The organism is Mycolicibacterium sp. XJ1819, from assembly GCF_053483675.1.
Map to the genome: position 1 here is coordinate 57212 of NZ_JBEFST010000006.1, position 56552 is coordinate 113763.

Sequence of the window (56552 nt, forward strand, 5' to 3'; positions counted from 1 at the left end):
GTAGCCGTCCTCGACCGGTGTGCAGGCGAAGATCAGACGGTGGTTCGACGATCCCTCGAACGCGCTGATCGCGAACCCGAGGCCGGAGAAGTGGCTGTGGATGTAGAGGGCCATCTCGTTGGGGTCGTGGCTGCGCACGTCGGGCCAGCCGGTGAGGAACCGCCACTCCTCGTCGACGGCCTCCCAGTTCAGACACACCGGCGTGACCGTGGCGCGATGGACATAGTGGAAGTGCGCGCTGTCGGGACCGTTCTCGGCGACGATCTGCGGATGCACCGGCTCGCGTTCGGCGCGGCGCGAAAACTCCGGGTACGGCCGGTAATACGCGTCTTCGTCGGTGGGGAACTGCGGGAATTTGTGGAACAGGTCCGGCAACTCCCACTTCGGTTCCTCGCCGCCGGGATGGTGCCAGACGAACACAGCGCCGTACTGCTCGACCACCGGGTAGACCCGCAGTCGCAGCGCCTTGTTGGGCCGGTCGGGCTGATAGGGGATGTAGCGGTTGGTGCCGTCCGGACCCCAGCGCCACCCGTGGAACGGGCATTCGACACAGTCGCCGACGACCTTGCCGCCGTGGCCGATGTGAGCGCCCAGGTGCCGGCAGTGGGCCGAGAGCACATGCAGTTCGCCCGAGTCGTCGCGGTAGGCGACGAGGTCCTCGCCGAAGTACCGCAGCGGCCGGACCTCGCTCTGCGGAAACTCCGCCGACCAGCCCACCATGAACCACCCGGTGACCTTCCAGGTGAACGGAACCTTCACGCCGGCAACCTCCTCGACCGGTACAGGTGCAGCTTATGGAATAGCTTACAGTAGCGGTTTCAGCCACCATTTGTCCGAACCGGCTGACCCCTCGCGAGCAATACTGTAATAGTTTCAGTATCTCGGAGGTTCGACGTGAGGTGGCAGCGTGACCGCATCTGACAGTGCTCGATACGACGCCATCGTCGTGGGCGCCGGGTTCTCCGGTCTATACGCACTGCACCGGCTGCGCGAACTCGGCGTGCGGGCGCGAGTGCTCGAGGCGGCCGAGAACGTCGGCGGCACGTGGCTGTTCAACCGGTATCCGGGAGCGCGGTGCGACATCGAAAGCATCGAGTACTCCTACAGCTTCTCCGACGAGATCCAGCAGGAGTGGGTGTGGACCGAGACCATGCCCGCCCAGCCCGAGATCGAGGCGTATCTGAACTTCGTCGCCGACCGCCTCGACCTGCGCCGCGACATCATGTTCGACACCAGGGTCGTGGCGATGACCTTCGACGAGGACACCGCCGAATGGACGGTGAGGACCGAAGCCGGCGACCTGTTCGTCGCGCCGTTCGTCATCGCCGCATCGGGCATCCTGTCGGTACCGCTGGAGCCCGACATCGCCGGGATGGATTCGTTCGCCGGCACCTCGTTGGTGACCAGCCGCTGGCCCAAGGAACACGTCGATCTGACCGGCAAGCGGGTGGGCGTCATCGGCACCGGTTCGACGGGAGTGCAACTGATTCCCGTGGTGGCCCGGGAAGCCCTGCACCTGACGGTGTTTCAGCGGTCGCCCGCCTACACGCTGCCGTGGCAGGTCCGCGCGTTCGAACCCGGCGAGCTCGACGAGATGAAGGCCAACTACGCCGAGATCCGTGCCGCCCAACGGCAGCACCCCGTCGGCGCCGCCCGCCTCAGCGCGTTCTCGGTGATGTTCGAGATGATCACCAAGCCACCGCTGAAGACCGCGTCGCGCGAGGATCAGCTGCGGGCCGTCGAGGAGCACGGTGTCATGGGCGCGCTGAGTTGGGGCGATGTCTTCTTCGACATCGAGGCCAACCGGATGGCCGCGCGGCTCTACGGAGAGGCGATCGCCCGCATCGTCACCGATCCCCAGACGGCCGCCGCGTTGACCCCCAGTCATCCCTTCGGGTGCAAACGCCCGATCATCGATCAGGGCTACTACGAAACGTTCAACCGCGACAACGTCACCCTCGCCGACCTGCGGCAGGACCCGATCGTCGAGGTGACACCGGACGGCATCCGCACCGAACAGAACCGGCACGAACTCGACGTGATCGTCTACGCCACCGGGTTCGACGCGATGACCGGCGCGCTCACCCGTATCGACATCCGCGGCCGTGGCGGGACGTCGCTGCGGGAGTTCTGGGATTCGGAGGGCCCCTACACCTACCTCGGGCTCGCGGTCGCCGGCTTTCCCAACCTGTTCATCGTGCAGGCGCCGGGAAGCCCCTCGGCGGCAACGAATTTCGTGGCTGCCCTCGAACAGCATGTGGAGTGGATCAGCGACTGCATCGCGCACCTGCGCACCAACGGGCACCGGACCATCGAGGCGCTGCCCGAGGCCCAGCGCGAATGGATCGAGCACACCACCGCGCTGGTGGCGCCGACGGTATTGGTCCACCCGTCGTGCAACTCCTGGTACAACGGCGGCAACGTCCCCGGCAAGAAGCGGATGTACATGGGCTACACCGCGGGCATTCCCGAGTACCGGCGCCGCTGCGACGAGATCGCCGCAGCCGGATACACCGGATTCACGCTCGCATGAAACTGTCCGAACGCGTGTGGCGCATCGGAAGCGACTTCGCCGGTGTGCTGCCGCGCGCACACGCCGCCGTGTCCGGTGGTGACGACTGGAACCCGTTGTCGCTTCGCAGTGTTCGCCAGTTGGGCGAGGTCGTGCTCGACGAGATGGCGTTGAGTGGGATGACCCTGAGCGCGCCGCCGCCCAGGCTGACCCGCTCGCCGGAGGTTTGCGCGGGGGCGGCCGCCGCACTGGCCGGAGCGGGACCGGCTGCCGTCCACCGCGAGCCCGATCCGCTGCTGGTGAGCCGGATCCGGCGCAGGCGCATCGGGCGGCTCACCTACGAAAGACTGTGGTTCGACCACGACCCGCAGCTACCCGACGTGCTCGCCGCCGAGGGCTTCGGCGGCCCGTCGCCCGTCGCGGTGCACCTCTGCCGCAGCGGCGACGACCGCCGGCCGTGGCTGGTATGGGTGCACGGTGCGGGCCAGGGCCAACCGATCGATCTTTTATTCGCGCGCGCGCGTCGGCTACGCGACGAGTTGGGCTTCAACGTCGCGCTGCCGGTGCAGCCCGGCCACGGCCCCCGTCGCAAAGCCTGGCCCGCCTACCCCGACATGGACCCCCTGGGCAACGTCGCGGGCATGATCCGGGTGGTGTCGGAGGTGCGCGCGCTCGTGCGGTGGCTGGCACCGCAGTCCAGTGCGCTCGCGGTGGCGGGCGTGTCGATGGGCAGCCCGGTCGCAGCGCTGGTCGCGCACCTCGAAAAGGTCGACGGGGTAGCGGTTTACACGCCGATCTTCGGGCTCAACGCGATGATCGCCCAACACCTCGGCCGCTGGGGCCCCTCGGTGCGCGACACGACGGCGCTGCTGACCTCCGAGGAGGTGACGGCGGTGGCGGCGGTGGTCGACCACCTGGCCGTCGAGCCCACACCACCGCGAGCCCACCGGCTCATCGTCGGCGCCTGGCACGACCGGATGGCGATGCGCGAACCCGCGCTCGAGCTGCACCAGCGGTGGGGCGGGCAACTGTACTGGCATCCGGGCAGCCACGTCGGGCATCTTTTCGCGGCGGGAGTGCAGGACGCCTCACGACGTTTCCTGCGCGGTGTCGCGGCCGGAACCGAGCGGTGACTCCCGCCGACATCGGCGTCCCCCGCGGCGTCGACGAGGTGACCGCGCAGTGGCTGTCGGTGGTGCTGGGCGGGCGCGCCGTCACGGGTCTGCGCGCCGAGCGGATCGCCAAGGACAGCGGGTTCTCCTCGCTGCTCTACCGCCTCCACCTCACGGGAGAGGCCGGTGTCCCGGCCACGATGATCGCCAAGTTGCCCGCGGAATCCGAGGCGCGCGGTGCGATGGAGTTGTTGGGCGGCTACCGGCGCGAGCTGGCGTTCTATCGCGAGGTCGCGGGTCGCGCTCCGATGCACACCCCGCAGGTGTACGGCGCGTTCATGGATCCGGATGGCGTGGATTTCGTTCTGCTGCTCGAGGATCTGCAGAGCTGGGACAACGCGGATCATCTTGCCGGTCTGCCGATGCGCAGGGCGCGGATGTGCATCGAGGCATTGGCCGAGCTGCACGCGTGGTCGGTAGACGCCGCGAATGCGACTGTCATGGACCATTTCCCAAGCCTCGACACGCCGGTCGCCCGGGATCTGCTGGTGCCGGCGTTCGCGCCGGGCTGGCAGGTCTACCTCAACAGGTCGTCGACGCCGGTGCCTGCGGCCGTCGCCGAGTTCGCCGAGAACTTCGCCGACCGCGCAGACCCGGCGCTGCACGCATTGACCGAGCGCCGGATGCTGTTGCACGGCGACATCAGGGCCGACAACATGTTCTTTGCCGGCGACCGACTCAAGGTGGTCGACTTCCAGTTCGCGTCGGTGGGTGCGGGCGCGGCCGACATCGCCTACCTGGTCAGCCAGGGCCTGCCCGCCGGGGTGCGCCGCGGGCACGACAGGGCGCTGGTCCAGGAGTACCTTGCGCACCTGCATGCGCGCGGTGTGGCCGACTACACCTTCGACGACGCGTGGCGGCACTACCGCTTCGCGGTGGCCTACCTGATGGTTCTTCCCGTCATCACGCTCAACGGCTGGGAGGCGATGCCCGAGCGGTCCCGCGCGCTGTGTCTGACGCTGACCGAACGCGCCGTGGCGGCCGTCGCCGAGACCGACGCACTGGAGGTGTTCTCATGACGCGCTCGGCCCGCGAAGTGGTGGAACTGTACAACCTGGTGGTGTGGAACGAGCGTGACTTCGCGCTGGCCGGCGAACTGGTGGGGCAGACCGTCGTGCGTCACGACGTCGGCGAGGTCCAGACCCTCACTCATGAGCAGGCCGTGCAGCGCATCGTCGACCACTGGGCGATGTTCGACAAGCTGCGCTTCGAACTGAAACTCGTCGTGGCAGGCGACGACGGCGAACACGTCGCGATCGTCTACGAGTCGCCGATGGCGCTCAAGGACGGCATGCAGCTGACCGTCTCTAGCATGGAGATCTTCCGCGTGGTGGACGGCAGGATCACCGAAGTGTGGAATTGCGGCTACAAGCAAGGAGTCTGGCAGTGACCGAACGGGTGCTCGACGAGTTGGGCTACTACCTGCTGGCCGGGGCCGGCGGGGAGGGGCCCGCGGCGCTGATGGGCGAGGCCAGGCGCGGTGAGGAGTTGGGCTTCGGCACCGCCTTCATCTCCGAGCGCTGGAACGTCAAGGAGGCGTCGTCTCTGGTCGGCGCGGCCTGCGCGGTCACCAACCGCATGCAGATCGCCACGGCGGCAACCAATCACAACACGCGCCATCCGCTGATCACCGGCTCGTGGGCCACCACCATGCACCGGCTCTCCGGTGGGCGGTTCACCCTCGGCATCGGCCGCGGGATCGCGGCGATCTACGGCGCATTCGGCATCCCCTCGGTGACGACGGCTCAGATGGAGGATTTCGCCCAGGTGATGCGCCGGTTGTGGAACGGCGAGGTGCTCTTCAACCACGACGGGCCGATCGGCAAGTATCCGGTGTTGTTTCTCGACCCCGACTTCCGCGAGGACATCCGGCTGGCGATCGTGGCCTTCGGACCGCAGACACTCGCCCTGGGCGGCCGGGCGTTCGACGACGTCATCCTGCACACCTACTTCACCCCCGAGACGCTGGCGCGGTGCGTCAAGACGGTCAAGGAGGCCGCGGAGAAGGCCGGCCGCGACCCCGCTGACGTGCGGGTGTGGTCGTGCTTCGCCACTGTCGGCGATCATCTGCCCGAGCAGGTGCGGCTGAAGAAGACCGTCGCGCGGCTGGCCACCTACCTGCAGGGCTACGGTGATCTGCTGGTGGCCACCAACGGCTGGGATCCCGCAGTGCTGCAACGCTTTCGGGAGGATGCCGTGGTGACGTCGATCGCCGGCGGGATCGACCACAAGGCCACCGCGGACCAGATCGAGCACATCGCGACGTTGATTCCCGACGAATGGCTCGAGCCCGCTGCCACCGGCTCGGCGGCGCAGTGTGTCGAACGCATCCGCAAGGAGTTCGACTACGGCGCCGACGCGCTGATCATGCACGGCGCGACGCCCGACGAGCTCGAACCGATCGTCACCGAATATGCGATTTCGGCGTGATCGGTCGCGCTCAGCGCGACCAGACACGCCGAAATCGCCCCGACTCAGGGGGTGATCGCGGTGCGCGAGACCGGTTCCGCGGCGGCCTGGCGGCTGTAGATCCCGCGCTGTAGCGCGGCGAGCAGCGCGTTGCGGGTCTCCTCGGGGTGGATGAGGTCGTCGAACCCGAGATGGCCCGCCGACCGGAACGAGGCGTCCACCTCCATCTTGCGCAACTCGGCCTCCAGATCCTCCGCGGCGTGCGATGCCTTGCTCAGCGCGGCGGCGCTCATCGCGCCCATGGTGGCGCCCGGGTAGGCGAACGTCGCGCTCTGGTTGTCGAAGCCCAGCAGCGACATCACCATCGAGCCGAACCCGTATGCCTTGCGCAGCGTCACATGCAGCTTGATCGTGCTGGCGGCGGTCTGCGCGGCGAACATCCGCGCGCCGCTGCGCAGCACACCGGTTCGCTCCGACCGACTGCCCGGCAGCATCCCGGGATTGTCGGCGAGAAAGACGATCGGCAGGTGGAACGAGTCGGCCACGGTGATGAAATGTGCTGCCTTGTCGGCGGCGTCGGCGTCGATGGACCCCGCGAGCACCTTCGGCTGATTGGCGACGACGGCGACCGGATGACCACCGAGGTGGGCGAGCGCGCAGATGATCGCGGCCCCGAACTTCGGCTGTACCTCGAACCAGCCACGCGCATCGAACACGACGTCGAGCACCGCGCGCATGTCGTACACGCGACGATTGCCGCGCGGCACGATGTCGGTGAGTTCCGGGGTGGTCCGCGGTTCGGCGGCGTCGTCGACGGGCATCGACGCCGGATACGACCACGCACTGGGCGGGAAGTACGACAGGTAGCGGCGGATGCCGTCGAGCACGGCGGCGTCGTCGTCGGCGACGTTGTGAATCACCCCGCTGGCCAGAGCGACACGGGGACCGCCGAGGTCCTCCTTCGAAATCTCTTCTCCGGTGGACTCTTTCACCACAGGTGGGCCCGCGGTGAAGATCGCGCCCTGCTCACTCATGATCGTCCAGTCGCACACCGGGGCCACCAGGGCCCCGTGGCCGGCCGACGGGCCCAGCAGACCCGCCACCATCGGGACCTTACCGGAGCACTTCGCCTGGGCGAGTAGGTCCGTGGGCGTCCGCCCGTAATGCTCGCCGCTGGGCCGGAAGCCGGCGCCCTCGAGCAACATGACGAGTGGGACGCGGTCGCGCAGCGCCAACTCGGCCAATCGGTAGCGCTTGGCGTTGCCGCCCGGACCGATGCTGCCGGCCAGGGTGGTGAAGTCCTCCGCACCGACCATCACCGGTGTGCCGTTGATGAGTCCGGACCCGGCGACGATGCCGTCGGCGGCGATCTGACCGCCGACCAGGGTGCCGAACTCGTGGAACGTGCCCTTGTCCAGCAGGTGCGCGATGCGCGCGCGGGCGTCGAGTTTGCCCTTACCGTGGTGTTTGGCCAGACGCTGTTCGCCGCCCATGCCGTGGGCGTGCCGGCGTCGACGACCGAGTTCGTCGAGCGTCTCGTTCCAGTCTTCGGTCATGCGCACTTCCTGTCCTCGAAGGGCGATCGTCGCACCGGCATGTTCACGTTGACCATACTGAATTGCTTACTGTAGCGTCTGCGACTATGGGTAGCGGCGCCGACCTCAAGGTCGACGGGGCGGTTTCGAGCCAGCTCGCCGACGTCGTCGCGACGGCGACCGCGCTGCAGCGACGGGGCTACGACGGCTGCTGGGCCGCCGAGGTCAACCACGATCCGTTTCTCCCGCTCACCCTGGCGGCCGAGCACACAGACGACATCGAGTTGGGCACCAGCATCGCGGTGGCGTTCGCGCGCAACCCGATGACCGTCGCCAACGTCGGCTGGGACCTGCAGGCCTACTCGCGCGGACGGCTCAATGTCGGTCTGGGGTCCCAGATTCGACCGCACATCGAAAAGCGCTTCAGCATGCCGTGGAGCAGACCGGTGCACCGGATGCGCGAGTTCGTGGTGGCGATGCGGGAGATCTGGACGTGCTGGCGCGACGGTTCGCGGCTGGCGTTCGAGGGCGACTTCTACACCCACACGCTGATGACGCCGATGTTCACCCCCGAGCCGATGGACTACGAGTTCCCGAAGGTGTTCATCGCGGCGGTGGGTGAGGCGATGACCGAGATGGCAGGCGAAGTCGCCGACGGTGTGCTCGCGCACGCGTTCACCACCAAGCGCTACTTCGAGCAGGTGACGATACCGGCGCTGCAGCGGGGCATGAGCCGATCCGGCCGCCAGCGCAACGACTTTCAGGTAGCATGTCCGATCTTCGTGGTGACCGCGGACACCGAGGAAGAGCTGGCTGCGGCGGCGGTGGGCACGCGCAAGCAGATCGCCTTCTACGGGTCGACGCCGGCCTACCGCAAGGTTCTCGAGCTGCACGGGTGGGGCGATCTGCACGACGAGCTGCACGGGCTGTCGCTGAAGGGCGAGTGGGACGCGATGGGCCGCCTCGTCGACGACGAGATTCTCCAGACGTTCGCGGTCGTCGCCCCGATCGACAAGGTGGCGGGCAAGATTCGCGACCGCTGTGACGGGGTGATCGACCGCGTCATGGTGGGCTTTCCCTCGTCGGTGGACGACGAGACCGTCACCGCTGTGCTCAAGCAAGTGCGCAGTCCGTCTTGATCGAAGGAGCAAGCTCATGACCGCCCGCATCATGGATGAGGCTGCCAAGGCGTTCGCCACCCCGAAGGCCTACACCGACGAGCCCGCTCTGCATGCGGCGCTGACACACCTGCGTGCCAACGCGCCGGTGTCATGGGTCGACGTGCCCGGCTACCGACCGTTCTGGGCCATCACCAAACACGCCGACATCATGGACATCGAACGGGACAACACGCTGTTCACCAACTCGCCGCGTCCGGTGCTGGTGACCGCCGAGGGCGACGAGCAGCAGGCGGCCATCGGGGTGCGCACCCTGATCCACATGGACGATCCACAACACCGTGACGTGCGGGCCATCGGCGCCGACTGGTTCCGGCCGAAGGCGATGCGCGAGTTGAAGGTTCGCGTCAACGAGCTTGCGAAGATCTACGTCGACAAGATGGCCGAACTCGGACCGCAGTGTGACTTCGTCCAGCAGGTCGCGGTGAACTTCCCGTTGTATGTGATCATGTCGCTGCTGGGCTTACCCGAGTCCGACTTCCCGTTGATGCTCAAGCTCACCCAGGAACTGTTCGGCAGCGACGACGACGAGTTCAAGCGAGGTGTCGACCAGGCCGAGCAGATGTCGGCCCTGCTGGAGATGTTCGAATATTTCACCGCGTTGACCGCCTCACGGCGGGAGAACCCCACCGACGACCTCGCGTCGGCCATCGCGAACGCGACCATCGACGGTGAGCCGCTGTCCGACATCGACACCATCTCCTACTATGCGATCGTCGCCGCCGCCGGGCACGACACCACGAGCGCCACCATCTCCGGAGGTATGCTCGCGTTGATCGAGAACCCCGACCAGCACGCCCGATTGCGCGACGATCTCGGGTTGATGCCGTTGGCGACCGAGGAGATGATCCGCTGGGTCACCCCGGTCAAGGCGTTCATGCGGACCGCACAGGAGGACACCACCGTGCGCGGCGTGCCGATCGCCGCGGGGGATTCGGTGCTGCTGTCCTACGTGTCGGGCAACCGCGACGAAGAGGTGTTCGACGAGCCGTTTGGCTTCGACATCGCCCGAGACCCCAACAAGCACATCGCCTTCGGATACGGCGTGCACTTCTGTCTGGGTGCGGCGTTGGCGCGCATGGAGGTGAACAGCTTCTTCACCGAGCTGCTGCCGCGGCTGCGGTCGGTCGAGTTGGCCGGCCCGCCCGACTATGTGGCGACGACGTTCGTCGGCGGGCTCAAGCACCTGCCGATCCGCTACGAGGTGGCGTGACCCCCCGGTCATCGCGAGACGTACGTTATCGAGAGAAAGTGCGAGTAGCGGCCACGCTAACGTACGTCTCGCGAGATTATTCGCCCGAGTTGACCCGAGCCACCGCATCCAAACCGGCCCCGCGCGTTCCCTTTTCGTGATGTGACAGGGCGCGGATGGAGACGTCGTGGCCTTCGGCGGCTTTGCGTAGCGCCCCGACGGTGGCTTGGTCTTTGGAGATGTGGGTGAAGGGGTCCCAGTTGTACCAGCGCATGGCGTTTTGGTAGGTCATCTTGTCGATCTCGTCGTCGGGGACGTTGTTGTCGGACAGGACCTCGTGGAGTTGTTCGGGCGCCCCGGGCCACATCGAGTCCGAGTGCGGATAGTCGGCCTCCCAGCAGATGTTGTCCACCCCGATGTCGTGGCGCAACTTCACCCCGACCGGATCAGAGATGAAACAGGTCAAAAAGTGCTCCCGAAACACCTCCGAGGGCCGTTTACCGCCGAAGTCCTGACCCGTCCAGGTCGAATGCATCTCATAGGTACGATCGGCGCGCTCCAAGAAATACGGAATCCAGCCCGTCCCACCTTCTGAGAGCGCGATCTTGAGACCGGGGTACTTCTTGATCGGCGCCGACCACAACAGATCCGCCGCAGCCTGCACGATGTTCATCGGCTGCAACGTGATCATCACATCCATCGGCGCATCCGGCGCGGTGATCGCCAACCGCCCCGACGAGCCGATATGCACATTCATCACCGTGTCGGTATCGACCAACGCCTCCCACAACGGCGTCCAGTACTCGTCATGAAACGACGGATACCCCATCGCGGCCGGATTCTCGGTGAACGTCAACGCGTGCACCCCACGCGCGGCGTTGCGGCGCACCTCCTTGGCGCACGCCTCGGCATCCCAGATCACCGGCAGACACATCGGAATGAACCGCGCCGGATAGGCCCCACACCACTCCTCGACATGCCAATCGTTGTAGGCCTGCAGCAACGCCAACGAGAATTCGGGATCCTCGGTGGCAAACAACCGACCCGCAAACCCCGGAAACGACGGAAAACAGATCGAGCCCAAAATCCCGCCGGCGTTCATGTCCTTGACCCGCTCATCGACCTGCCAACACCCCGGCCGAATCTCATCCAACCCCTGCGGCTCGAGCCCGTACTCCTCCTTAGGCCGACCCGCCACCGCATTGAGCGCCACATTCGGGATCACCACATCACGAAACTGCCAGGTATCCGAACCATCCGGGTTATGCACCAACCGCGGCGCCTCATCCAAATACTTCTTCGGCAGATGATTCCGAAACATATCCGGCGGCTCGACAATGTGATCATCCACACTGATCAAAATCATCTCGTCCTTATTCACGGCTCACCGCTCCCTTGTCGGACTTGCATACCGTATGGCCGAAGCTTAGCTCCGACGCCGCTCGTATTCCGGTGATTGCACGACACGTATGGCGAACGCGCGCCGTGGGTTTCGACCGCCGAAACACGACTAGCAGCAGCGGGCGTTGGGGTTGGCTTCGGTCGCGGCGTGGCGCATCCGCCAGTACTCGCGTTCGGATATCACCGGCTGGCCGGGGTGCATGCGCTCGCGGTGCTCGACGTAGCGACGGTAGTGGTTGTCGCCCATCAATGTCGCCGAGTACCACTTCAACTTGCCGACGTATGAACCGATCTGGCGGGTGATTCGCCCAACGCGTCCCATTGCTTCTGCACCTCCTTCTCGTGCTTAGTCGCGATCAGCCCGGACGGGGCGAAGATTCGTGACGGCACGGGGTCGTCCTCCGCCGTCGGTGAACCGGTTCCGCGGATCGCTCGCAACGCCATGATGACGCCAGCCACGAACACCACGACCACCAGCGACGCGAAGATGATCGACAGCGAGCCCTGGATGAAGGTGTTGCGCACGATCTTGTCCACGTCGCCGGGGGTTTTGGCGCTCAGGCACAATTGTCCCGCCTGCTGTGCGGCCTCGCAGATGCTGTGCTGCTTCCAGTAGCCGACCTTCGGATCCGCGGAGAAGATCTTCTGCCACGACGCGGTCAGCGTCACCACAAGGTCCCACAGCAGCGGAATCCCCGGGATCCACGCCCATTTCAGAAGACCCTTCTTGATCACCACCACGGTGACGACGGTCAACGCGATCGCGGCCAGCAACTGGTTGGCGATGCCGAACAGCGGGAACAGCGTGTTGATGCCGCCGAGCGGATCGGTGACGCCCATCAGCAGGATGCCGCCCCATGCGGCCACCACGATGATGCTGCAGGCCCACGCGCCGACGCGCCAACTGGGGTCCTTGAGCTTGCGCAGCGGCCCGCCCAGGTTGCTCAGGCCGTCGGACAGCATGAAGCGCGCCACCCGGGTGCCGGCGTCGACGGTGGTCAGGATGAACAGCGCCTCGAACATGATCGCGAAGTGATACCAGAAGGCCTTCAACGCGTCTCCGCCGAACACCTTCGCCAGCACCTCCGACATCCCGAAGGCCAACGTCGGTGCGCCGCCGGTGCGCGACACGATCGACGCCTCACCCACGCTCTCGGCGGCCCGGTTGATCTCCTCTGCGGTGATCGGCGGCCCCGACAGCGGCAGGCTGTTGACGTAGTCGGCCGCGGTCTCGGCGGTGCCACCGGTCTGTGCGGCCGGGGCGTTGAGGGTGAAGTAGAGGTGCTGGTTGATGATCGCGGCGGTGATCAGCGCCATGATCGCGACGAACGACTCGGTCAGCATGCCGCCGTAACCGATCAGCCGCATCTGGCTTTCCTTCTCCAGCAGTTTGGGGGTAGTTCCCGACGCGATCAGGGAGTGGAAGCCCGACAGCGCGCCGCACGCGATCGTGATGAAAAGGAACGGGAACAACGACCCGGCGAACACCGGCCCGGTGCCGCTGGCGGCGAAGTTGGAGATGGCCGGCGCCTCCATGACCGGCCGGGCCAGCAGGATTCCGATCGCGAGCAGCACGATGGTGCCGACCTTCATGAATGTCGACAGGTAATCGCGTGGCGCGAGCAGCAACCAGACCGGCAGCACCGATGCGGCGAAGCCGTAGATGATCAGACACCACGACAGCGCCACCGGAGACAGATCGAACCAGGATGCACCCCAGGAGGTTTCGGCCACCCAGCTGCCTGACGCGACGGCCAGCAGCAACAGCACGACGCCGATCACCGACACCTCCGACACGCGGCCGGGCCGCAGGTAGCGCAGGTAGATACCCATGAACAGCGCGATCGGGATCGTCATCGCGATGGAGAACACGCCCCAGGGGCTTTCCGCCAGCGCCTGGACCACCACCAACGCCAGCACGGCCAGCAGGATGACCATGATGACGAGCACCCCCACGATGGCCGCGGCGCCGCCGATCGTGCCGAGTTCGTCGCGCGCCATCTGGCCCAGCGAGCGCCCCCGCCTGCGGGTGGAGATCGACAGCACCAGGAAGTCCTGCACACAGCCGGCCAGCACCGCGCCGATGATGATCCAGATGGTGCCCGGCAGAAAGCCCATCTGCATCGCCAGCACCGGTCCGACCAACGGGCCCGCGCCCGCGATCGCCGCGAAGTGATGGCCGAACAACACCCGGCGGTCGGTCGGCATGTAATCGGTGTTGTTCTCGAAGATCTCGGCGGGCGTCGCGTGGTCGTCGCGCGGACGGACGATCTTCATCTCGACCAGTCGGGCGTAGAACCGGAACCCCACCACATAGGTGCAGATGGCGGCGACGACGAACCAGACCGCGTTGACCGTCTCCCCGCGGAAGAACGCGATGACCGCCCAGGAGATCGCGCCGAGCAGCGCGATGATCCCGAAGACGATGCGGTGCCGGACGGTGATCGGGGATCGGTCGATGATCGCTACCGGAGGCAGGTCTGGGTCGGTGCGGATGTATGTGACGTCGCCCTTGGTTTCCTCGATACGTTCCGAAGGGGCGGTGGGGGTTGCCATGCCGCGATTTTTTCATCGCTGTCGCGGCGGGGTGTCAAAACGGCGGCTTTAGCTGCTGCGCTGGTAGAAGGCGCGAACCGTGTCGATGGTGTCGGCTTCGGCGGGGCTCTTGTCGTCGCGATACCGCAACACCCGCGCGAATCGCAGTGCCATGCCGCCGGGATAGCGCGTGGAGCCCTGCACCCCGTCGAAGGCGATCTCGACCACCTGTTCGGGCCGGACCTTGACCACGTAATCGTCGGTACCGCCGTCGGCCAATTCCAGGAACCGCGTCGTCTGCCATTCCAGCATCGCGTCGGTCATGCCCTTGAAAGTCTTTCCGAGCATCACGAATCCGCCCGTCTCGGGGTCGCGGGCGCCGAGGTGGATGTTGGACAGCTTGCCGGTGCGCCGCCCCGAGCCCCATTCGACGGCCAGTACCACCAGATCCAGCGTGTGTACCGGTTTGACTTTCAACCAGCCCGCACCGCGGCGACCGGCCAAGTACGGAGCCGTCGAAGATTTGGCCACCACGCCTTCGTGGCCTGCGGCCAGCGTCAAGTCGAGGAATTCTTGAGCGGCGTGGGCGTCGTCGGTGACGAGGCGGTCGACGCGATGCGCTGAGGGGACGATCCCGTCCAGCGCCGCGACGCGGTCCGCGGTCGGGAGGTCCAGCAGATCGCGGCCGTCGAGGTGGAGCAGATCGAAGACGAACACCGACAGCGGTTGGACCGTGCGGGCCTTGTCAATATCGACAGACCGTCCGAATCGCGAGGCGGTGACCTGGAAGCGGTGCGGACGACCGTCGGCGCGCAACGCGATCGCCTCCGCGTCGGCGATCAGGTCGCTCACCGGCAGCGCCAACGTCGCCTCCACCACCTCGGGCAGTCGTGCGGTGACGTCGTCGAGGCTTCGGGTGAAAATCGCCACCTCGGTGCCGCGACGGTGGATCTGCACCCGCGCACCGTCCAGCTTGGCTTCCAGAATCGTTGGGCCGCCGAGGCGTTCGAGTGCTTCACCGATATCGGCCGCGGTCTGGGCCAGCATCGGGCCGACGGGTCTGCCGACTCGCAGGGTGAACCGCTGCAGCGCCGCCTCGCCCTCGGTGAGCGCCGCGGCGGCCACGGCGGGCAGCTCGCCGCCGAGCATGGCCGCGCGCCGGATCGCCGCCGCGGGCGCATCGGCGGCCTTGGCGACCGCATCGGCCATCACCCCGAGCAGCGCTCCCTGCCGAAGCTCCCCGCTCAGCAGCCGGCGCAGAAACGTCTGTTCGGTAGCGGTGGCCGCGGCGAACAGGGCCGCCACCAGTTCGGCCCGCCGGGCCTGCGACCCCTTACCCGCGACACCGCCGATCTCGCTGAGCCGGGCGTCGACGTCGAGGACGCTCAGCGCGGGTTCGGCGGCCGGCTCGGGCAGCGCGCGCAGGGCCGCCCAGCCGACACCGATCTGGCGTTGCGGCAGCTCGCCGGACAGCCACGAGACCACCACCGTGACCAGCCGCGGATCGCCCGGCTCGGCGGCGCGACGCAACACCTCGGCGATAGTGGCGATTTTCTTCGAGCGCGCCGAGGAGGCGCCCACCTCGGTCGATGCGGTCGCGACGTCGAGCAGCTGCACCATGTCAGCCTGACACGGCCATCACCCATGCGCGAGCGACCGCAAATGTGCGCATTTGTCGGTGTTTCGACGTGCAAACGCGGCCGCTCGCGGAAAAGTCAGCGCACGGTGAACGACACCGAGTGCCAACCCGAGGCGCCGTCGGGCACCGGATCGGCCGGTGTCGACGTCTGCACGTCACCGGTGTTGTCGATGGCGCGCACGGTGACGGTGTGCGGACCGGGTTGCGACGCCTGCCACGGCAGGCTCCACATCCGCCAGGTGTCGTCGGAGTAGCTCGCGCCGAGCTCGGCCTGCTGCCAGTCGCCCTGCGTGCCGGGTGGGTCGACGCGCACCTCGACGGCACGCACGCCGCGGTGCTGTGCCCATGCGACGCCGCCGAACGTCACCGCCCCCGGCGCGACGGTCTGCCCGCTGCGCGGCACGTCGATGCGTGACTGCGTCTTGATCGGGCCGCGCGCCGACCAGCCCAACCGGGTCCAGTAGGCCTGGGCGCGGTCGAACCGGGTCAGCTCGAGGTCGACGACCCATTTCGTCGCCGACACATAGCTGTACAGGCCGGGTACGACGAGTCGGGCCGGATAGCCGTGTTCGGTCGGCAGGGGTTGGCCGTTCATCCCCACCGCCAGCAGCGAACCGCGATCGTCGGTGAGCGCCTCGACGGGTGTGCCCGCAGTGAAGCCGTCGATCGACTTCGACAGCACCATGTCGGCGTCGGGCCGAACCCCGGCCTGCGCCAACAGATCCCGTATTAGGTAGCCGGTCCACGACGCGTTGCCGACCAGCGGGCCGCCGACCGGGTTGGAAACGCACGTCAACGTGACCAGCTTCTCGACGACGTCGAAGCGGTCCAGATCGTCGAACCGGTAGGTGATTTCGCGATCCACCATGCCGTGGATCCGCAGCTGCCAGTCGGCGCGGCTGAGCTGCGGCACCGTCAGCGCGGTGTCGATCCGGTAGAAGTCGGCATTGTCGGTGACAAACGACGGCAGTCCAACACCGTTGGGCTGCACCGCGGCCGGAACGGGCGGGGCGGGGACGTCCACCGGCGGAAGCGCGAACGCGTCGCGATCGCCCGCCACCGACGACGTCAGCCGCGACAGCACGACACCGCCCACCCCGGCCAGGGCGCCCGCGCCGAGGAACCCCAGCGTCACCAAGGACAGCCGTCTGCCTCGGTCGGGCGCGTCGCCGGCGGCCGCCGGCGCGTCGGCGATCCGACCCGAGATGAGAAACCGCAGCACCGCGACGCCGCACACGGTGCCGACGACGGTGGGCAACGTGTGCACCACCGAGGAGTCGGGCCGCGACAGCACCGCCGCGCAGCCCACCGCCCCGGCCGCCACGATGGCCGCGCTGCCCACCGGTACCCGTCGCGACTCCCACATCGCGGTGACGGCCGCGATCACCCCGACCACCACCAGCACGGCCAGCGAGAGCACCAATTTGTCTGTGGTGCCGAAGGTTTGGATGGCCCATTCCTTGACCGGCCCCGGCGTCAGGTCGATGACGGCCGATCCCACGGCGGTGCGCGAGTCGGCGCGCGGCCCGACGACGACGGCCACCAGCTGGGTGACGCCCAGTGCGACAGCGGCCGCGGCGACTCCCGCCATCGCCCTGGCGCCGCTCGCGGTCATGTGCCAACGCTACCCACGCACCGACCCGAAAGGCTTACCGAACGGGGGCGTCGGCTAAGTTGCTTTACGATTCGACCACTTTCTGGAAAGGCAGCTGATGGAGATCCACGGCAAGAAGGCCATCATCGTCGGTGGGGCATCGGGCTTCGGCAAGGCGACGGCCGAGTTGCTGGCCGAGCGGGGCGCGAGCGTCGCGGTGCTGGACCGGCCACAGTCCAAGGGCAAGGAGGTCGCCGACGCCATCGGCGGGTCCTTCTACGAGGTCGACGTCACCGACTTCGACGGCACCGAGAAGGTGCTGCAGCAGGCCATCGACGCGCTCGGCGGACTGCACATCATCGTCACGACCGCCGGTGGTGGCGCGGCCGAGCGCACCGTCAAGAAGGACGGTCCGCACAGCCTGGAGACCTTCCGCAACTGTGTGGATCTCAACCTCATCGCGACGTTCAACATCAGCAGGCTGGCGGGCTGGCAGATGAGCAAGCAGGACCTCGTCGACGACGAGCAGGAAGAGCGCGGGGTCATCATCAACACCGCCTCGATCGCCGCGTTCGAGGGCCAGATCGGGCAGGTCGCCTACACCGCGTCCAAGGCCGCGATCGCCGGGATGTGCCTGACCATGGCCCGCGACATGGGCAGCCTGGGCATCCGGGCGCTGGCCATCGCGCCGAGCCTGTTCGCCACCGGACTCACCGAGGGCATCCCCGACGAGTTCGCCAAGGCGCTGACCAAGGATGCGGCGTTCCCCAAGCGTCTGGGCAAGCCGGAGGAGTACGCCAAGCTGGTGGCCGCGATCGTCGAGAACCCGATGCTCAACGGTCAGTGCCTGCGACTGGACGCGGGCCAGCGTTTCGCACCCAAGTAGCCGATTTGGCCGGCGGTGCCTGCGCCTAGCGCGTCGACCGGTTGAAATCGCATACCCTTTCAGGGTGGCAGCCGTGCCGAGCGAGGCCGTATGACCGCACCGTCGGCCTCGGTCGCCGCGGTGGTGGTCAGCTACAACCGCCGCGACCGCCTCGAGCGCGAGATCAAAGCCCTCCGCAGCCAGACCCGTCCCGTCGACGAGATCATCGTCGTCGACAACGGATCGACCGACGGGTCGCGAGAGTATCTGCGCGGCCTGGACGGCTCGGTGCTCATCGTCGAGTCGCACCGCAACAGGGGCGGCGCGGGCGGGTTCTCGCTGGGTCTGGCGTGGGCCTTACATCGTGGCCACGACCTGGCCTGGGTGATGGACGACGACGCCGAACCCTACGCTGATTGCCTCCAGCAACTGCTGGCGCCGTTCGGCGGGGACGTGAGTCGATATTCGTTCATCTGCCCGCAGGTGGTCGATCCGGAGGGCCGGACCGGCCCGCGCAACCACCCGCTGCTGTCCGGGCGCTACGACCAGCTGTTCCACGCGGCCGAACAGGGCTACCTGGCGGCGGCCGCGTCGTCGTTCGTCGGCCCGCTGATCTCGCTGCACCATGCCCGCCGCACCCACCTGCCGCTCGCGGACTTCTTCGTCTGGCATGACGACACCGAATACACCTCCCGGCTGGCCGCGCTGGCGCCCGCCATCGCGGTGCCGGGCGCCAAGATCGTGCATCTGCCCGACAGCGCCGGGCCGAGGGTGTTCGATTCGGCGCGGGCCGCCGGAAACATCCGCAACCTCCTGTGGTGGTACCGCGAAGACACCAACTCGACGATCCCCAGGCGGGTCATCGCCCGATGGTCGGTGTCGATCACCGCGGCCAACTTCCGGTCGGCGGGCCTCCGGGGGTTCCCCCTGGTGCTGGGCAAGTTCGGCGGCGGGGTCGTTCAATCGCTGTTGCGCCGGCCGACCCACCTGTTCGCCGAGGAGGTCGTCGATGCCAGCCAGCGCGACGACGCGGTTGTGGTGATTTCGGTGTAGCTGGTCGCGCACACCGCGACTGCCGACACCGAAATCGCCGAAGTCGCCGCGAAGGCTGACACCATGTGGGCATGCGCGACGATCCCGGCGGGCTTCCGACCCTCAGTGACGACGACCAGGCTGCCGTGCAGCGTTGGGTGCGACAACAGGGCCTGGGGTCGACGGTCTCCGGGGTCGAGCCCCTGACCGGCGGCACCCAGAACATCGTGGTGCGACTGGAAGTCGACGGCCGGCCGATGGTGTTGCGCAGGCCGCCGGCGCACCCGCGACCGACCAGTGACAAGACCATGCTGCGTGAGATCGCCGCGCTGCAGACGCTGGCGGGCACGCCGGTGCCGCATCCGGGCTTCATCGCGGGTTGTGCCGATCTCGAGGTGCTCGGCGTGGTGTTCTACCTGATGGAAGAGGTCGACGGGTTCAACCCCGGCGATTCGGTGGCCGAGGCCTACGTCGCGGATGCGGACATGCGCCATCAGGTCGGGCTGTCCTACGCGGCCAGCCTGGCCGACCTCGGCAACGTCGGATGGCAGGGTAAGCCCCTCGCGGAGCTCAGGCGGCCGGGGTCGTTTCTGGAGCGCCAGGTGCCGCAGTTCCTTCGGCTGTTGGAAAGCTATCGGCACGACTCCTATGACCCCGAAACGCTGGCCGTGACCGAACTGACGGACTGGCTGGCCGAGCACCGCCCGCCGGACGGCGAGCCCGGCGTCCTGCACGGCGATCCCCACCTGAGCAACGTGTTGTTGCGCCGCGACAAGCCCGAACTCGCCGCGTTCGTCGACTGGGAGATGTGCACGATCGGCGACCCGCTGCTGGACCTGGGCTGGATGCTGATCTGCTGGCCGCTGGAGACCAACACCATCACCGCCGGAGCCGAACTCGCCGCGCTCGGCGGGCTGGCGAGCCGGCGTGAGCTGCTGGACGCCTATCTGGCGGCCGGCGGCCGGGAGACGGCGCACCTGAACTGGTATGTGGCGATGGCCTGCTTCAAGCTCGGCATCGTGATCGAGGGCACGTGGTCGCGGTTTCTGGTCGGACAGGCCAGCCGGGAGGCCGGCGAGCGGCTGCACGCCAACGCCCAAAACCTCATCGAACTGGGTACCCGGGTGGCCAAGGGCGACAGCCCGTTCGGGCTATAGCGCGCTCACAGCTGGTAGGCGTCGACGGCCAGCCGGGCCGCCAGCGCGAGCCCCGCAGCGCCGATCAACACCTTCAGCGGTCCGGCGGGGGCGTGGCGCACCACGACGGGCCCGAACCACGAGCCGACCAGGCAGCCGAGGCCCAGCGGGATCACCGCCAGCCACTGCACCGCGGAGACAACCGTGAAGATCACCGCCGCCACCACGTTGGCGATCCCCATGATGACGTTCTTGCCGGCGTTGGCGTGCGGCAGTGAGGCCCCGCCCGCGCGCAGCAGCAGGGCCAGCATCAGCACGCCCGCGGCCGCGCCGAAGTAGCCGCCGTAGATGCAGATCGCCAACACCGCGGCGGATTCGACCAGCAGCGTGACCGTGTGGCGCCGATGGTCGGCGACCCGCGCGCCCACCGAGACGCGGGTGGGCAGCACGATCGCCAACGAAGCCAGCCCCAGCAGGATCGGCACGGCCTTCTCGAATCCCTCGGCCGGTGTCGTCAACAACAGCAGGGCGCCCGCGGCGCCGCCCAGCGCGGCCACCGGGGTGATGCGAAGCAGCCAGCGGGCCTGGCCCTTGAGTTCGGGACGGGAGCCCAGCGCCGACCCGATGCCGTTGAACACCACGGCCACGGTGTTGGTGACGTTGGCCGTGACGGGAGGAAGCCCGACAAGCAGCAGCGCCGGGTAGGTCGCCACCGAGGCCAAGCCCGCGATGCTGCCGGTCAGCCCGCCGACGACCCCGGCGGCGGCCAGAAACGCCGCATCCCACCACGTCATCGGCCGACGTATGCGGGCCCGCGCCGCTCAGGCATGACATGTGCCCACACCGGGATCAGGTTACTGCGTCGAAAAATGTTTGCGCCGCTCGCCGCCGAGCGTCTAGCATCGCCAACGTGCCGAGGCGACTCGTAGTAGCAACCCGCAGCGGGGTCTGATCCTGACCGACCCCTCGCTGTGGGTCGTTGCTACTCGTCGGTCAATACCTCTTTCTCGAGAAGACCGGCACAATGGAGATCGAAACCATTACCAGCGCAGCATGTTTACCCGTCGCGTCCATTCTGGATGCGCCACTGCCGCGCGGTCTGCGTGAGGAGGCCGATGGTATGTCGTTCGACGCGTTCGTGGACCAGTACGCGCCCGGCGCCGGTCCGCTGCGTCTCGGCAACTGGGTGTGCACCGACGGAGACCGGCCCGCCACCCGACTGGGCCCGCAGGCCCGCAACTACCAGGCCACACTCGCGATCGGTGACCGCATCAGCACGTCGTCGGCAGCGGCCACCGGCCCGATCGCGGCGCTGACCGCGATGCTGCACGAACGCGGAATCACCGTCGAGATGACGGCATTTCACCAGCGGCCCGCCGGTGAGCGCACCGCGACCTTTGTTCAGGGATCTGACGGCGATCGCTCCGAGTGGGCGATGGGCCTCGGCGACGACCCGACACAGTCGGCGTTGCGCGCGGTCATCAACTGCGCCAACCGGCTGCTGAGTTAGCTACCCGCCGCCGAGATCCCGCCCAAGCGGGTCAGTGCAACGGGCGCAGCACGATCGGCATGCCGTCCTTCGGCACGGGCATACCGGCGTAGTCGTAGCTCGGCCGGTACCCCGGCCGCGGCAACTCCAGACGGTACTTGCGCAGCAGTCGGTGCATCACGGTCTTGATCTCCAGCTGACCGAACACCATGCCGATGCACTTGTGCGCGCCGCCGCCGAACGGCGCGAACGCGTACCGGTGCTTCTTGTGCTCGGCGCGCGGTTCGGCGAACCGGTCGGGGTCGAACTTGTCGGGATCGGTCCACAGTTCCGGCAGCCGGTGGTTCATCCCGGGCCAGGTCACGATGTTGGTGCCGGCCGGAATGTAGAAGCCGAGCAGATCGGTGTCGCGCACCGCCTGGCGGACGTTGAACGGCAGCGGGGTGACCAACCGCAGCGATTCGTTGATCACCAGGTCGAGGGCCTCCAGCTTCTCCAGCGCCTCGATGTCCAGCGGTCCGTCGCCCAGCCGCGACGACTCGTCGCGGCAGCGCTCCTGCCACTCCGGATTGGCGGCCAGGTGGTAGCCCATCGTGGTCAGCGTCGACGTCGAGGTGTCGTGGGCGGCCATCATCAGGAAGATCATGTGGTTGACGATGTCCTCGTCGGAGAAGCTGTTGCCGTCCTCGTCCTCGGTGTGGCACAGCACCGAGAGCATGTCGGTGCCCCCGGAGTGGCGGCGTTCCTTGACGCGTTCCTCGAAGTAGTCCTCGAGGACCCTGCGGGCCCGCAAGCCCCGCCACCACTTGAACGGCGGGACGCTGGTGCGGATGATCGCGCCGCCGGCCCGGGTGGTGATGGTGAACGCTTCGTTGACCTTGGTGACCAGTTCCTGGTCGGTGCCGGGTTCGTGGCCCATGAACACCACCGAGGCGATGTCGAGGGTGAGCTCCTTGAGCGCCGGGTGTAGCAGGAACCGGGCATCGTTGGCCACCCAGTCCTCGGCGACGACCTTCGAGGCCACCTTGTCGATGTGCTCGACGTAGCCGGTCAGCCGGGTCCGGGTGAATGCCTCCTGCATGATCCGCCGGTGGAACATGTGCTCTTCGAAGTCGAGCAGCATCAAGCCGCGGTTGAAGAACGGCCCGATGACCGGATGCCAGCCCTTCTGCGAGAAATCCTTGTTCTTGTTGGAGAACACGGCCTGGGTGGCGTCGGGGCCCAGCGCGGACACCGACGACAGGGCCGGGGAGTAGGCGTAGTGCACCGGGCCGTACTTCCGATAGACCTTCAGCACGTACTCCGGCCCACCCCGGAACGCCTCGATCATGTGCCCGACGATCGGCAGGCCCGAGTCGCCCATGACGGGTTGCAGGCCACTTCCGGGCGGCGGCTCGGCCAGCACGAACTGCTTCCACTCGCGGTTGTTCAGCCGATCTTCGACAAACCCCAATCCCGGCAGGTTGTTGATCGTCGGCGTGAACCGCCGCTTCGCCTGGTCGATCAGGTAATCCTTGGTGCTGATGGTGGGCATCTCGCTCCTCGAGCCAAAAACGACTGTGGCCGTTGTCACTTGTATCCCCATCCTGAATGGCAGACTTGACGCATGTCAAGTTTGGTCCGATTGTGGACTGATGCGAAGGTCTACGGCCATGACCGCTGAGTCCACCGCGCCGGAGGCCCGCCGCAGGCGGGGCGACCGCCAGCGCGACGCCATCATCACCGCGGTGCGCGAGTTGCTGCAGGAGCGCTCCTTCGCCGACCTGTCCGTGAGCACCATCAGCGAGCGCGCCGGGGTGGCCAGGTCAGGGTTCTACTTCTACTTCGACTCCAAGTACGCGGTGCTGGCGGTGATCCTCGCCAACGCCAGCGAGGAACTGGACAAACTCACCCACGACTTCGCGCCCCGCGAACCCGGTGAGACGCCGTCGCAGTTCGCCAAGCGGATGGTCGGCAGCGCCGCCGCGGTGTACGCGAACCGGGATCCGATCATGCACGCCTGCGTGGCGGCCCGAAACACCGATCCGCAGATCCGGGAAATGATGGACGTTTTCGCCGACGGCATCATCGACAAGATCATCAGCGTGGTCGAACAGGACGCCGACGCGCGTCCGATCTCCGATGATCTGCCCGCATTGGTCCGCACGCTCGCGGCCACGACGTTCATGACGCTCACCCATGACAGCGCGTTCATCGGCCGCGGCGACGACCCCGCGCGGGCCATCGAGACCGTCGAGCGTCTGTGGCTGTGCGGGCTGTGGGACGGATCGGCGCTGCGCGACGACTAGCGGGCCGTGCCCGGCCGGGCCCATCGGTATTCTCACCGCCATGGCACACAGCGGCTTTGCGAACAAGCGATGTCTTCTCACCGGAGCCGCCAGCGGCATCGGCCGCGCCACCGCGCTGAAGTTGGCCGCCGAGGGTGCACTGCTCTACCTCACCGACCGGGACGCCGAAGGTCTGGAGAAGACCGTCGCCGACGCCCGCGCGTTGGGCGCCGACGTGCCCGAGTACCGCGCCCTGGACATCTCCGACCACGACGCGGTGGTGGCTTTCGGCGAGGACATCCATCGACGGCATCCCGCGATGGACGTCGTGATGAACATCGCGGGCGTGTCGGCGTGGGGCACCGTGTCCACGCTGACTCACCAGCACTGGAAGTCGATGATCGACATCAACCTGATGGGCCCGATCCACGTCATCGAAACGTTTGTCCCCCCGATGGTGGCCGCCGAGAAGGGCGGGCACCTGGTCAACGTGTCGTCGGCGGCCGGACTGGTGGCACTGCCGTGGCACGCGGCGTACAGCGCGAGCAAGTACGGGCTGCGCGGGCTGTCGGAGGTGTTGCGTTTCGATTTGGCGCGACATCGCATCGGGGTGTCGGTGGTGGTGCCCGGCGCGGTGAAAACCCCACTGGTGCAGACGGTTCAGATCGCCGGGGTGGACCGTGAAGACCCGCGCGTGAAGAAGTGGACGGATCGGTTCAGCGGTCACGCGGTCTCACCGGAGCACGTCGCGGACAAGATCCTCAAAGGTGTGCGCAGGAACCGGTTCTTGATCTACACATCACCCGACATTCGGGCGCTGTACCTGTTCAAGCGGGTCGCGTGGTGGCCCTACAGCGTCGCGATGCGCCAGGCGAACGTGCTGTTCACCCGCGCGCTGCGCCCCGACGCGCGGCGCCGTTAGCGCCCGCCCCAGTCCCACGGTGGGGTGTCGAGCAGTCCCAGGCCGTCGATGCGCGTCTCGCCGAAATCCTTGTACAGCCCGATCTCCACGGCTGCGCTGTCCGCGTCGGCAGCGCCGACCGGGACCGTGTCGAGAAACTCCAGAAGGGCGCGGGAGTGGGTGACGACGACGACCTGCGTCACGGCCGCGGCGGCGCCGATCAGCGACGCCAGGGGCCGCAACAGATCCGGGTGCAGCGACGTCTCCGGTTCGTTGAGCACCATCAGCGCCGGGGGCTGCGGGCTGCGCAACGCCGCCGCCCAGAGCAGGAAACGCAGTGTGCCGTCCGACAGTTCGGCGGCGCGCAGCGGCCGTAACATGCCGCGCTGCCTGAGCTGCAGGTCGAAGAGCCCGTCGCTGGCGGCCACCGACACCGTGGCGCCGTCGAAGGCGTCGGCGACCGCGCGCTGCAGGTCGTCGAATCCGGCCTCGATGATGGTCTGGATCGCGGCCGCGAGATCGGCGCCGTCGTCGGAGAGCACCGGGGTGCGGGTGCCGACGTTGCGCTGCCGCGACGGTGCGGCCGCATCGACCCGGAACCCGTCGTAGAAACGCCAGTCTCGCAACCGGTCTCGGACCGCGGCGAGTTCCGGGTGCGCGCCGGGGTGGGCGAATTCGGCGAGTACGCTGCGGTAGGGCGGTAGCGACTTCGACAGCATCTCCATACCTCGTCCCGACTCCGCGCCGGCCTCGGCGTAGTCGCGGGTGCGACGCACCAACGTCGAGGCGTTCCGCATGACGGGGCCGACGAACACCGCCTCGCGCTTGATCTCCGGGTCATGCGCGAAAAGCGACTGGTGCCCGGCCATCTGGGGCAGTCCGAGGTCGACCAGATAGCCGAAATCCGCTGAGGTGAAACCCATTTCCAACGAAACCGGCCCGGTTCGCGCGGTGCCCTCGGTGTGGTCGGCACGGCGGGCCGCGCCCAGGTGCTGCGGGCCGGCCCACAGCACCGACTCCAGACCGCCCTCGCGGGCCAGGGAACCGATCACCTCACCGCGGCCGCAGTCGGCCAGCAGTCGCAACGCGCGATACAGCGAGGACTTGCCGGTGCCGTTGGCGCCGGTCACGACCGTGAGCCGGGCAAGGGGCAACACGATGTCGCGCAGGGAGCGGTAGCCGCGGAATGCGACGGTGTGCAGCACGGGTCAGTACCCACCTTCTGGCGGCGCGAGTTCCAGGCGCACCCCGAGCAGGCGCACGGGGCGGTCGAGATCGAACTGGTCGAGCAGGCGCAGCGCGGTCGCGGTGATGACCTCGGCGTCCGTACCCGCCGCCGCCAGCTTGCGGATCTTGGTGCGGGTGAAGAACGTGTTGGTGCGCACGGTCACCGCCACCCGGGTCGCCACCCGGCCCTCCTCGACGATCTCGGCGAGCGTGCGGGTCGCGAGCTCGACCACCGCGGCGTCGATCTCGGCGCGTTCGGTCAGGTCCTGCGGGAACGTGACGACATGGCTGCGCGAGCGGGGCACCCACGGTTGCGCGCTCACGTCACCGTCACCGCCGCCCTTGGCCAGCAGCAGGAACCACAGCCCGGTGGTCGGGCCGAACGTCGATGTGAGCACGGTGGCGTCGGTGCCGGCCAGATCCGCGACCGTGTGGATACCCATGGCGGCAAGCTTTTTGGCGGTCTTCGGGCCGACGCCCCAGAGGGCGTCGACGGTACGGTCGCCCATCACCGTCATCCAGTTGTCGTCGGTGAGCCGGTAGGTGCCCGCCGGCTTGGCGAACCCGGTGGCGACCTTGGCCCGTTGCTTGTTGTCGCTGATGCCGACCGAACACGACAACCCGGTGCTCGCGCCGACGACCTCGCGGACCTGCTCGGCCAGCCCGACCGGGTCGTCGGCGTTGTCGAGATCGGCCCCGACATAGGCTTCGTCCCACCCCCACACCTCCACCGGATGGCCGAAGTCGCGCAGCAGTCCCATGACCTGTTCGGAGGCCGCGTCGTAGGCGTCGGTGTCCAACGGTAAGAACGTCGCCTCGGGGCACTTGCGCACCGCGGTGCGCAGCGGCATGCCCGCGTGCACCCCGAACTCGCGTGCGGAATACGACGCGCAGGTGACGACCTTGCGCGGCTCGTGCGGATCGCCGTTGCCGCCGACGATGATCGGCAGCCCGTCGAGTTCGGGGCGGCGACGCACTTCGACGGCGGCCTGAAACTGGTCCAGATCGACGTGCAGCACCCAGCGTGTGGTCATGTGCCGCAGAGCTTGCGCGCGACGGACTCCCAGGCGTCGCCGAGGCCGTCGAGCGTCTGGTTCCGGTCGGTCAGCTGGTGATGCACGTAGTCGGTGTCCAGAAGCGCGAGCAGCGCGCTGGCCTGCGCGTCGAGGTCACCGGTGGTGCCCGCCTGCTCCAGCAGCACGCCGACATGTCGGTGGTGCAGGGTGGCCGGGGGACTGAACCGGGTCTGCGGATCGCGCTGGGCGGCCGACAGCAGGTCGTGGTGGGTGTGGACGAACTCGAGCCGGTGACGTCCGTAGGCCAGCAGCCGGTCCAGCGGCGCCGCGCCGGGACCCAGCGGTGGCGGGCCGAACAGAAAGGCGTCCTGCGAGGCCTTCTCGTCCTCGTCGAGCAGCACGATCATCATCGCCGCACGGGAGCCGAAGCGACGGAACAGCGTGCCCTTGCCGACGCCCGCGGCCGCGGCGATGTCGTCGGTGGTGACCGCGTCGGCGCCGCGTTCGGCGATCAGTTGGCGGGCGGCGTCGAGAAGCAGCGCACGGTTGCGTGCGGCGTCACCGCGCTCCTGGGCAGGTTGGCCGGTGACCGGCAGCTCGTTGTCGCGACGAGGGGCGGCCATGTCACGACTTTAATTCAGACGGAATTATTCGGACCCTAGTCCGGTTTGTTCCTGCGACAGTCTCGAAGACCGGAGCAGACCGGAAGGAACCGACCATGTCGGATGTGAACGTGCTGGTGCTCGTGGGCAGCCTGCGCGCGGAGTCGATCAACCGCCAACTCGCCGAACTCGCGATCGAAACGACGCCGGGCGGGACTCGCCTGCAGCTGTTCGACCGGCTGGGGGAGTTGCCGTTCTACAACGAGGACCTCGACCACGACCCGCTCCCCGAACCGGTGGTGGCGCTGCGGCGGGCCGCGGCGGGCGCCGAGGCCGCCTTGATCGTCACCCCGGAGTACAACGGCACCATCCCGGGTGTGCTCAAGAACGCGATCGACTGGTTGTCCCGTCCGTACGGCGACGGTGCGATGCAGGGCAAGCCGCTGGCGGTGATCGGTGCGGCACTGGGCCGCTACGGGGGCGTCTGGGCCCACGACGAGACCCGTAAGTCGTTCGCCATCGCGGGACCCCGGGTCATCGACGATCTGAAACTGTCGGTGCCGACGGCCGCGTTCGACGGCAGGCATCCGCGAGAGAACGCCGAGGTCGTCGCGGGTCTGCGTGACGTGGTCGGCAAACTGGCCGCAGAAGTCTCGTAGCGGGTTTGCTGAAACGCGCCCGAACCGCTACGTTCGGCGGTTCGGTGTGCCACGGCCGCCCGTTTTGTCGGTGCCTGCTGGTAGATCTGATCCGGTGACGCGCCGCCCCCAGGACTGTGATCTTCGACACGCCGAGACTGAGCTGCGCGAAGTGCTTACGACCTGGGAATTTCAGAAATGTCATTTAGAACATCTTGTATCCCTTCGCAATGTCGGACACTAGGTGTAGTGTTTCAAACACCGACAGGCTCCGACGGTCACAGATCCGACAGGAGCCGGCCGGAGGCCGAGAGTTCCGGCGGTGTCGGGTTCCCTGACCCACCGGTCTCACGGACCGGGACACCGGGAATTCCGAGAATTTTCGGGAGCCCCGGCGCGCTGAACCACAACACAGCACCAGTTGCCAGTTTGACCGCAGAGGAGCCGTACAGATGACTGTCACCGTGTACACCAAGCCCGCGTGTGTGCAGTGCAACGCGACCTACAAGGCGCTGGACAAGCAGGGCGTCACCTACGACAAGGTCGACATCAGCCTGGACAGCGAGGCCCGCGACTACGTCATGGCCCTGGGCTATCTGCAGGCGCCCGTCGTGGTGGCCGGCAACGAGCACTGGTCCGGCTTCCGCCCCGACCGGATCAAGGCGCTCGCCGGAGCGGCTGCGGCCACCGCCTAGGGGGTATCCCGAACGACGCGAAAGGAGGAGACATCGAGATGACCACCGAAACCGCGGGCACTCTCGTGTACTTCTCCAGCGTCTCGGAGAACACCCACCGCTTCGTCGAGAAGCTCGGGCTGCCCGCCACCAGGATTCCGCTGCACGGGCGCATCGAGGTCGACGCGCCCTATGTGCTGGTGCTGCCCACCTACGGAGGGGGCCGCGCCACCCCGGACATCAACGACGGGGGCTACGTTCCCAAACAGGTCATTGCGTTCCTCAACAACGAGCACAACCGGTCGTTGCTCCGCGGCGTCATCGCCGCGGGCAACAACAACTTCGGCGCCGAATTCGCGTACGCGGGCGACGTGGTCTCCCGCAAATGCGATGTGCCGTACCTCTATCGATTCGAACTCATGGGTACCCAGGACGACGTCGAAACCGTCCGCGCGGGTCTTGCTGATTTTTGGAAGGACCAGACGTGCCACCAACCGTCACAGCTGCAGAGCCTGTAACCGCCGCACCGGCGCACACGATGCCGGGTGAGGCCGATTACCACGCGCTCAACGCGATGCTGAATCTCTACGATGCCGACGGCAAGATTCAGTTCGACAAGGACCGCGAAGCCGCTCACCAGTTCTTCCGGCAGCACGTCAACCAGAACACCGTGTTCTTCCACGACGTGGACGAGAAGCTCGACTATCTGATCAAGGAAAACTATTACGAGCGCGAGGTTCTCGACCAGTACTCGCGCAACTTCGTCAAGACGCTGCTGGACCGGGCGTACGCCAAGAAGTTCCGCTTCCCGACGTTCGTCGGCGCGTTCAAGTACTACACCTCCTACACGCTCAAGACGTTCGACGGCAAGCGGTATCTGGAGCGCTTCGAGGACCGGGTCGTGATGGTGTCGCTGACCCTGGCCGCGGGCGACACGCTGCTGGCCGAGAGGCTCGTCGACGAGATCATGGACGGCCGATTCCAGCCGGCTACCCCGACGTTCTTGAACTCGGGCAAGAAGCAGCGCGGTGAGCCGGTGAGCTGCTTTTTGCTCAGAATCGAAGACAACATGGAGTCGATCGGCCGATCGATCAACTCGGCGCTGCAGTTGTCCAAGCGCGGCGGTGGAGTCGCGTTGCTGCTCACCAACATTCGCGAGCACGGCGCACCGATCAAGAACATCGAGAACCAGAGTTCGGGCGTCATTCCGATCATGAAGCTGCTCGAGGACTCGTTCTCGTATGCCAACCAGTTGGGCGCCCGGCAGGGCGCGGGCGCGGTGTACCTGCACGCGCATCACCCCGACATCTACCGGTTCCTGGACACCAAGCGGGAGAACGCCGACGAGAAGATCCGCATCAAGACCCTGAGCCTGGGTGTGGTGATTCCGGACATCACCTTCGAGTTGGCCAAGAACAACGAGGACATGTACCTGTTCTCGCCGTACGACGTCGAGCGCGTCTACGGACTGCCGTTCGCCGACATCTCGGTGACCGAGAAGTACTACGAGATGGTCGACGACGCGCGGATCCGTAAGACGAAGATCAAGGCTCGCGAGTTTTTCCAGACGCTTGCGGAACTGCAGTTCGAATCGGGCTACCCCTACATCATGTTCGAGGACACGGTGAACCGGTCCAACCCGATCGAGGGCAAGATCACCCACTCGAACCTGTGCTCGGAGATCCTGCAGGTCTCGACCCCGTCGGTGTTCAACGAGGATCTGTCCTACGCCAAGGTGGGCAAGGACATCTCGTGCAATCTCGGCTCGCTGAACATCGCCAAGGCGATGGACTCGCCGGACTTCTCCCAGACCGTCGAGGTGGCGATCCGCGCGCTGACCGCGGTGAGCGACCAGACCCACATCTACTCGGTGCCCTCGATCGAGCAGGGCAACAACGACTCCCACGCGATCGGGCTGGGGCAGATGAATTTGCACGGGTACCTGGCCCGCGAGCGGATCTTCTACGGCTCCGAAGAGGGTGTGGATTTCACCAACATCTACTTCTACTGCGTGCTGTATCACGCGTTGCGGGCGTCCAACCGGATCGCGATCGAACGCGGCGCGGCGTTCAAGGGGTTCGAGAACTCGAAGTACGCGTCGGGGGAGTTCTTCGACAAGTACACCGAGCAGGTGTGGGAGCCCAAGACCGACAAGGTGCGCGCGCTGTTCGCCGACGCGGGCATCCGCATCCCCACCCAGGAGGACTGGAACAGGCTCAAGGAGTCGGTGCAGAAGCACGGCATCTACAACCAGAACCTGCAAGCCGTTCCGCCGACCGGGTCGATCTCCTACATCAACCACTCGACGTCGTCGATCCACCCGATCGCCAGCAAGGTCGAGATCCGCAAGGAAGGCAAGATCGGGCGGGTGTACTACCCGGCGCCGTACATGACCAACGACAACCTGGAGTATTTCCAGGATGCGTACGAGATCGGCTACGAGAAGATCATCGACACGTACGCCGCGGCCACCCAGCATGTCGACCAGGGGCTCAGCCTGACGTTGTTCTTCAAGGACACCGCCACCACCCGCGACATCAACAAGGCGCAGATCTACGCCTGGCGCAAGGGAATCAAGACGCTGTACTACATCAGACTGCGCCAGATGGCGCTGGAGGGCACCGAAGTCGAGGGCTGCGTCTCCTGCATGTTGTAAGGGTCAACGCCGAGTGTCGACCGTGCATCGAGCCGACACTCGGCGTCGGGCGCCTACCTCAGCGCAAACGCGGGTAGATGGTCCACCCGCGCCAGGGCTGAGTGCTTCGGCGCAACGCCGGGGCCGGTGGGAACATGCGCGGCCTCCTCTGACTTGGCCTGGTGGTTTATCCAGCATTCGCCGGTGCGTTCGTCGTAGTCGCCGCCGTAGAAGACACAGCACACTCCGATGTCGTCGGAATGCTCTGCCGCGCACTCCCAGAAGTCGTCGCTCACCGGCGCGGCGGCGGCCTGGGCGGCGACGCCGACGGCTACGACCGCGGCCAGCGCGGCGGTCGCGAGAAACCCTGTCGTGTTCATGCGCCAAGCCTGCGCGCACGCCGGCCACGCCGAAACGGGGCCGCGAACCAAACCGGTCGCCCGCCGGTAGGGGCTGCCGGCGCACCCGTTGGTGAGGGATTAGGGGGCACGCGTGACGATGTGGGCAACGCCACCCATAGGTAAGGCTTGCCTCATCACCGCGCCGCGTTTACATTTAGCCGCAAATGTTTCCTTTAAACGGGAGCGGGCTGGATGGTTGACACTTTGCGCGTGGCCGTGGGAGCGGCGATAGCGGCGGTGACGGTGCTGGCCGGGGTCATTCCGACGGCGCATGCCAACCCCGGGTTCGACGAGGACTTCGCGATCACCTCCGAGGTGCCGAGCCTCGCCGAACTCGACGGACAGATTCGGCTGCTCGTCGGCACCCCCGCGCCGGATTGGGTCAAGGCCGCCCAGTTGGAGGGCGGCGATCGTGCGGTGGTGGTGCCGAAGATGGTCTACCGCATCGGCTTCTTCCGCCCGCCGCGCGGGTCGAGCGTGGTCACCGGCCCCGAGACTCACGAGGCCGATCGGCACACTGCGGTCATCAACGCCACCAGGCAGGGCGCGCCGACCGTCCAGGTGCCCGCCGAGTGGCGACGCATCGACGGCCGATGGAAGCTGGCGAGCAAGTCCTTGTGCAACGGGATCAAGACGCTGGGTCTGCCGATTCCATGCAACTTCCAGTGACCGCAGATGATTGACATCGTCGGCCTGACCAAGACGTTCGACGGCCACCGCGCCGTCGACGGTGTGACGGCCGACTTCCCGGCCGGCAGCGTGACCGCGCTGCTCGGCCTCAACGGCGCCGGGAAGACCACGCTGCTTCGCCTGATCGCCGGCCTGGACCGCCCCGATGCGGGCACCGTTACGGTGTGCGGGCAATCGAGCCGCGATCCGCGGGTGCTCGGCGTCCACCTCGGACCCGATGCGATGGATCCGCGTCACACCGTGCGCCGACACCTGAACTGGTTGGCGGCGCTGGCGGGTATCGACGCGTCACGCGTGGACGCGGTGCTCGCCGAGGCGGGCCTGACCACGCACGCCTGCGCGCGGATCGGCCGCCTGTCGCTGGGGGCGCGCCAGCGGCTGGCGATCTGCGGGGCACTGCTCGGGGCTCCGCGCGCGCTGCTGTTCGACGAACCCCTCAACGGGCTCGACGTTCCCGGCATCGTGTGGTTTCGGGAGATGCTGCGCCGCCTTGCGGACACGGGATGCACCGTGCTGGTCGCGACCCACCTGCTCGGCGAGGTGGCATTGACCGCCGACCGGGTCGCGCTGCTCGTCGACGGACAGTTGCGGGCGGCCGGGGAGTTGAGCCTGTTGACGCCCGCGGGCGCCGATCGTCGCGAATGGCTGGAATCCACGCTGCTGGAGTGCGTATGAACAGCACCTTGGTCCTGCGCAGCCTGCGGGCGGAGCTCATCCGCACCGGCGGTCGCAGCAGGCTGTGGACGGTGATGATGCCCGCGGCCGCCGCGGTGCCGGTGGCCATCACGTTCGGGATCGCCGCGGTGGCAGAGTCGTTCGCGCGCATACCCGGACAGCTGTCGGTGCTTTCGGTCGCGACCTCCAACGCCGCCTACTGGGTGATCACGATCACCGTCGTGCTTGCCGCCGTCGCGGCGGCCGACGGACAGGCCTGTGAAAGTCGTTACCGGGCAGGAGAGTACGTACGGCTGGCGATCGGGCGGCCCCTTCCGGTGCTGGCCGGCCGCTGGCTGTTCTACGGCGCGGTGGCCGCTGCGGTCGCCGCGGTCACCCTGGTCGTCGTGCTGGTGGCGCTGCCGGTGGTCTCGCCGTCGGTGTACGGGACGGTGTCGGTCGCCGACGAGGTGGGCCGGCGCCTGCTGTGGACGGTGCCCGTGCTCGCGTTCTTCGCCGCGGGCGCCGGTGTCGGTATCGGGGCGCTGATCCGCTCACCGCTCGGTGCCGCGGGCGCGATCCTGCTGTGGGCCTACGCGTTCGAGTCCGCGGCCGGATATCTGCCCAGTGGGGCGTCGCTGCAACGCTTCATGCCCCTGCTCAACGCGGTGTTCGCGACGGGCCAGGACAGCGTCCTCACCCCGCCCTGGGGACAAGACCTCGCGCTGCTCTACGTCTGCGCCCTGTTCACCGCGATCTTCGCACTCGCTGTCGCCGAAAGGACGGTCCGAAAATGACTGACAGACAAGCCCTTCCACTGGCCGAGCGGTCGGATGCCGATCTGCCGGGACACTGGCTGCTGGCCCGGCTGGGCAAGCGCGTGCTGCGTCCCGGTGGTCTAAAGCTGACCACCCGGATGCTCGGCGCGGCAGGCGTTCGCGGAGCCGACGTCGTCGAACTCGGCCCGGGGCTAGGACGCACAGCCCGCGACATCGTCGCGCTGAACCCGCGCTCCTACGTCGGCGTGGACGACACCGCGGCGGCCACCGACGCGGTACGTGCGGTGGTCGCACCGGTCGAGGGCACGGTGGTGGTCGCCGACGCGGCGCAGACCGGGTTGCCGAGCGCCAGCGCCGATGTGGTGATCGGTGAGGCGATGCTGACCATGCAGGGGGACAAGGCCAAACGCGCGATCATCGCCGAGGCGTTCCGGGTGCTGCGGCCCGGCGGCCGGTACGCCATCCACGAACTGGGCCTCACCCCGGACTCCATTGGGCAGGAGACCAAGGACGAGATCCGCCGCGGCATGTCGCGGGCGATCAAGGTCAACGCTCGGCCGCTGACCGCCGCCGAGTGGACGCAACTGCTCGTCGATGCGGGCTTCGAGGTGGACACCCTCGACCATGCGCCGATGGCCCTGCTCAACCCGACGCGGGTGCTCGCCGACGAGGGCCTGGGCGGAGCGTTGAGGATCGTCGGCAATCTCATCAGCCGGCCGGCCGCCCGGCGACGGGTCATCGGCATGCGTCGGACCTTCCAGAAGTACCGACATTCGTTGACCGCCGTGGCGGTGGTCGGCGTCGTCCCGTCGGCATGACAGACTCGCCTGATGGTTGTGCATCGCCACGCCGTTGACGCGCGGCCGGAGCGGGCCGCGGGCCGGCAGCGGCGAAACGTGCTGGGCCTGCTGCAGAACGCGCGCGGGCCCGTCGACGCCCACCACGTCGCCTCCGCTCTGCAGATCCATGTCACCACGGCTCGGTTCCACCTGTCCGCGTTGGAGAGTCAGGGAGTCATCCGGCGCGGCGGCGAGACCCGTGCGGGGCGCGCCGGGCGGCCGCGGCTCACCTACGAGCTGGCGCCTCGGCTGGAGTATGCGGACATCGTGTCGCTGTTCGCCGAACATCTCGGCGGCACACCGCGGGAGCGGGAACGGCGGGCCCTGCGCATCGGTGCGGACCTGGCGCGCCGGGTGCGGGTGGCGCGCAGGCGAGACGAGCAGACGGTCGCGGACCTGGTGGTGGCGACGTTGAGCGAACTGGGATTTCAGGTGAGATCGGTGCTGGACTCCTTCGGTGAGGTGACCGTGGGGATCTGCACGTGTCCGCTGGCCGAGGTCGCCGCGACCGCACCGGAGGTGGTGCGCGGGATCCAGCAGGGTCTCATCCAGGAGGTGATCGACCTCAACGCCGAGGTGATCGGTGCCCGTTACCGCGCGGTCGTCACTCCTGATCCGGGCGCGGGCGCGTGTGAGGTCAGCTTGGTCTTGCGCCCGAACAACTAGATCTGGCTACGGATCGACGGGTTCGATGGGCTCGGGAATCGGTTTACGGTGCACGGTGTAAACACCCGCTTCGTTCGGATTCGGTGTGTCGAAGACGGCGTCGTGCAGATGGAAGGTGGTGCCCCAGAACTCGACGGTGAAGTTACCGTGTACGCGGTAGACGGGCTGTTCGGCCGTCACCCACGCCTCCTGCCATGGCTGCACATCGAATTCGACTTTCTGCTTGAACGTGTGGGTTTCGGTCCACGAATGCCCGTAGGTGGCTGCGATCGCCGTGTTGACCATCGACGAAATGTTGACACCTACCTTGGCGGTGACTGAGATGCTCGTGGTCTGGGACTCCGTGTCGACGTAGGTGTCACTGCTGTGTACCACCCCGTCGCCCGGGTTTCTGACGGCGTTGCCCACCGGGTGCGCAGGAGTGAAGGCATTTTCTTGACGTGTGATTTCGAAGTTGCAGAAGTTGTTCCCACGACACAACGACGCCAAGATCGCCGACTGCAGTCTGGACTGATCACCGGATATGGTCACGTCGTCTTGGGCCGGTAGCAATGCGACGTCGTAGTTGCTGAAGTTCACACACTTTCCCGACCCGCCGCTTCCGTTACACCTGGAAAATGTCAGGCCTTCGTTGACGAAAACGACGTGGAATCGGGCGTAGTCGGCATCGCCGGGATTGCCGGTCGAAGTCGGCGATGGCATTACCCAATTGCAGTGTCATGCCGACCGATTGGCCAGGTGCCAGCACCATGCCCTGGGGCGGGCCGTTCAGCAGGCCCGATGAGGACTGGTACCCGTCGAACCGGATGGGTTGGTCGGTCAGGTTGTGCACCCAGAAGGTGTTGACGTCGCCGGCCTCGAGACCGGAGCGTTCGAGGCTGTGGGTAGGTGGCCTGGCACCGAGGTCGACGGCGGTGACGGTGAGTGTGCCGGCGTCGAAGTTGGGCACGTACACCCGGGTGCCGTCGGGGCCGACCGCGATGGCTGACCCAGTGTCGCCGAGCGGAATCGCACCGACGACGGCGTTGGTCGCGAGGTCGATCACCGACACGGAACCCGTCTGCTCGTTGGTGACATAGGCACGGGTGCCGTCGGGGCTGACCGCGATCGCATCCGGGTACAGACCTACGTTGATGGCGTCGACGACGGCGTTGCTCGCGGTGTCGATGACCGATACGGTGCCGCGGTCGTAGCCGGTCACGTAGAGCCTGGCGCCGTCGGGGCTGACCGCTACCGCCTGCGGGGTATCCCCGACCGCGATGGAGGCGACCACTGCGTCGGTGGCGGTGTCGATGACCGACACGGTGCCGTCGTCGAAGTTGGTGACATACGCGCGAGACCCGTCGGCGCTCACCGCAACCTGTTGTGGCATGGCGCCTACCGCAACCGTCGCGGCCACGGTATTGGTCGCGGTGTCGATCACCGACACCGTGTTGCCGCTGGTGTTGGCGACATAAAGCCGTGTGCCGTCGGCGTTCAGTGAGATGCCCTGAGGGGTGTCGCCCACGCCGATGGTGGCGGTCACGGTGTTGGTGTCGGTGTCGATCACCGATACCGTGTCGTCGAACATGTTGGCCACGTAGACATTTCCGGCGCCGACGACGATCCCGGTCGGGTAGTTGCCGACCTCCTCGATGGTGGCGATCACCGTGTTGGTGGCCAGGTCGACCACTGACACGGTGTTGTCGCCGGAGTTGCTGACATAGGCCACGGTACCGTCGTCGTTCAGCGCCACGCCCTGCGGATGGGCGCCCACGATGATGGTTCCGGTGCCGTCGGTCGCCGACACCGCCACCGCCACTGTGGAACTGGCGCTGTGTGCGTCCGGTAGGCCGAGTGCCCCGCTGAGCAGCCCGCCGAGGGTCAGCACGCCGCGCAGTCCGTGCAAGTGGTACCGATCGGCCTCGGTGGCAGTGATCTCGAAGGTATCCACCCCGCCGGCCGCGCTGAGCGCGTCATCGGGCGTGTAGGTGAAGGTGCCGTCGTCGTGGATGACGACCGTGCCCTGCGTCGGCGCCTCGGTCACCGTGTAAACCAGATGATCGAAATCCGCGTCGAAGGCGTTGAGCGTGCCCGTCACCTGTTCGCCGGTCTGGGCGATCTGCACCGGTTCCACGATGGGCGAACTGTTGACGACGCCGGACTGCAATCGGCTTCGTGCGACGTAGATCAGTTCCAACAGCGAGCCGAATGGGCCGGACGGCGCGTTCGGCCCGGTGCTCAGGAACGGCGACAACAGCGCTGTCGCCACGCCCACCGCGATATCGGCCACGGCGGTGAACACCGCCCGGCCCACCGGGACGGGCGCAGATGCGGTCTGGCTCAACGTCGTCGTGGCCTGCGTCCCAAGCTCCGTCGCCTCGACCTCGGCCAGTTCGGCGAGATCGGTCGTGCTCACTTCCTGCGGCGTCTGTTCGACGGTGACCTCGACACCGTCGTCGATGTCGTCGGCGAGGCCGGTGTCCAGCGTGAGCGCCGGTTCGGTGTCGGATGTCGTCGTCGCGGTCGACTCGGGAAGGTGGACGGCCCGAGTCTTGTCGGAAGCGGTTTTCGAAGTCGGCTCCACAGCGCCGGAGCGGTCGTCGCCGGAGTCGGCGGCGGCGGGTTCCTCGGTATCGGGCAGCTCGTCTGCCTCCGGGCTTGCCTCACCGGTCTTGGGCGAATCGTCGTCGTCGGCAAGATCGTCCGCCGCCGTTTCGGTGGTTTCGGCGTCAGACTCCACGTCGCCGGCTTCCAGCGAATCAGCGGCGGCGGGTGACGTCGATTCAGATGACTCCGCATCCGACGTCGACGACAGTGTGCCGCTTGACGTGTCACTCGACGGTGACGACCCGTCGGAATCCGACACCTCGGCCGAAGCCACCGCGGGCCCGGTCGCTACAGCTATCCCCAAACCCACCGCGAAGGCCAGCGCGCCGGCGCGCGTTGCCCGCTTTGCATCAGTCATCGACCACTCCAGTGAAATCGCTTCCGGCAACCCAGCGCTAAGTACAAATGCCGACTAACGGTCGAAGAAGCCGATGGCACGCGCAAGGATTTTTGTGATTTTGGCCGAATTATCTGTGCCGGGTATAGCGGCATCGAAGAGTGATTTTCTACTTTGCTATCTTGCTCCAATAAATATCTGATGTGTAAATATTGGCCTCTTCTGCAAATCGGTAGATAGCCGTCTACCTCGCCCTATCTGTTGCTGGTCCGTGATTCCGCAAAGATAATCGGCGTACTACGGTGCTATGGAGTGCTGGCAAGACAGTTAACTAGTTGTTCGCCAGTGGCCATTGTGATCGAGGGTTGCGTAGCCGAGAATCGGCGAGCTGAGATATCCACCGCCACCAAAGAAATACGTCATTTAAATGGATTTTCAGCAAACATTTCTTCGGCCCGAACCGTGGGGTGGTCAGCACAGACGTTCCCTGTCAGACGTTTCGCGTCACCCATCGCGGCGCCCCCAGGTCATTGCATGAGCAAGTTCTCGCGGTCTGGTCCTCGCGCACCGGACGGTCAGGCGGGCAGGCAACGCACGTCGCCGGCGTGCCCCGGGACGTCGACACACCAGCCGCCGGGGCGCGGCGTCGATTGGTCGGGTCGCTTCAGCAACGTCACCGCCCCTAGCTGTGGCGCGGGCACGGCTCAGTAGGTGTGCTGTGGGCCCTGCGCCTTTTTGTAGAGCGCCTTGAGCATGCGGTCGCGGAAGTGGGCGTTGTCGATCAACTTGATGCCGGCGTTGGCGAAACGCGGATATCCGAGCAGTTTGTGGAAGTAGCGGCCGCGGCGGTACTCCCGGCCCCAGGCCGCCTCCATGCGTTGGGCGTAGTTGGTGAAATCGTCGGGTCCACCGTTGGTCAGCGCCGCGATCGCGCATTCACCTGCGGCCAGGCCCGATTCCAGCGCCTTGGAGATGCCCGCACCCGAGGCCGGCTTGCCCGCACCAAGCGAGTCACCGGCGAACAGCACGCCCGGGCGCCACGGCGGCCACGCGGTGAAGCCCATCGGCAGCCGCCACGCGCGCACGCTCTTGTTCTTCTTGAGTTCCTCGATGGGCGGCAGTTCCCACTCGGGCGGCAAGGTGCGCAGGAATTCGCCCAGGAACTGGGTGGCGTTGATCGACTGCCAGTTCTTGTAGCTGTTCACATAGCCCAGGCCGATGTTGAAACGGCCGCTGCCCATCGGGAACACCCAGCCGTAGCCGGGCAATTGGTCGCCCTGGAACACGAGTTTGAGGTAGATGTCGAGGCTGTCGGAGTCGGCCCGGTTGGCATCCATCTCCGAGCGGATCGCGATCGCCGAGTAGCCGTTGTACTGCGAGTCGATCTTCAAGGCCCGCTTGATCGGCGAGTAGGCGCCGTCGGCCGCGATCACCGCGTCGCCGAACACCTTCTCGCCGCTCTTGAGCCTCACCCCGGTCACCCGACCCCGGGCGTCGAGCTCGGGTGCCGTCACCTCGGCGGACTGGCGCACCTCCGCACCGGCGGATTCGGCGTGTTTGAGCAGCAGCGCATCGAGTTCGGTGCGGCTGACCGTGTGGCCGTGGTCGGGCATGCCGGGCCGCCGCGGAAACGACAGCTCCCACTGGGTGGGGCTGAACACCGTGACGCGATTGACCTGATGGAACTTCGCGACCTCGTTGGTCAGCCCCATCTTCTGCAGATAGCTGACCGCGCGCGCCGTCAGGCCGTCGCCACAGGGTTTGTCCCGCGGAAACTCGGCCTTGTCCAGCACCACCACCTTCGCGCCGGTCTGCGCGGCCTGCCACGCGGCGGCCGAACCCGAAGGCCCGCCCCCGGCAATGACCAGGTCGTATCGCTGCGTCATGAATCTCGTCTCGTCGAACGGCTGTCGTCGCGATATTACCCGCGTAAAAGCGCTGTTTCCTGTCGACCAAACGGCCCAGGCCAGCGCCGCGGATCATCGCCTGGCCGCGTGGTCTGAGCAGGTCAACAGCGGTCGAGCGGTACAGTGATCGGGTGCGACGATCGTCCAAGCCGCGGCCCGGCGGCCAGCAGGGTGTCAAGGTCGACGCCCGCAGCGAACGCTGGCGCGAACACCGCAAGAAAGTGCGCGCGGAGATCGTCGACGCCGCCTTCCGTGCGATCGACCGACTGGGCCCCAACGTGAGCGTGCGCGAGATCGCCGAAGAGGCCGGCACCGCCAAGCCCAAGATCTACCGACACTTCACCGACAAGTCCGACATGTTCGCCGAGATCGGCCAGCGGATGCGGGATATGTTGTGGGCGGCCATCATTCCGTCGATCAACGTCGAGACCGATTCCGCACGCCAGATCGTCGGCCGCGGTGTCGCGCACTACGTGGAATTGGTCGACGAGCATCCCAACGTGGTGCGTTTCCTGCTGCAGGGCCGGTTCGCCGACCAGTCCGCGGCCGCGATGACCACGGTCAACAAGGGCAGCGAGATCACCCTCGCGGTCGCCGACATGATCAGCGGCGAGCTGGAGGACATGGCGCTGGACCCGGCCGCGTTCGAGTTGGCGGCGTTCGCGATCTTCGGGACCGCGGCGTCGGCGACCGACTGGTGGCTGGGCGCCGACGAACAGAGCCCGCGCCGCATGCCCGCCGATCAGTTCGTCGCGCACATGACGACGATCATGATGGGCGCCATCAACGGGACCGCCGAACTGCTGGGCGTCAAGATCGACGCCGACGGGCCGATCCACACCGCGGTGCGCCGGGAGAAACCGGTCGCCTGACCCACGTTGACACCCGCGGTCGCGGTCCGGAGACTGGAATTCCGCCGGTACCCGGTACCGGCGTTCCCAGGAAAGGGGTGGATCGATGACGGTGGCCGAGCCGACGGTGCAGCACACCGCCGCCAAACCCGTGCACACCCGCGCGCTCATCATCGGATCGGGGTTCTCCGGCCTGGGGATGGCCATCGCGCTGCAGCAGCAGAATGTCGAGTTCCTGATCCTGGAGAAGGCCGACGACATCGGCGGCACCTGGCGCGACAACACCTATCCCGGCTGCGCCTGCGACATCCCGTCGCACATGTACTCGTTCTCCTTCGAGCCCAAACCCGACTGGACCCACATGTGGTCGTTTCAGCCGGAGATCCAGGATTACCTGCAGGGTGTGACCGACAAGTACGGGCTGCGCCGCTACATCCAGTTCCACTCCCACGTCGACCGCGCGCACTGGGACGACGACGAAATGCGTTGGCACGTCTTCACAAAGGACGGTCGCGCATTCGTCGCACAGTTCCTGATCTCGGGGGCGGGGGGTCTGCACATTCCGTTGATTCCTGAGTTCGACGGGCTGGAGGACTACCAGGGCAAGGTGTTTCACTCCGCGCAGTGGGACCACAGCGTGGATCTGACCGGCAAACGTGTCGCGGTGATCGGAACCGGGGCCAGCGCCATCCAGATCGTCCCCGAGATCGTCAAAGATGTTGGTGCCCTGCATCTCTACCAACGCACGCCGGCGTGGGTGATGCCGAGACCCAACAATCCGATCCCGCCGTGGATGCGCGCGATGTTCACCTACGTCCCGGGCACCCGCGCGGCGATGCGCGCGGGGATCTACTGGATTCACGAGGCCGTCGGCTTCGCGATGACCAAACAGCCACGGTTGCTCAAAATCGGTGAGCTGATGGGCAAGTGGAACATTCGGCGCTCGATCAAGGATCCGGAGTTGCGCAAGAAGCTGACGCCGGACTACCGGGCCGGCTGTAAGCGCATCCTCAACTCCGACACCTATTACGTCGGCATCGCCGATCCGAAGACCGAGGTCATCACCGACGGCATCGCCCGGTTCACCCGCTCGGGCATCGTCGCGGCCGACGGCACTGAGCGCGAAGTCGATGTCGTGGTGTGCGCGACGGGTTTTCACGTCACCGACTCCTACACCTACGTCGACATCAAGGGCCGTAGCGGCGAGGACCTGGTGGACCGGTGGAACCGCGAAGGCATCGCCGCGTTGCGCGGCATCACGATCGCCGACATGCCCAACCTGTTCTTTTTGCTCGGCCCGAACACCGCGCTGGGCCACAACTCGGTGGTATTCATGATCGAGTCGCAGATCCGCTACGCCGCCCAGGCCATCGCCGCGACGGCCAAGAGGGGAGTGCAGGCGCTGGCGCCGACGCGCGCGGCCCAGGACGCCTACAACGAGCGGCTGCAGCAGGAGTTGGCGGGCACGGTGTGGAGCACCGGGGGGTGCCGGAGCTGGTATCTCGACGAGCACGGCGTGAACCGCACCCTGTGGAGCGGGATGACCTGGCAGTACTGGCTGGCGACCCGCCGATTCGACGCCTCGGAGTACGAATTCTTTGGTGCTCAGCGGGCGCAGCGGCCCGGCGCGGCGACCGCGGACACGCCGGCGAACTCCTGAGGACGGAACGCACGTCGCGACACGCGAAAACACAAGATGTCGCGGTGGTCGTCGATGCGGTACACCAGGGGTAGTGTCGAAAGCGCCGGCTGACCGACCCATTTCTGCGGCGAAACGAGGTACTGGTGTCCGAGGGAATCAAGCTGATCGACCGCGTTTCGGCAATCAACTGGAACCGGGTACAGGACGAAAAAGACGCCGAGGTGTGGCACCGCCTGACCGGCAATTTCTGGCTGCCGGAGAAGGTGCCGGTGTCCAACGATCTGCCGTCCTGGAACACGCTGACCGACGCGGAAAAGCAGCTGACGATGCGGGTGTTCACCGGGCTGACGCTGCTGGACACCATCCAGGGCACCGTCGGCGCGGTCAGCCTCATCCCCGACGCGCTGACCCCGCACGAGGAGGCGGTGCTGACCAACATCGCGTTCATGGAGTCGGTACACGCCAAGAGCTACAGCAACATCTTCTCGACGCTGTGCGCGACCGCCGAGATCGACGACGCGTTCCGCTGGTCCGAGGAGAACCCGAACCTGCAGCGCAAGGCCGAGATCGTCATGCAGTACTACAAGGGCGACGAGCCGCTGAAGCGCAAGGTGGCCTCCACGCTGCTGGAGAGCTTCCTGTTCTACTCGGGCTTCTACCTGCCGATGTACTGGAGCAGCCGGGCCAAGCTGACCAACACCGCCGACATGATCCGGTTGATCATCCGCGACGAGGCCGTGCACGGTTACTACATCGGCTACAAGTACCAGCGCGGCCTGGCCACCGTGGAACCGGCCAAACAGGCCGAGCTCAAGGACTACACCTACGAGCTTCTCTTCGAGCTCTACGACAACGAGGTGGAATACACCCAGGACCTCTACGACACCGTCGGGCTTACCGAGGACGTCAAGAAGTTCCTGCGCTACAACGCCAACAAGGCGCTGATGAACCTCGGCTACGAGGCGTTGTTCCCCGGTGACGAGACCAACGTCAACCCGGCGATCCTGTCGGCGCTGGCGCCCAACGCCGACGAGAACCACGACTTCTTCTCGGGTTCGGGCTCGTCCTACGTGATCGGCAAGGCCGTCGTCACCGAGGACGAGGACTGGGACTTCTAGCTCGCCTTGCCGGTGCGCTCGCGGTGCTTGCACCCCGGCCAGCAGCACGGGCGGCGCATGCCCTCCTCGAGTTCCTCCTGAGTCCGGCGGATGCGGCGCTGACGGGTCGCGTCCTGTTTGGCGTCCTCGACCCAGCAGATGAACTCGTTGCGCGCCAGGGGAGTGATGTCCTTCCACGCGGCCAGCGCTGTCGCGTTGCCGATCAGTGCCGCGCGCAGGTCGGCGGGAAGCTTGTGCACCACACCGCCGGGAACGCGTTGGCTGCTCACAGCGCCAGGGTAACGGCAGTTCACCGGAAACCGGCGACGCGCCCCGCCCAACGTGGGAATATCCCTGCCGAAGCCATACGGCACTGTCTCGCAAGAAAGATGGTCATGTTTCGACACGTACTCGTCGTCTCGTGGGCGTTGCTGGTCGGCGTCGCGTTACCGCTGGCTCCTGCGGCCGCGGCCGACGACGGGCAGACCGTCATCACCCAGTCCGGCATGGTGCGGTGTGCGGTGAGCGCCGACAACGTGGCGCGCGGCGGCGGCTCGATGGTGGTGTGTCAACGCGCCGACGGCCATCCCTTCGGGCAGTCGCCGTGGGCGGTGGCCAAACACAGCTTCCGGCTTCCCGTCGCGGTGGTGCGCGGTGCCGGCCAGTTCTATTGGGCCAAGGACCCTGTCGGCGGCGCGCCCGGCAACGACGTCGTCGTCGAGGACGGCCAGAGCCACCAGGTCGCGGGCTGGACGATCCGCGACGAGGGGTTGCTGACCCGCTTCACCGACGACGTCACCGGGCACGGGTTGCTCGTCAACGCCGAAACCGTGCGCCAGTTCTGACCCGCGCGCGACACGTCACAGGCCGGGCGCGCGAAACGCCCCGTTGAACGACGTCCGCTCGTAGCGGGCCACTGCGGCCTTCGTGTACGGATCGCGAGCGACGAGGTCGTCGGCGTCTTCGACACTGATGTCACCGGTGACCAACACGGCGCCGGATTCGTCCTGCTGACGGCCGGCCAGCACGATGCGCCCCGCGGCGACCTCGTCCTTGAGCCAGTCCAGGTGCGCGGGCCGCGTTTGGTTGACGACGTCGGCGGGTTGCAGATAGGTCGACTTGAGCACATGAAACACGTGCCGAGGCTAGTTGATCGGGGCGTTCAACCACTGCAGGTCGGCCAGCATACCGCGCGCCGCGACGATGCCCTGCCCGGTCTGCCACACCTCGTTGTTGACCGCGAACACCCGGTTGTCGCGGTTGGCGGACAGCTTCTTCCATGCGTCGCTGTTGAGCACGGTGGGGGCGTGGTCTCGGGCCGCCGGTGAGTCGAACGACACGTACACGATGTCGCCGTCGGCGGCCGACAGGTCCGGCGAGTCGGCCAGGTCGGTGTCGCTGATGCCGATCTCCACGTAGGGCTTGTCGGTAAAACGTTGTGCGGCAGGGCGATCCACGCCTACGGCGGCGAGCACACTGCCGGGGAAGTTGTTCGCGCCGAACACCCGCATGGTCGATTCGGTGAACTGCACCACCGAGGCCTGAAAGTGCGTGGCGTCGTTGTCGGCACCGGTTTTGTCCGCCGCGCGCCCGAAGCCCTCGATCAGGTCGTCGGCCGCGTCCAGACGGCCGGTCGCCGCCCCCACCGTGCGCAGGTTGTCCTGCCAGGCGGCTCCGGGCGCACCGGTGAACACCGTCGGTGCGATCTGCGACAACGGCCCGAAGTCCTGCGGTGTCAACGCTTCCGAACCGAGGATCAGGTCCGGCGCGGCGTCCCGTATCCCGTCGAGGTCGGGTGACGTTCGTGAACCGGCCGCCGGCACGTCGTGGATGACCCGGCCCAGATACGACGGCTGAGCATCGGCTCCGTCGGGCAGCGCGGCGGCCACCACCCGGGACTGCAGGCCCAGCGCGCACAGGGCGTCGAGCTGGTCACCGGAGAGCACCACGATGCGCTGCGGATCGGCGCGCACCTGCGTCTCGCCCGCGGCGTGGCGGACCTCACGCTCGGGTGGACCGGGGTCCACCGCGGCCGGCTCGGGTGCGCAGGACTCGTCGGGTTTGCGTTGATTGCCCAGCACCCCCGCGCTGGCGATCTTGGTGGTGCTGGTGACGACCGACGGCTGGCCGGGCGTCTCGGGAACCTCACCGCCCAGTTCGCCGCACCCGCTGACGACGGTGAGCGTGACGGCGGCGGCCACCGCCGCCCACCCCGCCGTCAGACCCGCGCGCGGTCCGCTGATCAGCACGTCGCCGACGGTAACATCCGGCCTGCTCGCGCCTGGTCAGACCGTCGGGCGAGCGAATACGACGCTCTGTAGGACCGGCGCGAGACGGTATTCGGCGGGAGGCTAGTATCGGTCGTTGATCAACCGGGGATGCCCCGACCAGACGATGGAGGACTGTTGGTAGCCGAAGCACCCCCAATCGGAAAGCTCGAGGTTCGCCGTCCGTTCCCGGAGCGACTCGGGCCCAAGGGCAACCTCTTCTACAAGCTCATCACCACCACCGATCACAAGCTGATCGGCATGATGTATTGCGTCGCCTGCTTCATCTTCTTCTTCATCGGCGGGCTGATGGCGCTGTTCATGCGCACCGAGCTGACGATGCCGGGCCTGCAGTTCCTGTCCAACGAGCAGTTCAACCAGTTGTTCACCATGCACGGCACGGTGATGCTGTTGTTCTACGCGACTCCGATCGTGTTCGGGTTCGCCAACCTGGTGCTGCCCCTGCAGATCGGCGCGCCCGACGTCGCGTTCCCCCGGCTCAACGCGCTGTCGTTCTGGCTGTTCCTGTTCGGCGCCTGCCTGGCGATCAGCGGGTTCATCACCCCGGGCGGCGCGGCCGACTTCGGCTGGACCGCCTACGCGCCGCTGTCCAACGCGCTGCACTCACCCGGCGCCGGCGGTGACCTGTGGATCGTCGGCCTGGCCGTCTCCGGTCTGGGCACCATCCTGGGCGGGGTCAACATGATCACCACGGTGGTCTGCATGCGCGCGCCGGGCATGACCATGTTCCGGATGCCGGTGTTCACCTGGAACATCCTGGTGACCTCGGTGCTGGTGCTGATCGCCTTCCCGCTGCTGACCTCGGCACTGCTCGCGCTGGCCTACGACCGCCACCTGGGCGGGCATGTGTACGACCCGGCCAGCGGCGGCGTGCTGCTCTATCAGCATCTGTTCTGGTTCTTCGGGCATCCCGAGGTGTACATCATCGCGTTGCCGTTTTTCGGCATCGTCAGCGAGATCTTCCCGGTGTTCAGCCGCAAGCCGATCTTCGGCTACACCACGCTGGTGTACGCCACCATCGGCATCGCCGCGCTGTCCATCGCGGTCTGGGCCCACCACATGTACGCCACCGGTGCGGTGCTTCTGCCGTTCTTCGCGTTCATGACGTTCTTGATCGCGGTCCCGACCGGTATCAAGTTCTTCAACTGGATCGGCACGATGTGGAAGGGGCAGTTGACCTTCGAGACACCGATGCTGTTCTCGGTGGGCTTCCTGCTGACCTTCCTGATCGGCGGCCTGTCGGGCGTGCTGCTGGCCAGCCCGCCGCTGGACTTCCACGTCACCGACTCCTATTTCGTGGTCGCGCACTTCCACTACGTGCTGTTCGGCACGATCGTGTTCGCCACCTACGCCGGCATCTACTTCTGGTTCCCGAAGATGACCGGCCGGATGCTCGACGAGCGGTTGGGCAAGCTGCACTTCTGGTTGACGTTCATCGGCTTCCACACGACGTTCCTGGTGCAGCACTGGCTGGGCAACGAGGGCATGCCGCGGCGCTATGCCGACTACCTGCCCACCGACGGTTTCACCGAACTCAACGTGGTCTCCACGGTCGGGGCGTTCATCCTGGGGCTGTCGGTGCTGCCGTTCGCCTGGAATGTGTTCCGCAGCTGGCGCTACGGTGATCCGGTGACGGTTGACGACCCGTGGGGGTATGGCAACTCGCTGGAGTGGGCGACCAGTTGCCCGCCGCCGCGGCACAACTTCTACGAGTTGCCGCGGATCCGCTCGGAGCGCCCGGCCTTCGAGTTGCACTACCCGCACATGGTCGACCGGATGCGCGCCGAAGCGCACGTGGGCCGCAAGCACGACACATCGCAGCTCGTGGACCGATCGAGCTGACCACCGGCAATCGGGGGTGAGCATGCCGAAGGTGTCGGTGCTGATCACCGTCACCGGACCGGACCGTCCGGGCGTGACCTCGGCACTGTTCGAGATCTTGTCCCGGCACAAGGTCGAGTTGCTCAACGTCGAACAGGTCGTGATCCGCGGCCGGTTGACGCTCGGTGTGCTGGTCGCCGGGCCCGCGGACGTCGCCGACGGGGCCACGCTGCGCGACGAGGTGACGGCCGCCATCCACCGGGTGGGCTTAGACGTCGCGATCGAGCGCAGCGATTCGCTGCCGGTGCTCAAGGAGCCGTCCACGCACACCATCGTGGTGCTGGGCCGGCCGATCACCGCCGAGGCCTTCGGCGCGGTCGCTCGTGAGGTGGCCAAGCTCGGCGTCAACATCGACTTCATCCGCGGAGTGTCGGACTATCCGGTCACCGGGCTGGAGATCCGCGTGTCGGTGCCGTCCGGCGGCGCCGCCTACGGGCAGCTGCAGAAGGCGCTGGCGCGGGTGGCCGTCGACGAGCGCGTGGACATCGCGCTCGAGGACTACAGCCTGTCGCGACGCGCCAAGCGGCTCATCGTCTTTGACGTCGACTCCACGCTGATTCAGGGCGAGGTGATCGAGATGCTCGCCGAGAAGGTCGGCGCGCAGGCCGCGGTCGCCGAGGTCACCGAGGCCGCGATGCGCGGCGAACTCGACTTCGCCGAATCACTGCACCGCCGGGTGGCGACGCTGGCCGGTTTGCCCGCCACGGTGCTCGACGACGTCGCCGAACAGATCCAGCTGACCCCCGGCGCGCGCACCACGCTGCGCACGCTGCGGCGCCTCGGCTACTTCTGCGGCATCGTCTCCGGCGGCTTCCGCCAGGTGATCGAACCCCTGGCCCACGAGCTGCAGATGGACTTCGTCGCGGCCAACAACTTGGAGATCGTCGACGGCAAGCTGACCGGACGGGTCATCGGCCCGGTCATCGACCGGCCTGGAAAGGCCAAGGCGCTGCGCGACTTCGCCGAGCAGGCCGGCGTGCCGATGGAGCAGACGGTCGCCGTCGGCGACGGCGCCAACGACATCGACATGCTGGCCGCGGCGGGCCTGGGCGTGGCCTTCAACGCCAAGCCGGCGCTGCGCGAGGTCGCCGACGCCTCGCTGAGCCACCCGTATCTGGACACCGTGTTGTTCATCCTGGGCATCACCCGCAGCGAGATCGAGGCCGCCGACGCGGTCGACGGCGTGCTGCGGCGCGTCGAGATCCCGGACTGATCTGCGCGAACGACCGCACAATGCCGGTTTTGGGCGGCGAATCGCGTGCATACGCGGTCGCTCACGCGGAAGGGGGCTTCACTACGATGGGCGAGTGTCAGTCGCCGAGGGAGAAGCAGCCGATCCGGACCTGCTGATCGATTTCGCCAAGGTCTCGTTGCGGCGCGGCGGCCGCGTCCTCGTCGGGCCGGTGACCTGGGCGGTCGAACTCGACGAACGCTGGGTGATCATTGGCCCCAACGGCGCGGGCAAGACGTCGCTGCTGCGCATCGCCGCGGCCACCGAACACCCGTCGTCGGGCACCGCCTATGTGCTGGGGGAGCGCCTCGGCCGCGTGGACATGTCGGAACTGCGCGCGCGGATCGGCCTGAGCAGCTCCGCGCTGTCCGCGCGGATCCCCGACGGCGAGGTGGTGCGCGACCTGGTGGTCTCGGCCGGCTACGCGGTGATGGGCCGCTGGCGGGAGAAGTACGACGACGTGGACTACCACCGGGCGATCGACATGCTGGAAAGCGTCGGCGCCGAACACCTCGCCGAGCGCGCCTACGGCACGCTGTCGGAGGGCGAGCGCAAACGCGTGCTGATCGCGCGGTCGATGATGACCGACCCCGAACTGCTGCTACTGGACGAACCCGCCGCCGGCCTGGACCTCGGCGGCCGCGAGGAGCTGCTGGCCCGGCTGGAAGATTTGGCCGGCGACCCCGACGCGCCCGCGCTGGTCATGGTGACCCACCACGTCGAGGAGATTCCGCGCGGGTTCTCCCACGGCATGATCCTGGCCGAGGGTGCGGTGGTGGCCGCCGGACTGCTCTCCGACGTGCTGACCGCGGAGAACCTCTCGAACGCGTTCGGCCAGCAGATCAGCCTGGACGTCGTCGACGGGCGCTACTTCGCCCGTCGGGCCAGAAGTCGAGCCGCGCACAGGAGACGAGCGTGACCCAACCCGACAGTGACAAGCCCCTGACCCCGCGCCCCGCGGCGACGGTGATGCTGATCCGCGACGGGCGTCGACGCCCGGGGCTCGAGGTGTTCTTGATGCGGCGCCACTCGGCGATGGAGTTCGTCGCGGGTGTGATGGTGTTTCCCGGCGGCGGGGTCGACGACCGTGACCGCGACGCCGACATCGCCTGGTTCGGACCCGGATCTGATTGGTGGGCACAGCGTTTCGGTGTTGCACCCGACTTGGCTCGGGCGCTGGTGTGTGCGGCCGCCCGGGAGACCTTCGAGGAGTCCGGCGTGTTGTTCGCCGGGCCGGCCGACGATCCCGACGGCATCGTCGACGACCCGTCGATCTATCGCGACGAGCGCGCGGCGTTGGCCAACCATTCGCTGGCGTTCGCCGACTTCCTTCGCCGCGAAAACCTGGTGTTGCGCGCCGACCTGCTTCGGCCGTGGGCGAACTGGGTGACCCCGAAGGAAGAGCGCACCCGCCGCTATGACACCTACTTCTTCGTCGGGGCCCTGCCGGAGGGGCAGCGGGCCGACGGGGACAACACCGAGACCGACGCCGCCGACTGGACCACGCCGGAGCGGGCCCTCGACGATTTCGCGGAGTCGCGCAGCTTCCTGCTGCCGCCGACGTGGACCCAGCTCGACGCGCTGGCCGGCCGCACGGTCGCCGAGGTGCTGGCGGTGGAACGCCGCATCGTGGCCGTCGAACCACATCTGCAGGTCGACAACGGCAACTGGGAGATCGAGTTCTTCGACAGCGACCGCTACAACAAGGCCCGCCAGCAGCGGGCCCCCGACGGCTACACCGACGGCGCACCGCTGGCATGAACGAGTTCGTCTCCGTCCACACCAGCGATGAGCAGCCCGGCGTCGCCACGCTGCTGGTGTCGCGGCCGCCCCGAAACGCGCTGACCCGGCAGGTGTACCGCGAGCTGGCCGGGGCCGCGGCCGATCTGGGCCGGCGCGACGACATCCGCGCCGTGATCGTGTTCGGGGGCCACGAGATCTTCTCGGCCGGCGACGACCTGCCCGAACGGCGCACCCTCGACGCCGACGAGGCGACGGCGGCGGCCCGGGTCTGCCGCGATGCCCTCGACGCGCTGGCGGCCATTCCCAAGCCGACCGTCGCCGCGATCACCGGATACGCGTTGGGCGGTGGGCTGGCCCTGGCGCTGTCCGCCGACTGGCGGGTGGCCGGCGACAACGTCCGGTTCGGGGTGCCCGAGATACTCGCGGGCCTGGGGCCCGCCTCCGACACGTCGCGACTGGCGCGCACCGTGGGCCTCAGCAGGGCCAAGGACATGGTGTTCTCCGGTCGGTTCGTCGACGCCGAGGAGGCGCTGGCGCTCGGCCTCATCGACCAGATGGTGGCCCCCGACGGCGTCTACGACGCGGCCCTGACCTGGGCGCGACGGCTGGTCGAGCATCCGTTGCAGGCACTGGCTGCGGCCAAGGCCGCCTTCGACCTCTAGGCTGCCGGTTATGACGAGTAGCGACACCGGTTCCGAAGTCGCCGGAATGCCCGAACCCAATCCGCACGCCACCGCGGAACAGGTGGAGGCCGCCCGCCACGACTCCAAGCTGGCGCAGGTGCTCTACCACGACTGGGAGGCCGAGTCCTACGACGACAAGTGGTCGATTTCCTACGACAAGCGCTGCGTGGACTACGCCCGCGACCTGTTCGATGCCACGGTGCCGTTCGAGGAGCAACGCAAACTTCCCTATGACCGTGCGCTGGAGTTGGGCTGCGGCAGCGGGTTCTTTCTGTTGAACCTGATCCAGGCGGGGGTGGCCCGGCGTGGTTCGGTGACCGATCTGTCGCCCGGGATGGTCAAGGTGGCCACCCGCAACGGCGAGAACCTCGGCCTCGAGGTCGACGGGCGGGTCGCCGACGCCGAGGGGATCCCGTACGACGACAACACCTTCGACCTGGTGGTCGGCCACGCCGTGCTGCATCACATCCCCGATGTCGAGTTGTCGCTGCGCGAAGTGGTGCGCGTGCTCAAGCCGGGCGGTCGCTTCGTGTTCGCCGGTGAGCCGACCAACGCGGGAGAGAACTACGCGCGGCCGTTGTCGACGTTGACGTGGCGGGCGGTGACGAATGTCACCAGGCTGCCCGGACTTTCCGGCTGGCGCCGCCCGCAGGCCGAACTCGACGAGTCCTCGCGCGCTGCCGCGCTGGAGGCCGTCGTCGACCTGCACACATTCGCACCCGCGGACCTGGAGCGGATGGCGCATAACGCGGGTGCCATCGAGATATCCACCGCCACAACGGAATTCACCGCAGCAATGCTCGGGTGGCCGCTGCGCACCCTGGAGGCCGCGGTGCCGCAGGGCCGGTTGGGTTGGGGCTACGCCAAGTTCGCCTTCCACAGCTGGATCACCCTGAGCTGGGTCGACGACAACATGTGGCGACGGGTCGTGCCGAAGGGCTGGTTCTACAACGTGATGGTGACCGGGGTCAAGCCGTCGTAGGTTTTCGGCTGCCGGATGTCGGCTATCTGCACAGCGCAGCGGGCGCGCAGGCGCTGCGGGAGGTGGCCGAGCGCGCGCTGACCGATGCCACCCTGGTCAGCGACATCGCATGGGCGCGGGAGCGTTTCGGTGAGCGCGCGGCGGTACTGGTGGAGACGACGGTGCTGCGCCGCAGGGCAGCGAGCAAACTGAGCCGGGCCGACGATTGGCTCTTCACCGACGAAGCGTTGCAGCAGGCCACGGCCGAACCGGTGGCGTGCCATCGTGCTCGGCGCCTGGCCGGCATGCGGGTGCACGATGCGACCTGCTCTATCGGCACCGAGCTTGCCGCCCTGCGTGATTCGGTGGAGTTGCTGGTCGGCAGCGACCTCGATCCGGTCCGGTTGGCGATGGCCCGGCACAATGTCGACGGCGTCGAGTTGTGTCGCGCCGACGCGTTGTGTCCGATCACCCGCGACGCCGTCGTCGTACTCGACCCCGCACGCAGAAGCGGCGGGCGTCGCCGGTTCGACCCGCGAGATTACACACCGGCGCTCGACGCGCTGCTGCAGACCTACAGAGACCGGCACTACGTCGTGAAGGCCGCTCCGGGAATCGATTTCGATGCGCTGGCCCGGCTGGGCTTCGCCGGTGAGATCGAGGTGACCTCATATGCCGGCAGTGTCCGGGAAGCATGCCTGTGGTCGCCGGGCCTGGCCGAGGCGGGCGTGACCCGGCGGGCCACCATGCTCAGCGCCGGCCAGCAGATCACCGACGCCGAACCCGACGACTGTGCGGTCGCGCCCGCCGGCCGGTGGATCGTCGATCCCGACGGCGCGATCGTGCGGGCCGGCCTGGTCCGCCAATACGCGGCGCGGCACGGGCTGTGGCAGCTCGACCGCGACATCGCCTACCTGACCGGTGACCGACTGCCCGACGGGGTGCGCGGCTTCGAGGTGCTCGAGCAGTTGGCATACAGCGAACGGCGACTGCGGCAGGCGCTTTCGGCCCACGACGTCGGGGCCGTCGAGATCCTGGTCCGCGGCGTCGGCGTGGACCCCGACGCGCTGCGCACCCGGCTGCGGCTGCGCGGACCGGCCCGGGCCGCGGTGGTCATCACCAGGATCGGAGCCGGGCCGGCAAGCCGGGCAACGGCATTCATCTGCCGTCCGTCGTGGTAATTGTCGTGCTCTGGTCATCCGTTCGGGCGCGGGAACGTACGCTGGCAGTGATGCACCGGCAGCAGAGCCGGTGCCGGTGGCGAGGACATCCGACAATGCGTATTTCGAGGTGGGCTGCTCTGGTGGCGGGCGGCGTCGTGGCGGCCACCATCAGCGCTCCGACGGCGGCCGCCCAGGGCGCGTGCGCCGATCTGGGTGGGGCGGTCGATGCCGACCAGACGTGTCGGGTGCATGCCCAGACCGCCGCGTATCGGCTGGACTTCACCTTTCCCGACGACTACCCGGATCCTGCCCCGCTGGTCGCCTATCTGACCCAGGCCAGGGACGGTTTCGTCAACGTGTCGGAAATGCCCGGCTCCTACAACCTGCCGTACCAGTTGGACGCCAAGGGCACCGGATACCGGTCGGGCGCACCGTCCGGCGGCACCCGCAGCATCGTGTTCACGGTGTGGCAGAACGTCGGCGGTACCCATCCGCAGACGTTCTACCAGGCGTTCAACTGGAACGTCGCCAAGAACGCGCCGATCACGTTCGACACGCTGTTTCGACCCGGGACCGAACCGCTGGACGTCATCTATCCCGAGATCAACCGCTATCTGCAGCGCGAGTTGGGTGTCACCGACCCGGTGACGGAGAGCGTGGGCCTCGACCCGACCAAGTACCAGAACTTCGCGCTGACCGATGACGAGCTGATCTTCTTCTTCAGCCAGGCCGAGTTGATGGCCGAGGCCGCGGGACCGGTGCAGGCGTCGGTGCCGCGCGCGGCCGTCGCGTCGATGCTGGCGCTCTGAACCGAGGGGCTATCGCGGGGCGAAGCCGTAGACCACGCCGTCGCTGGTGGCAGTGACCACGCGGCGGTCGTGGCCCAAGGAGACGCCGACTGGCCAGCCCGTGGCGCCGGGCAACGGGTAGGCGTTGAGGGTGCTGCCGTCGGCCGGGTTGAACACCAGCAGGGTCTGCCCGTTCTCGCCGTCGCGGGCCACCGTGTAGGCGAGGTCGGCGCCGGATCGGCTCGAGGTGGTCAGCGGGGTGACGTCGTCGCGGGTCCACACCACCTCGCCGCGATCACCGATGTCCTTGACGGCGAGCAGCTTTGCGCCGGGACCGCCGCCGGCCACGACGAGCCCGTCCGGCGACACCGAGGGCGGCGTCTGCGCCAGGTAGTCCAGCGGCACCGACCACTTCGGCGAACCGTCAGAGGAGTCGAGCGCCCACAGCCGCTCGTCGCGACCGTTGACATAGATCGTCGATCCGTCCGCCGACAGCACCGGGCTGGCCAGCGGCCCGCCGCCCACCGCGTCGCTGGTCCACTCGCGGGTCAGCATCGGCGTCTGGCCGGGTCGGTAGCGCAGCCCGACCAGGATGGGCGCTTCGGCGTCGGGCTCCCACAGGCTGAGCACGATCGTCTGGGTCGCCGGCGCGAACGCGGGCGCGGCGGCCACCGGGCAGCGCGCGCGGGCCGGCTGGCAGTCGTCGAGGCCTCGTTCGGAGTTCCTGGGGTCGACGCCGGCCACCAGATCCAGCGGGGAGCCGATGACGGTGCCCCGGTGCGCGTCGAACACCAGCACCTGGCCCAGATGGGTGACGACCAGCAGGTGACCCGGGTCCAGAATCCGTGGCGTGGTCGGCATGCCGATCACCGGTTGGCGCCAGCGGATCCACTGCGTCGGCGGAAACGACAGCATCGCGCCGGGCTGGCCGACGTAGAGATTGTCGAAGCCGTCGAACAGCGGGCTGGCGGTGCCGCCGCCCTGCACCAGCCGGGTGCACCAGCGTTGGCGGGCGTTGTTGTCGGCCTCCCACACCATCAGCGAACAGCCGGCCGGGGTCTGCGCATTGAGCCCCAGGTAGCCGATCGAGCCCAGCGCGGCCGCGGCGGCCAGGTCGCCCTTGACCGATCGGGTCCATTCCAGGCGCAACGCGCCGGCGCCCGCCGCCGACCGGTAGCTGCTGTTGCTCGCGTCGCCGTACTGCGCGGGCCAGCCCTCGGCCGGCTTGGCCTCCACCCAGGAGTCGGTGTTTCCGCAGCCGGCCAATACGGCCGTGATCAGCGCCGCTGCCGCCAGCACGATTGATCGCCGGAACACTGCGCCCCTTCTGGTCTGTTTCGCCCGCCTTGAAAGACCCCGTGAGGGTAACCGTTGGGGGATGGTGAGCTCGCGTAGGCTTTCCGGCCATGACGACGATGTGGGGCGCGCCGCTGCACAAGCGCTGGCGGGGCTCCCGGCTGCGGGACCCCCGACAAGCCAAGTTCCTGACGCTGGCGTCGCTGAAATGGGTGGTGGCCAACCGGGCGTGGACACCCTGGTACCTGGTGCGCTACTGGCGGTTGCTGAAGTTCAAGCTGACCAATCCGCACATCATCACCCGGGGCATGGTGTTCCTGGGCAAGGGTGTGGAGATTCAGGCCACCCCCGAACTGTCGACGATGGAGATCGGCCGGTGGGTGCACATCGGCGACAAGAACACGATCCGCTGCCACG

Annotated in this window: 56 protein-coding genes (2 of these 56 running past the window's edge); 36 read left to right on the forward strand and 20 right to left on the reverse strand. The window is 67.3% G+C overall.

Annotated features, from left to right (window positions below; all coding sequences use genetic code 11):
- A protein-coding gene (locus tag ABQE89_RS07950; protein WP_448415759.1) for an aromatic ring-hydroxylating oxygenase subunit alpha crosses the window boundary here: on the reverse strand, window positions 1–759 show its 5' portion. 240 nt of this gene lie to the left of the window's left edge; 759 of the gene's 999 nt are visible here — the first part of the coding sequence; it begins with the start codon at window positions 757–759; its stop codon lies off the left edge, out of view.
- 148 nt (window positions 760–907) lie between these two features.
- On the opposite strand from ABQE89_RS07950, the gene ABQE89_RS07955 reads away from it, so the two are divergent.
- From ABQE89_RS07955 to ABQE89_RS07975, 5 genes are read left to right on the forward strand one after another with little or no spacing between them, the layout of a single operon-like run.
- A complete protein-coding gene (locus tag ABQE89_RS07955; protein WP_448415760.1) occupies window positions 908–2533 on the forward strand; it encodes a flavin-containing monooxygenase in 1626 nt (541 codons plus the stop codon).
- Window positions 2530–3645: an alpha/beta fold hydrolase gene (locus tag ABQE89_RS07960; protein WP_448415761.1), complete on the forward strand. Its 1116-nt coding sequence runs from the start codon at window positions 2530–2532 to the stop codon at window positions 3643–3645. The genes ABQE89_RS07955 and ABQE89_RS07960 overlap by 4 nt, the downstream gene beginning before the upstream one ends.
- A complete protein-coding gene (locus tag ABQE89_RS07965; RefSeq protein WP_448415762.1) occupies window positions 3642–4703 on the forward strand; it encodes a phosphotransferase in 1062 nt (353 codons plus the stop codon). The genes ABQE89_RS07960 and ABQE89_RS07965 overlap by 4 nt, the downstream gene beginning before the upstream one ends.
- Window positions 4700–5074, forward strand: a complete 375-nt coding sequence (locus ABQE89_RS07970) for a nuclear transport factor 2 family protein (protein ID WP_448415763.1) — start codon at window positions 4700–4702, stop codon at window positions 5072–5074. The genes ABQE89_RS07965 and ABQE89_RS07970 overlap by 4 nt, the downstream gene beginning before the upstream one ends.
- Complete coding sequence (locus ABQE89_RS07975) at window positions 5071–6114, forward strand: TIGR03857 family LLM class F420-dependent oxidoreductase (RefSeq protein ID WP_448415764.1); 1044 nt, start codon at window positions 5071–5073, stop codon at window positions 6112–6114. The genes ABQE89_RS07970 and ABQE89_RS07975 overlap by 4 nt, the downstream gene beginning before the upstream one ends.
- A 44-nt stretch (window positions 6115–6158) precedes the next feature.
- Here the strand turns inward: ABQE89_RS07975 and ABQE89_RS07980 are convergent, their stop codons facing one another.
- Window positions 6159–7649 (reverse strand): acyl-CoA carboxylase subunit beta, encoded by a 1491-nt coding sequence (locus ABQE89_RS07980; protein WP_448415765.1) that lies wholly within the window; start codon window positions 7647–7649, stop codon window positions 6159–6161.
- Window positions 7650–7735: 86 nt separating this feature from the next.
- Between ABQE89_RS07980 and ABQE89_RS07985 the strand changes: the two genes are divergently transcribed.
- Both ABQE89_RS07985 and ABQE89_RS07990 read left to right on the forward strand, forming a co-directional pair.
- Window positions 7736–8767, forward strand: a complete 1032-nt coding sequence (locus ABQE89_RS07985) for an LLM class F420-dependent oxidoreductase (protein WP_448415766.1) — start codon at window positions 7736–7738, stop codon at window positions 8765–8767.
- A gap of 31 nt (window positions 8768–8798) precedes the next feature.
- Window positions 8799–10019 (forward strand): cytochrome P450, encoded by a 1221-nt coding sequence (locus ABQE89_RS07990; protein WP_448415934.1) that lies wholly within the window; start codon window positions 8799–8801, stop codon window positions 10017–10019.
- A 76-nt stretch (window positions 10020–10095) separates the two neighbouring features.
- On the opposite strand, the gene ABQE89_RS07995 is transcribed toward ABQE89_RS07990, so the two are convergent.
- The 5 genes from ABQE89_RS07995 to ABQE89_RS08015 all read right to left on the reverse strand — a co-directional run bounded on the left by ABQE89_RS07995 (window position 10096) and on the right by ABQE89_RS08015 (window position 17188).
- Window positions 10096–11379, reverse strand: coding sequence for an amidohydrolase family protein (locus tag ABQE89_RS07995; protein WP_448415767.1), 1284 nt, complete (start codon window positions 11377–11379; stop codon window positions 10096–10098).
- Window positions 11380–11508: 129 nt separating this feature from the next.
- A complete protein-coding gene (locus ABQE89_RS08000; RefSeq protein WP_448415768.1) occupies window positions 11509–11721 on the reverse strand; it encodes a YbdD/YjiX family protein in 213 nt (70 codons plus the stop codon).
- A complete protein-coding gene (locus ABQE89_RS08005; RefSeq protein ID WP_448415769.1) occupies window positions 11667–13955 on the reverse strand; it encodes a carbon starvation CstA family protein in 2289 nt (762 codons plus the stop codon). Before ABQE89_RS08005 ends, ABQE89_RS08000 begins: the two co-directional genes overlap by 55 nt.
- Before the next feature lie 48 nt (window positions 13956–14003).
- The gene (locus ABQE89_RS08010) at window positions 14004–15551 is read right to left on the reverse strand and encodes an ATP-dependent DNA ligase (RefSeq protein ID WP_448415770.1); all 1548 of its coding nucleotides are present in this window, start codon (window positions 15549–15551) and stop codon (window positions 14004–14006) included.
- Between the two features lie 98 nt (window positions 15552–15649).
- Window positions 15650–17188, reverse strand: a complete 1539-nt coding sequence (locus ABQE89_RS08015; protein ID WP_448415771.1) for a molybdopterin-dependent oxidoreductase — start codon at window positions 17186–17188, stop codon at window positions 15650–15652.
- A gap of 97 nt (window positions 17189–17285) precedes the next feature.
- On the opposite strand from ABQE89_RS08015, the gene ABQE89_RS08020 reads away from it, so the two are divergent.
- From ABQE89_RS08020 to ABQE89_RS08030, 3 genes are all read left to right on the forward strand, one after another.
- A complete protein-coding gene (locus ABQE89_RS08020) occupies window positions 17286–18053 on the forward strand; it encodes an SDR family NAD(P)-dependent oxidoreductase (RefSeq protein WP_448415772.1) in 768 nt (255 codons plus the stop codon).
- Between the two features lie 90 nt (window positions 18054–18143).
- On the forward strand, window positions 18144–19085 hold the full coding sequence (locus ABQE89_RS08025; RefSeq protein WP_448415773.1) for a glycosyltransferase: 942 nt from the start codon (window positions 18144–18146) through the stop codon (window positions 19083–19085).
- A gap of 71 nt (window positions 19086–19156) precedes the next feature.
- A complete protein-coding gene (locus ABQE89_RS08030; RefSeq protein ID WP_448415774.1) occupies window positions 19157–20221 on the forward strand; it encodes a phosphotransferase family protein in 1065 nt (354 codons plus the stop codon).
- A gap of 5 nt (window positions 20222–20226) precedes the next feature.
- On the opposite strand, the gene ABQE89_RS08035 is transcribed toward ABQE89_RS08030, so the two are convergent.
- Window positions 20227–20994: a sulfite exporter TauE/SafE family protein gene (locus ABQE89_RS08035; RefSeq protein WP_448415775.1), complete on the reverse strand. Its 768-nt coding sequence runs from the start codon at window positions 20992–20994 to the stop codon at window positions 20227–20229.
- 230 nt (window positions 20995–21224) lie between these two features.
- Here ABQE89_RS08035 and ABQE89_RS08040 point away from each other — a divergent pair, with 230 nt between their 5' ends.
- Window positions 21225–21710, forward strand: coding sequence for a 2-isopropylmalate synthase (locus ABQE89_RS08040; RefSeq protein ID WP_448415776.1), 486 nt, complete (start codon window positions 21225–21227; stop codon window positions 21708–21710).
- A 31-nt stretch (window positions 21711–21741) separates the two neighbouring features.
- Here ABQE89_RS08040 and ABQE89_RS08045 read toward each other — a convergent pair whose 3' ends face one another.
- Window positions 21742–23223, reverse strand: coding sequence for a cytochrome P450 (locus ABQE89_RS08045; protein ID WP_448415777.1), 1482 nt, complete (start codon window positions 23221–23223; stop codon window positions 21742–21744).
- Window positions 23224–23341: 118 nt separating this feature from the next.
- On the opposite strand from ABQE89_RS08045, the gene ABQE89_RS08050 reads away from it, so the two are divergent.
- On the forward strand, window positions 23342–23977 hold the full coding sequence (locus ABQE89_RS08050) for a TetR/AcrR family transcriptional regulator (RefSeq protein WP_448415778.1): 636 nt from the start codon (window positions 23342–23344) through the stop codon (window positions 23975–23977).
- 40 nt (window positions 23978–24017) lie between these two features.
- Complete coding sequence (locus tag ABQE89_RS08055; protein WP_448415779.1) at window positions 24018–24878, forward strand: SDR family oxidoreductase; 861 nt, start codon at window positions 24018–24020, stop codon at window positions 24876–24878.
- Here the strand turns inward: ABQE89_RS08055 and ABQE89_RS08060 are convergent.
- The 3 genes from ABQE89_RS08060 to ABQE89_RS08070 are packed head-to-tail and all read right to left on the reverse strand — an operon-like array spanning window position 24875 to window position 27723.
- The gene (locus tag ABQE89_RS08060) at window positions 24875–26062 is read right to left on the reverse strand and encodes an AAA family ATPase (RefSeq protein WP_448415780.1); all 1188 of its coding nucleotides are present in this window, start codon (window positions 26060–26062) and stop codon (window positions 24875–24877) included. The genes ABQE89_RS08055 and ABQE89_RS08060 overlap by 4 nt on opposite strands.
- Window positions 26063–26065: 3 nt before the next feature.
- Window positions 26066–27118, reverse strand: a complete 1053-nt coding sequence (locus ABQE89_RS08065; protein WP_448415781.1) for a DNA polymerase IV — start codon at window positions 27116–27118, stop codon at window positions 26066–26068.
- A complete protein-coding gene (locus ABQE89_RS08070; RefSeq protein WP_448415782.1) occupies window positions 27115–27723 on the reverse strand; it encodes a TetR/AcrR family transcriptional regulator in 609 nt (202 codons plus the stop codon). The genes ABQE89_RS08065 and ABQE89_RS08070 overlap by 4 nt, the downstream gene beginning before the upstream one ends.
- A gap of 95 nt (window positions 27724–27818) precedes the next feature.
- Between ABQE89_RS08070 and ABQE89_RS08075 the strand changes: the two genes are divergently transcribed.
- The 4 genes from ABQE89_RS08075 (at window position 27819) to nrdE (ending at window position 31670) form a co-directional block, all read left to right on the forward strand.
- Window positions 27819–28361 (forward strand): NAD(P)H-dependent oxidoreductase, encoded by a 543-nt coding sequence (locus tag ABQE89_RS08075; protein WP_448415783.1) that lies wholly within the window; start codon window positions 27819–27821, stop codon window positions 28359–28361.
- A gap of 431 nt (window positions 28362–28792) precedes the next feature.
- The gene (nrdH, locus tag ABQE89_RS08080; protein ID WP_448415784.1) at window positions 28793–29035 is read left to right on the forward strand and encodes a glutaredoxin-like protein NrdH; all 243 of its coding nucleotides are present in this window, start codon (window positions 28793–28795) and stop codon (window positions 29033–29035) included.
- Window positions 29036–29073: 38 nt separating this feature from the next.
- Window positions 29074–29532 carry a class Ib ribonucleoside-diphosphate reductase assembly flavoprotein NrdI gene (gene nrdI, locus ABQE89_RS08085; RefSeq protein ID WP_448415785.1) on the forward strand — a complete coding sequence of 153 codons (459 nt, stop codon included), beginning with the start codon at window positions 29074–29076 and terminating at the stop codon, window positions 29530–29532.
- Between the two features lie 20 nt (window positions 29533–29552).
- Window positions 29553–31670: a class 1b ribonucleoside-diphosphate reductase subunit alpha gene (nrdE, locus tag ABQE89_RS08090; protein WP_448415935.1), complete on the forward strand. Its 2118-nt coding sequence runs from the start codon at window positions 29553–29555 to the stop codon at window positions 31668–31670.
- Between the two features lie 53 nt (window positions 31671–31723).
- On the opposite strand, the gene ABQE89_RS08095 is transcribed toward nrdE, so the two are convergent.
- Window positions 31724–32029 carry a hypothetical protein gene (locus ABQE89_RS08095; protein ID WP_448415786.1) on the reverse strand — a complete coding sequence of 102 codons (306 nt, stop codon included), beginning with the start codon at window positions 32027–32029 and terminating at the stop codon, window positions 31724–31726.
- 213 nt (window positions 32030–32242) lie between these two features.
- Between ABQE89_RS08095 and ABQE89_RS08100 the strand changes: the two genes are divergently transcribed.
- Genes ABQE89_RS08100 through ABQE89_RS08120 form a run of 5 tightly spaced genes read left to right on the forward strand, consistent with a single transcriptional unit; the run spans window position 32243 to window position 35678 of the window.
- The gene (locus ABQE89_RS08100) at window positions 32243–32719 is read left to right on the forward strand and encodes an MTB12 C-terminal domain-containing protein (RefSeq protein ID WP_448415787.1); all 477 of its coding nucleotides are present in this window, start codon (window positions 32243–32245) and stop codon (window positions 32717–32719) included.
- Window positions 32720–32725: 6 nt separating this feature from the next.
- Window positions 32726–33415, forward strand: a complete 690-nt coding sequence (locus ABQE89_RS08105; RefSeq protein WP_448415788.1) for an ABC transporter ATP-binding protein — start codon at window positions 32726–32728, stop codon at window positions 33413–33415.
- Window positions 33412–34191: an ABC transporter permease gene (locus ABQE89_RS08110; protein WP_448415789.1), complete on the forward strand. Its 780-nt coding sequence runs from the start codon at window positions 33412–33414 to the stop codon at window positions 34189–34191. Before ABQE89_RS08105 ends, ABQE89_RS08110 begins: the two co-directional genes overlap by 4 nt.
- Entirely contained in the window at window positions 34188–34991 is an 804-nt protein-coding gene (locus ABQE89_RS08115) for a class I SAM-dependent methyltransferase (RefSeq protein WP_448415790.1), read from the forward strand. Before ABQE89_RS08110 ends, ABQE89_RS08115 begins: the two co-directional genes overlap by 4 nt.
- 12 nt (window positions 34992–35003) lie before the next feature.
- Complete coding sequence (locus ABQE89_RS08120; RefSeq protein WP_448415791.1) at window positions 35004–35678, forward strand: helix-turn-helix domain-containing protein; 675 nt, start codon at window positions 35004–35006, stop codon at window positions 35676–35678.
- A gap of 6 nt (window positions 35679–35684) precedes the next feature.
- On the opposite strand, the gene ABQE89_RS08125 is transcribed toward ABQE89_RS08120, so the two are convergent.
- The 3 genes from ABQE89_RS08125 to ABQE89_RS08135 form a co-directional block, all read right to left on the reverse strand.
- Entirely contained in the window at window positions 35685–36257 is a 573-nt protein-coding gene (locus tag ABQE89_RS08125) for a hypothetical protein (RefSeq protein ID WP_448415792.1), read from the reverse strand.
- Window positions 36258–36282: 25 nt separating this feature from the next.
- Entirely contained in the window at window positions 36283–38625 is a 2343-nt protein-coding gene (locus tag ABQE89_RS08130; protein WP_448415793.1) for a YVTN family beta-propeller repeat protein, read from the reverse strand.
- Between the two features lie 683 nt (window positions 38626–39308).
- Window positions 39309–40490, reverse strand: coding sequence for an NAD(P)/FAD-dependent oxidoreductase (locus ABQE89_RS08135; RefSeq protein WP_448415794.1), 1182 nt, complete (start codon window positions 40488–40490; stop codon window positions 39309–39311).
- Here ABQE89_RS08135 and ABQE89_RS08140 point away from each other — a divergent pair.
- The 4 genes from ABQE89_RS08140 to nrdF all read left to right on the forward strand — a co-directional run bounded on the left by ABQE89_RS08140 (window position 40489) and on the right by nrdF (window position 44122).
- On the forward strand, window positions 40489–40638 hold the full coding sequence (locus ABQE89_RS08140) for a hypothetical protein (RefSeq protein WP_448415795.1): 150 nt from the start codon (window positions 40489–40491) through the stop codon (window positions 40636–40638). The genes ABQE89_RS08135 and ABQE89_RS08140 overlap by 2 nt on opposite strands.
- Window positions 40639–40642: 4 nt before the next feature.
- Window positions 40643–41383: a TetR/AcrR family transcriptional regulator gene (locus ABQE89_RS08145; protein WP_448415796.1), complete on the forward strand. Its 741-nt coding sequence runs from the start codon at window positions 40643–40645 to the stop codon at window positions 41381–41383.
- An 85-nt stretch (window positions 41384–41468) separates the two neighbouring features.
- Window positions 41469–43022 carry a flavin-containing monooxygenase gene (locus ABQE89_RS08150; protein ID WP_448415797.1) on the forward strand — a complete coding sequence of 518 codons (1554 nt, stop codon included), beginning with the start codon at window positions 41469–41471 and terminating at the stop codon, window positions 43020–43022.
- A 125-nt stretch (window positions 43023–43147) separates the two neighbouring features.
- A complete protein-coding gene (gene nrdF, locus ABQE89_RS08155) occupies window positions 43148–44122 on the forward strand; it encodes a class 1b ribonucleoside-diphosphate reductase subunit beta (protein WP_448415798.1) in 975 nt (324 codons plus the stop codon).
- Here nrdF and ABQE89_RS08160 read toward each other — a convergent pair.
- Complete coding sequence (locus ABQE89_RS08160) at window positions 44119–44391, reverse strand: YdeI/OmpD-associated family protein (RefSeq protein WP_448415799.1); 273 nt, start codon at window positions 44389–44391, stop codon at window positions 44119–44121. The genes nrdF and ABQE89_RS08160 overlap by 4 nt on opposite strands.
- A gap of 105 nt (window positions 44392–44496) precedes the next feature.
- Between ABQE89_RS08160 and ABQE89_RS08165 the strand changes: the two genes are divergently transcribed.
- Window positions 44497–44946 (forward strand): hypothetical protein, encoded by a 450-nt coding sequence (locus tag ABQE89_RS08165; RefSeq protein ID WP_448415800.1) that lies wholly within the window; start codon window positions 44497–44499, stop codon window positions 44944–44946.
- A 15-nt stretch (window positions 44947–44961) separates the two neighbouring features.
- On the opposite strand, the gene ABQE89_RS08170 is transcribed toward ABQE89_RS08165, so the two are convergent.
- Both ABQE89_RS08170 and ABQE89_RS08175 read right to left on the reverse strand, forming a co-directional pair.
- The gene (locus ABQE89_RS08170) at window positions 44962–45237 is read right to left on the reverse strand and encodes a YciI family protein (protein WP_448415801.1); all 276 of its coding nucleotides are present in this window, start codon (window positions 45235–45237) and stop codon (window positions 44962–44964) included.
- Window positions 45238–45246: 9 nt separating this feature from the next.
- On the reverse strand, window positions 45247–46350 hold the full coding sequence (locus ABQE89_RS08175) for an iron-siderophore ABC transporter substrate-binding protein (RefSeq protein ID WP_448415802.1): 1104 nt from the start codon (window positions 46348–46350) through the stop codon (window positions 45247–45249).
- Between the two features lie 156 nt (window positions 46351–46506).
- On the opposite strand from ABQE89_RS08175, the gene ctaD reads away from it, so the two are divergent.
- The 8 genes from ctaD to ABQE89_RS08215 all read left to right on the forward strand — a co-directional run bounded on the left by ctaD (window position 46507) and on the right by ABQE89_RS08215 (window position 54860).
- Window positions 46507–48231 (forward strand): aa3-type cytochrome oxidase subunit I, encoded by a 1725-nt coding sequence (ctaD, locus tag ABQE89_RS08180; protein WP_448415803.1) that lies wholly within the window; start codon window positions 46507–46509, stop codon window positions 48229–48231.
- Between the two features lie 22 nt (window positions 48232–48253).
- Entirely contained in the window at window positions 48254–49483 is a 1230-nt protein-coding gene (serB, locus tag ABQE89_RS08185) for a phosphoserine phosphatase SerB (protein WP_448415936.1), read from the forward strand.
- A gap of 94 nt (window positions 49484–49577) precedes the next feature.
- Window positions 49578–50420, forward strand: a complete 843-nt coding sequence (locus ABQE89_RS08190) for an ABC transporter ATP-binding protein (RefSeq protein ID WP_448415804.1) — start codon at window positions 49578–49580, stop codon at window positions 50418–50420.
- Between the two features lie 50 nt (window positions 50421–50470).
- Complete coding sequence (locus ABQE89_RS08195) at window positions 50471–51262, forward strand: NUDIX hydrolase (RefSeq protein ID WP_448415937.1); 792 nt, start codon at window positions 50471–50473, stop codon at window positions 51260–51262.
- Window positions 51259–51906, forward strand: coding sequence for an enoyl-CoA hydratase (locus tag ABQE89_RS08200; RefSeq protein WP_448415805.1), 648 nt, complete (start codon window positions 51259–51261; stop codon window positions 51904–51906). The genes ABQE89_RS08195 and ABQE89_RS08200 overlap by 4 nt, the downstream gene beginning before the upstream one ends.
- A gap of 10 nt (window positions 51907–51916) precedes the next feature.
- Window positions 51917–52909 carry a class I SAM-dependent methyltransferase gene (locus ABQE89_RS08205; protein ID WP_448415806.1) on the forward strand — a complete coding sequence of 331 codons (993 nt, stop codon included), beginning with the start codon at window positions 51917–51919 and terminating at the stop codon, window positions 52907–52909.
- Window positions 52867–54069 (forward strand): THUMP-like domain-containing protein, encoded by a 1203-nt coding sequence (locus ABQE89_RS08210; RefSeq protein WP_448415938.1) that lies wholly within the window; start codon window positions 52867–52869, stop codon window positions 54067–54069. The genes ABQE89_RS08205 and ABQE89_RS08210 overlap by 43 nt, the downstream gene beginning before the upstream one ends.
- A gap of 95 nt (window positions 54070–54164) precedes the next feature.
- Entirely contained in the window at window positions 54165–54860 is a 696-nt protein-coding gene (locus tag ABQE89_RS08215) for an esterase (RefSeq protein ID WP_448415807.1), read from the forward strand.
- A 9-nt stretch (window positions 54861–54869) separates the two neighbouring features.
- Here the strand turns inward: ABQE89_RS08215 and ABQE89_RS08220 are convergent, their stop codons facing one another.
- Window positions 54870–56156: a BamB-related PQQ repeat family beta-propellar protein gene (locus tag ABQE89_RS08220; protein WP_448415808.1), complete on the reverse strand. Its 1287-nt coding sequence runs from the start codon at window positions 56154–56156 to the stop codon at window positions 54870–54872.
- 89 nt (window positions 56157–56245) lie between these two features.
- On the opposite strand from ABQE89_RS08220, the gene ABQE89_RS08225 reads away from it, so the two are divergent.
- Window positions 56246–56552: the 5' portion of an acyltransferase gene (locus tag ABQE89_RS08225; protein WP_448415809.1), read on the forward strand. 431 nt of this gene lie beyond the right edge of the window; only the first 307 of its 738 coding nucleotides appear in the window; it begins with the start codon at window positions 56246–56248; its stop codon lies off the right edge, out of view.

Coding starts and splice junctions, on each gene's coding strand:
- ABQE89_RS07960 (WP_448415761.1), top strand. CDS start 2,530: ATGAAACTGTCCGAACGCGTGTGGCGCATCGGAAGCGACTTCGCCGGT.
- ABQE89_RS07970 (WP_448415763.1), top strand. CDS start 4,700: ATGACGCGCTCGGCCCGCGAAGTGGTGGAACTGTACAACCTGGTGGTG.
- ABQE89_RS07980 (WP_448415765.1), bottom strand. CDS start 7,649: ATGACCGAAGACTGGAACGAGACGCTCGACGAACTCGGTCGTCGACGC.
- ABQE89_RS07985 (WP_448415766.1), top strand. CDS start 7,736: ATGGGTAGCGGCGCCGACCTCAAGGTCGACGGGGCGGTTTCGAGCCAG.
- ABQE89_RS07990 (WP_448415934.1), top strand. CDS start 8,799: ATGGATGAGGCTGCCAAGGCGTTCGCCACCCCGAAGGCCTACACCGAC.
- ABQE89_RS08000 (WP_448415768.1), bottom strand. CDS start 11,721: ATGGGACGCGTTGGGCGAATCACCCGCCAGATCGGTTCATACGTCGGC.
- ABQE89_RS08005 (WP_448415769.1), bottom strand. CDS start 13,955: ATGGCAACCCCCACCGCCCCTTCGGAACGTATCGAGGAAACCAAGGGC.
- ABQE89_RS08015 (WP_448415771.1), bottom strand. CDS start 17,188: ATGACCGCGAGCGGCGCCAGGGCGATGGCGGGAGTCGCCGCGGCCGCT.
- ABQE89_RS08020 (WP_448415772.1), top strand. CDS start 17,286: ATGGAGATCCACGGCAAGAAGGCCATCATCGTCGGTGGGGCATCGGGC.
- ABQE89_RS08025 (WP_448415773.1), top strand. CDS start 18,144: ATGACCGCACCGTCGGCCTCGGTCGCCGCGGTGGTGGTCAGCTACAAC.
- ABQE89_RS08030 (WP_448415774.1), top strand. CDS start 19,157: ATGCGCGACGATCCCGGCGGGCTTCCGACCCTCAGTGACGACGACCAG.
- ABQE89_RS08035 (WP_448415775.1), bottom strand. CDS start 20,994: ATGACGTGGTGGGATGCGGCGTTTCTGGCCGCCGCCGGGGTCGTCGGC.
- ABQE89_RS08040 (WP_448415776.1), top strand. CDS start 21,225: ATGGAGATCGAAACCATTACCAGCGCAGCATGTTTACCCGTCGCGTCC.
- ABQE89_RS08045 (WP_448415777.1), bottom strand. CDS start 23,223: ATGCCCACCATCAGCACCAAGGATTACCTGATCGACCAGGCGAAGCGG.
- ABQE89_RS08050 (WP_448415778.1), top strand. CDS start 23,342: ATGACCGCTGAGTCCACCGCGCCGGAGGCCCGCCGCAGGCGGGGCGAC.
- ABQE89_RS08055 (WP_448415779.1), top strand. CDS start 24,018: ATGGCACACAGCGGCTTTGCGAACAAGCGATGTCTTCTCACCGGAGCC.
- ABQE89_RS08065 (WP_448415781.1), bottom strand. CDS start 27,118: ATGACCACACGCTGGGTGCTGCACGTCGATCTGGACCAGTTTCAGGCC.
- ABQE89_RS08070 (WP_448415782.1), bottom strand. CDS start 27,723: ATGGCCGCCCCTCGTCGCGACAACGAGCTGCCGGTCACCGGCCAACCT.
- ABQE89_RS08075 (WP_448415783.1), top strand. CDS start 27,819: ATGTCGGATGTGAACGTGCTGGTGCTCGTGGGCAGCCTGCGCGCGGAG.
- nrdH (WP_448415784.1), top strand. CDS start 28,793: ATGACTGTCACCGTGTACACCAAGCCCGCGTGTGTGCAGTGCAACGCG.
- nrdI (WP_448415785.1), top strand. CDS start 29,074: ATGACCACCGAAACCGCGGGCACTCTCGTGTACTTCTCCAGCGTCTCG.
- nrdE (WP_448415935.1), top strand. CDS start 29,553: ATGCCGGGTGAGGCCGATTACCACGCGCTCAACGCGATGCTGAATCTC.
- ABQE89_RS08095 (WP_448415786.1), bottom strand. CDS start 32,029: ATGAACACGACAGGGTTTCTCGCGACCGCCGCGCTGGCCGCGGTCGTA.
- ABQE89_RS08100 (WP_448415787.1), top strand. CDS start 32,243: ATGGTTGACACTTTGCGCGTGGCCGTGGGAGCGGCGATAGCGGCGGTG.
- ABQE89_RS08105 (WP_448415788.1), top strand. CDS start 32,726: ATGATTGACATCGTCGGCCTGACCAAGACGTTCGACGGCCACCGCGCC.
- ABQE89_RS08110 (WP_448415789.1), top strand. CDS start 33,412: ATGAACAGCACCTTGGTCCTGCGCAGCCTGCGGGCGGAGCTCATCCGC.
- ABQE89_RS08115 (WP_448415790.1), top strand. CDS start 34,188: ATGACTGACAGACAAGCCCTTCCACTGGCCGAGCGGTCGGATGCCGAT.
- ABQE89_RS08120 (WP_448415791.1), top strand. CDS start 35,004: ATGGTTGTGCATCGCCACGCCGTTGACGCGCGGCCGGAGCGGGCCGCG.
- ABQE89_RS08130 (WP_448415793.1), bottom strand. CDS start 38,625: ATGACTGATGCAAAGCGGGCAACGCGCGCCGGCGCGCTGGCCTTCGCG.
- ABQE89_RS08140 (WP_448415795.1), top strand. CDS start 40,489: ATGAATCTCGTCTCGTCGAACGGCTGTCGTCGCGATATTACCCGCGTA.
- ABQE89_RS08135 (WP_448415794.1), bottom strand. CDS start 40,490: ATGACGCAGCGATACGACCTGGTCATTGCCGGGGGCGGGCCTTCGGGT.
- ABQE89_RS08150 (WP_448415797.1), top strand. CDS start 41,469: ATGACGGTGGCCGAGCCGACGGTGCAGCACACCGCCGCCAAACCCGTG.
- ABQE89_RS08165 (WP_448415800.1), top strand. CDS start 44,497: ATGTTTCGACACGTACTCGTCGTCTCGTGGGCGTTGCTGGTCGGCGTC.
- serB (WP_448415936.1), top strand. CDS start 48,254: ATGCCGAAGGTGTCGGTGCTGATCACCGTCACCGGACCGGACCGTCCG.
- ABQE89_RS08195 (WP_448415937.1), top strand. CDS start 50,471: ATGCTGATCCGCGACGGGCGTCGACGCCCGGGGCTCGAGGTGTTCTTG.
- ABQE89_RS08200 (WP_448415805.1), top strand. CDS start 51,259: ATGAACGAGTTCGTCTCCGTCCACACCAGCGATGAGCAGCCCGGCGTC.
- ABQE89_RS08205 (WP_448415806.1), top strand. CDS start 51,917: ATGACGAGTAGCGACACCGGTTCCGAAGTCGCCGGAATGCCCGAACCC.
- ABQE89_RS08215 (WP_448415807.1), top strand. CDS start 54,165: ATGCGTATTTCGAGGTGGGCTGCTCTGGTGGCGGGCGGCGTCGTGGCG.